Below are 55,750 nucleotides of genomic sequence, written 5' to 3' on the forward strand. Positions count from 1 at the left end.
TTCTGGCTCTCCAGGAAGATGTCGGCGCTGGCCGTCAGGATGCTCAGCATCGCCTGATTGCCGCTGGCCAACAGGATTCGACGGTGGAATTCGAAGTCCAGCCGCGCCGCCGCTTCAAAGTCGCCGGACTTCAGATCGTTGCGCATGGCAGCGACGTTGTCTTCCAGCGCATCGAGTTCATCGGTACTCAAGGTAACGGCCGCCAGCCCCGCCGCGAATCCCTCCAGCGCATAGCGCAACTGGAAGATATCCAAGGGCGAAGCCTGTGCCGCGAACGGCCAACCGGGCGCTGCCTCGCCTCGCGGCAACTCCACCGGCGACTGCACGAACACCCCTTTACCCGGCTGGATGCTGATCACACCCAGGGCACTGAGCGATGACAGCGCCTCGCGCAACGACGCCCGGCTGACCCCCAATTGCACGGCCAGGTCCCGCTGCGAGGGCAAGGCATCCCCCGGCACGAACCCCTGTTCGGTGATCAGTTTGCGGATGGCTTGCAGCGCCACTTCAGGTACGGCGCGGGAGATCGAATTCATGGTTTTCCACTAGAACCAGGCCAATGTGCGATCAGTTGTAAAGCTATTCGCCGCGCCCGGCAAGTCGTGCCCCATGGGGGTTCGGTAACGTTAACGGCTGCGCCATCGGGGTGCGAAACGCGACTTGACTGTTCAGACCAGTAAGACCGTTCGCACCCAGCAAAACCGCGGCCTGGCGCCCGGGAAACGCCATGTTGGCATGGCCCGTGCTCTGTCGATCCGCAGAAATCACTTCTCGAAGATCCGGAGACTTGCCATGACCCAGCGTTACAGCGCCCTCCTCGCTGCCTTGTTCGCCAGCCTCGTGCTGAGCCAGGCACCCGCCCATGCCGACGCCCTGGAAGATGTGGTCCAGCGCGGCGTCCTCAAGGTCGCCGTGCCCCAGGATTTCCCGCCCTTTGGCTCGGTCGGCCCGGACATGAAACCGCGCGGCCTCGACATCGACACCGCCAAACTGCTGGCCGAACAGCTCAAGGTCAAGCTCGAACTGACCCCGGTCAACAGCACCAACCGCATCCCGTTCCTGACCACCGGCAAGGTCGACCTGGTGATCTCCAGCCTGGGTAAAAACCCGGAGCGGGAAAAAGTCATCGATTTCTCCCGCGCCTACGCCCCCTTTTACCTCGCCGTGTTCGGGCCGCCAGACGCCGACATCAAGAGCCTTGACGACCTCAAGGGCAAGACCATCAGCGTCACCCGTGGCGCCATCGAAGACATCGAGCTGACCAAGGTCGCCCCCGAAGGCGTGACCATCAAGCGCTTCGAAGACAACAACTCGACCATCGCTGCCTATCTGGCGGGGCAAGTGGACCTGATCGCCAGCGGCAACGTGGTGATGGTCGCCATCAGCGAGAAGAGCCCGAAACGCGTGCCGGCGCTGAAAGTGAAGCTCAAGGACTCGCCGGTCTACGTCGGCGTGAACAAGAACGAGCCGGCGTTGCTGGACAAGGTCAACCAGATCCTCGTCACCGCCAGGAGCGACGGCGCGCTGGAGAAAAACGCCCTGACCTGGTTGAAAGAACCGCTGCCGGCCGACCTCTGATCCGGCGCGCAGGAGACTCATGATGGCTTATCAGTTCGATTTCTTGCCGGTGGTGCACAACACCGATTTGCTGTTGCGCGGTGCGCTGTTCACCCTTGAGCTGACGGCCATCGGCGCGGTGTTGGGGGTGGGCCTGGGCATCGTCGGGGCGCTGGTGCGGGCGTGGAATATCCGCCCCTTCGCCGGGATTTTCGCGGTCTACGTCGAGTTGATCCGCAATACACCGTTCCTGGTGCAATTGTTTTTCATCTTCTTCGGCCTGCCGTCGCTGGGCGTGCAGATTTCCGAATGGCAGGCCGCCGTGCTGGCGATGGTGATCAACCTGGGAGCCTACTCGACCGAGATCATCCGTGCCGGCATCCAAGCGATCCCGCGCGGCCAACTGGAGGCTGCGGCGGCACTGGCCATGACGCGCTTCGAGGCGTTCCGCCACGTGGTGCTGCTGCCGGCACTGGGCAAGGTCTGGCCGGCCCTGAGCAGCCAGATCATCATCGTCATGCTCGGCTCGGCGGTCTGCTCGCAGATCGCCACCGAAGAGCTGAGCTTCGCCGCCAACTTCATCCAGTCGCGCAACTTCCGCGCCTTTGAAACCTATGCCCTGACCACGCTGCTCTATCTGTGCATGGCCTTGTTGATCCGCCAGCTGCTGAACTGGATCGGCCAGCGATTCATCGCGAGGAGCACTCGATGAGCGATTTGACCTTCTGGGACATCGTGCGCAACCTGCTCATGGGCCTGCAATGGACGCTGGCGCTGTCGCTGGTAGCGTTCGTTGGCGGCGGGCTGATCGGCTTGCTGGTCATGGTGCTGCGCATCTCGAACAAGCCCCTGCCACGCAGAGTTGCTCGCACCTACATCGAACTGTTCCAGGGCACGCCGCTGTTGATGCAGCTGTTCCTGGTGTTCTTCGGCGTCGCGCTGGCCGGGGTAGAGATATCGCCCTGGGCCGCGGCAGCCATCGCCTTGACGTTGTTCACCAGCGCCTACCTGGCGGAGATCTGGCGGGGTTGCGTCGAGTCGATCCCCAACGGCCAGTGGGAAGCCTCGTCGAGCCTGGCGCTGAACCCGCTGGAGCAACTGCGCTACGTGATCCTGCCGCAAGCGTTGCGCATTGCCGTGGCGCCGACCGTGGGTTTCTCGGTGCAAGTGGTCAAGGGCACCGCCGTGACCTCGATCATCGGCTTCACCGAACTGACCAAGACCGGCGGCATGTTGGCCAATGCCACCTTCGAGCCCTTCATGGTCTACGGCCTGGTCGCCCTCGGCTACTTCCTGCTCTGCTACCCCTTGTCCCTCAGTGCGCGCTACCTGGAAAGGAGACTGCATGCCTCTGCTTAGAATTTCCGCCCTGCATAAATACTACGGCGACCACCATGTGCTCAAAGGCATCGACCTGAGTGTCGAGCAAGGCCAGGTGGTGGCGATCATCGGCCGCAGTGGCTCGGGCAAGTCGACCTTGCTGCGCACCCTCAACGGCCTGGAATCGATCAACGATGGCGTCATCGAAGTCGACGGCGAATACCTCGACGCCGCCCGCGCCGACCTGCGCAGCCTGCGGCAGAAGGTCGGAATGGTGTTCCAGCAGTTCAACCTGTTCCCGCACCTGACGGTTGGCGAAAACGTGATGCTGGCGCCACAGGTGGTGCAGAAAGTACCGAAAGCCAAGGCGGCCGAACTGGCCCGGGAGATGCTGGAACGCGTAGGCCTGGGGGAGAAATTCGATGCCTTCCCGGATCGGCTGTCCGGCGGGCAGCAACAGCGCGTGGCGATTGCCCGCGCGCTGGCGATGTCGCCCAAGGTGTTGCTGTGCGACGAAATCACCTCGGCGCTGGACCCGGAGCTGGTCAACGAAGTGCTGAGCGTGGTTCGGCAGCTGGCCAGGGAAGGCATGACCTTGATCATGGTGACCCATGAGATGCGTTTTGCCCGGGAGGTGGGGGACAAGTTGGTGTTCATGCATCAGGGGCTGGTGCATGAGGTGGGTGATCCGAAAGAGTTGTTTGCCAATCCGCAGACTGTGGAGCTGGCGAATTTCATTGGCACGGTGGAAGCGGCAGTCTGATGGAAATTTAGTGCCTGTGAGGCCGCATTCGCGAGCAAGCCCGCTCCCACAGGGTTCTCTGCCGGAGCACAATGGTGTGTTCGACGCAAAAACCTGTGGGAGCGGGCTTGCCCGCGAAGAGGCCATTTGCATCGCCGCAACGCCTACGCGTTGGCGCCAGCCTTTGATCGTGGCACGATGTCGAGGTTATCGACCGAGACCCTGACCATGCCGCAATCCCAAGCCAAGAATCTGTCCCTGATCGCCGCTATCGACCTGGGCTCCAACAGCTTTCACATGGTCGTGGCCAAGGCCCAGAACGGTGAAATCCGTATTCTCGAACGTCTCGGGGAGAAGGTTCAGCTGGCCGCCGGTATCGATGAAGAGCGCAAGCTCAGCGAAGAATCCATGCAGCGCGGGCTCGATTGCCTCAAGCGCTTCGCCCAACTGATCAACGGTATGCCCACCGGCGCCGTGCGGATCGTCGGCACCAACGCCCTGCGTGAAGCCCGCAACCGCAACGAATTCATCCACCGCGCCGAAGAAATCCTCGGTCACCCGGTGGAAGTCATCTCCGGCCGTGAAGAAGCGCGCCTGATTTATCTGGGCGTGTCCCACACCCTCGCCGACACCCCGGGCAAACGCCTGGTGGCCGACATCGGCGGCGGCAGTACCGAATTCATCATCGGGCAGAGATTCGAGCCATTGTTGCGCGAAAGCCTGCAGATGGGTTGCGTCAGCTACACCCAGCGCTATTTCAAGGACGGCAAGATCACCCCCGCCCGTTACGCCCAGGCGTACACCGCGGCGCGGCTGGAGATCATGAGCATCGAGCACGCCCTGCACCGCCTGACCTGGGATGAAGCCATCGGCTCCTCGGGCACCATCCGCGCCATCGGCCTGGCGCTGAAGGCCGGTGGCCACGGCAGCGGCGAGGTCAACGCCCAGGGCCTGGCCTGGCTCAAGCGCAAGCTGATCAAGCTGGGCGACGTCGACAAGATCGACTTCGAAGGCATCAAGCCGGACCGCCGGGCGATTTTCCCGGCAGGCCTGGCCATTCTCGAAGCCATCTTCGATTCCCTGGAATTGCAGCGCATGGACCACTGTGAAGGCGCGCTGCGCGAAGGCGTGCTCTATGACCTGCTGGGTCGCCATCATCACGAAGACGTGCGTGAACGCACCCTGACCTCGCTGATGGAGCGTTACCACGTCGACCTGGAACAGGCGGTGCGGGTCGAACGCAAGGCCCTGCATGCCTTCGACCAGGTGGCCAGGGACTGGGACCTGGAAGACGGCGTCTGGCGCGAACTGCTCGGCTGGGCGGCCAAGGTGCACGAAGTGGGCCTGGACATCGCTCACTACCAGTACCACAAGCACGGCGCCTACCTGATCGAACACTCGGACCTCGCTGGCTTCTCCCGCGAAGACCAACTGATGCTCGCGCTGCTGGTACGAGGTCACCGCCGCAACATCCCCAAGGACAAGTTCGCCGAGTTTGGCAAAGACGGCACCAAGCTGATTCGCCTGTGCGTGCTGCTGCGCTTCGCGATCCTGTTCCATCACATCCGCGGCACCCAGCAGATGCCCCAGGTGGAATTGAATGCCAATGGCAACAGCCTGGAAGTGGTGTTCCCGGAAAACTGGCTGGACGAAAACCAGCTGACCCAGGCGGATTTCGAAATTGAAGCGCAGTGGCTGACGCGGGTGGATATCGTCCTTACCGCGCGCTGAAACCCCTGTAGGAGCGAGCTTGTTCGCGATGGACGTGAACGATAATGCGTGCGGCCTGAATAAACGCGCTGCCCTCAGGTTTTTCGCGAGCAAGCTCGCTCCTACAGGGACGGCGGTCATAACAAAAATGGCGATCCCTTGGGATCGCCATTTTTTTTAGCGTACCGCCAGAATCGGGCTACCCAACCGCTCCAGCAACGTAGCCTGGGCACTGCGCGGGTTCTGGTTGCCGGTCGGCGTATTGCGGATGTAACGGCCGTCCGACTGCAGGCTCCAGCTGTGGGTGTTATCGGTCAGATACAACTCCAGCTCTTTCTTGACCCGCATGATCAGCTTCTTGCCTTCCACCGGGAAGCAAGTCTCGACGCGCTTGTCGAGGTTGCGCTCCATCCAGTCGGCACTGGACAGGAACATCTGTTCATCGCCGCCATTGAGGAAGTAGAAGACCCGGGTGTGTTCCAGGAAGCGCCCGATGATCGAACGCACATGGATGTTGTGCGAGACCCCGGCGATGCCCGGCCGCAGGCAGCACATGCCACGCACCACCAGGTCGATGCGCACGCCCGACTGGCTGGCCTTGTACAACGCGCGAATGATCTTCGGATCGGTCAGCGAGTTGAACTTGGCGATGATGTGCGCCGGCTTGCCCTCGAGGGCGAACTGGGTTTCCCGGGCAATCATGTCGAGCATGCCCTTTTTCAGGGTGAACGGCGCGTGCAGCAGCTTCTTCATGCGCAACGTCTTGCCCATGCCGATCAACTGGCTGAACAGTTTGCCGACGTCTTCGCACAGGGCGTCGTCGGAGGTCAGCAGGCTGTAGTCGGTGTACAGGCGGGCGTTGCCGGCGTGGTAGTTACCCGTGCCCAAGTGCGCGTAACGCACGATCTCGCCCGCTTCGCGGCGCAGGATCAGCATCATCTTGGCGTGGGTCTTGAAGCCGACCACGCCGTAGATCACCACCGCACCGGCCGCTTGCAGACGGCTGGCCAGTTGCAAGTTGGACTCCTCATCGAAGCGCGCGCGCAATTCGATCACCGCGGTGACCTCCTTGCCGTTTCGCGCCGCGTCCACCAACGCATCGACGATTTCCGAGTTGGCGCCGGAGCGGTACAGGGTCTGGCGCACCGCCAGCACGTGCGGGTCCTTGGCGGCCTGGCGCAGCAGGTCGACCACCGGGGTGAACGACTCGAACGGGTGCAGCAGCAGGATGTCCTGCTTGCTGATCACGCTGAAAATGTTCTCGCTGTTTTGCAGCAGTTTCGGGATCTGCGGGGTGAACGGCAGGTACTGCAGCTCGCGCTGGCTGTCCAGGCCGGTGATGCTGAACAGACGCGTCAGGTTCACCGGACCGTTGACCTGATACAGCTCGGTCTCGCTCAGGTTGAACTGCTTGAGCAGGTAGTCGGACAGGTGTTTCGGGCAGGTATCGGCCACCTCCAGTCGCACCGCGTCGCCGTAACGACGGGAGAACAACTCGCCGCGCAGGGCGCGGGCCAGGTCTTCGACGTCTTCGGAGTCCAGCGCCAGGTCGGCGTTTCGGGTCAGGCGGAACTGGTAGCAGCCCTTGACCTTCATGCCCTGGAACAGGTCATCGGCGTGGGCGTGGATCATCGACGACAGGAACACATAGTTGTCGCCGGCGCCGCCGACTTCTTCCGGCACCTTGATGATGCGCGGCAGCAGGCGCGGGGCCGGGATGATCGCGAGGCCAGAGTCGCGACCGAAGGCGTCGATGCCTTCGAGCTCGACGATGAAGTTCAGGCTCTTGTTCACCAGCAACGGGAACGGGTGCGTCGGGTCGAGGCCGATCGGCGTGATGATCGGGGCGATTTCGTCGCGGAAATAACGGCGCACCCAGGTCTTGAGCTTGGTCGTCCAGTTGCGGCGACGGATGAAGCGGACCTGATGCTTTTCCAGTTCCGGCAGCAGAATGTCGTTGAGGATCGCGTACTGGCGGTCAACGTGACCGTGCACCAGTTCACTGATGCGGGCCAGGGCCTGGTGCGGTTGCAGGCCGTCGGCGCCGGCCTGCTCACGGGCGAAGGTGATCTGCTTCTTCAGGCCGGCGACGCGAATCTCGAAGAACTCGTCCAGGTTGCTGGAGAAGATCAGCAGGAACTTCAGGCGCTCCAGCAACGGGTAGGACTCGTCCAGTGCCTGTTCCAGCACGCGGATGTTGAACTGCAGTTGCGACAGCTCACGGTGGATGTACAGGCTGCTGTCATCCAGGCCGGGAATGGCAATCGCTGGCGCTGCCACTGCGGGCTCGACGACCGCCGCGGGCGGAGCGGGCTCCAGCTCCGGCGGGGTTTCGTCGACCTGCTCCACCACTGGTTGAGCGTCTTTTACGGCAACTTCAGTGAGTACTTCGGTATTCATCGAATGTTCCTGGGAGGGCTATTTTTGCTCTCGTAACAATTGAGCGGCACGAACGGCAAAATACGTGAGGATGCCATCAGCGCCTGCGCGTTTAAAAGCGGTCAGGGATTCGAGGATAACCCCTTCGCTCAACCAGCCATTCTGGATCGCCGCCATGTGCATGGCGTATTCGCCGCTGACTTGATACACAAAGGTCGGCACTTTGAATTCTTCTTTGACCCGGCAGAGGATGTCCAGATACGGCATGCCTGGCTTGACCATGACCATGTCTGCGCCTTCTGACAAGTCGGCCGCCACTTCGTGCAGGGCTTCGTTGCTGTTGGCCGGGTCCATCTGATAGGAGGCCTTGTTGGCCTTGCCCAGGTTCAGTGCCGAGCCGACCGCATCGCGGAACGGGCCATAATAGGCACTGGCGTACTTCGCCGAGTAGGCCATGATCCGCACGTTGACGTGACCGGCCACTTCGAGGGCCTCGCGGATCGCCTGGATGCGACCGTCCATCATGTCCGACGGCGCCACCACCTGGGCACCGGCTTCGGCATGGGACAGGGCTTGGCGGACCAGTGCGTCGACGGTGATGTCGTTCTGCACGTAGCCTTCTTCGTCGAGAATACCGTCCTGACCGTGGGTGGTGAACGGGTCCAGGGCGACGTCGGTGATCACGCCCAGATCAGGGAACTGCGCACGCAGGGCGCGGGTGGCGCGTTGGGCGATGCCTTCCGGGTTCCAGGCTTCGGCGGCGTCCAGCGACTTGAGCTCTGCCGGGGTCACCGGGAACAGCGCCAATGCCGGAATGCCCAGCTCGACCCACTTGGCCGCTTCTTCCAGCAACAGATCGATGGTCAGGCGCTCGACGCCCGGCATCGAAGCCACCGCTTCACGACGGTTCTCACCGTCCAGCACAAATACCGGCAGGATCAGGTCGTCGACGGACAGCACGTTTTCACGGACCAGACGACGCGAAAAATCGTCACGACGGTTGCGGCGCAGGCGGGTGGCGGGAAACAAACGGTTGGCGGGGGTAAAGCTCACGGCAGACTCCTGAGCCCGCAGGCGTGCGAGCGTGACAGTTATAAGCGGCCATTATGACGAACGTATTACAGTTGTGTGCGCCCTATGTCATGTAGCCGTATTCCATTGTCCTTGTAGGAAATGTTCACGTCGAGACACATTTGGACACTTTCCTGAATGTGTACGAAGGGTTAGGCTGCGCGTTCATTTCGCCAGCACCCAGACAATGCTCCAACAATTTCTGCATGACTTCGGCTACTTTGCCCTGTTTCTTGGCACGTTCTTCGAAGGCGAAACCATCCTGGTGCTCGCGGGCTTCCTCGCGTTCCGTGGTTACATGGACATCAACCTGGTGGTGGTCGTGGCGTTCTTCGGCAGCTATGCCGGCGACCAGCTGTGGTACTTCCTGGGACGCAAGCACGGGCGCAAGCTGCTGGCACGCAAACCGCGCTGGCAGATGATGGGTGACCGGGCGCTGGAACATATTCGCAAACACCCGGACATCTGGGTCCTGAGCTTCCGCTTCGTCTACGGCTTGCGCACCGTGATGCCGGTGGCCATCGGCCTGTCGGGCTATCCACCGGGCCGCTATCTGCTGCTCAACGGCATTGGCGCGGCGATCTGGGCCACCGCGCTGGCGGCGGCGGCCTATCACTTTGGCGCTGTACTGGAAGGGATGCTCGGCAGTATCAAGAAATACGAGCTGTGGGTGCTCGGCGCCCTGCTCATCCTGGGCCTGGGCCTGTGGCTGCGCCGGCGCTTCAAGAATGCGCGCCTGGCCCGGCAGATCTATGCCGACGAGCAAGCCCTGAAGGCCGAAAAGCACACTACCGGCGGCCCTAAGACGCCAGTCGAGTAAAGCGGTTTCTGCAGCAATAAAGCCCGATACCGCTGATCAGGCTGTAACTGAGCAGGCCGACCCAGCCCACCGCGCTGGCCGGCCACAGTCCCGCCAGCGGCGCCAGCCAGACCAGCGGCACATTCGATGCCAGGCGCAGCAATTCCAGCTTCAGCGCCCACGGGCGATTCTCCAGGGCCACGCCCAAAACGAACAGGCCCAGCGCCACCGCCCCCCAGCCCAACACCAACGCGGCCGTCGACAGACTGGGTTCCAGGTTCATCAAATAGCTGCCCAGGGCGATGTAGACGCAGAACTGCAACAGCACGTAGAGCTGCTGGCGCCCATCCAGCGGCACCTCGAATTTGCGGAACTGGCTCAGGTCCGGCTTGTTCATCGGGTACCTGGCTGCCACGTCCGCCGGCCGCCAGCCGGTGCGCATGAACCAGATCCGCAGCTTGTCCCAGGTGCTTTCGGCACGCCGCGCATCCGCCCACAACTGCGCGTAGAACTGCACGTTGGCCCACACCGGATTCCAGCTCGCCAGGGCCGTGGTCACGCCGAAAATCACCGGCTCGTTGTCGTCTTCTTCCTGGAACGAGCCGAATAGACGGTCCCAAATAATGAACACGCCGCCGTAGTTGCGATCCATGTAGAGAGCGTTCTGTGCATGGTGGGCCCGATGATTGGATGGCGTGACGAAAAACCACTCGAACCATCCCAGCTTGGGAATGTGCCGGGTGTGCACCCAGAACTGGTACAGCAGGTTCAGCGCGGCGACGCTGACGAACACCAGCAAGGGCACGCCGGCGACGGCCATGGGCAGGTAGAAGATCCAGCTCAGCAGAAACCCGGTGCTGGTCTGGCGCAGGGCGGTGGAGAGGTTGTAGTCCTCGCTCTGGTGATGCACCGAATGCGCAGCCCAGAGGATGTTGCGCTCGTGGCCCATGCGGTGCAGCCAGTAATAGCAGAAGTCATAAAAGACAAAGGCAAAAATCCATACCCAGACACTGTCGGCCGAGAGCTCGAAGAGCGCCAGGTGCTTGAGGGCAAACGCGTAGGTCAGCAGCCCTACGCCTTTGGTCAGCAGGCCGGTGGTGGTCGAGAGCACGCCGGTGCTGATGCTGTTGATCGCGTCCGCCAGCCGATAGTTGCTGACCCCGCGCCAACGGTCGGCCAGCAGCTCGACGGCGATCAGCACGAAGAAAAACGGCACCGCATACAGAATGAAGTCCATGACGCGCCCTGTACGGAATCTTGAGGACAGATCCTATGTGTAACCTCGAATTATCCCTATGGCAACGAGTGACAAATTAGTGGACATTTAACGCCATGAATCTGGAGAAAAGCCCATGAGCAAAAAAGTTGCAGTGATCCTTTCCGGCTGTGGCGTGTACGACGGCGCCGAAATCTACGAAAGCGTGGTGACCCTGCTGCGCCTGGACCAGCGTGGCGCGCAGGTGCAGTGTTTTGCGCCGAACATCGCGCAGCTGCATGTGATCAATCACCTGACCGGCGAAGAAATGCCCGAGTCGCGCAATGTGCTGGTGGAATCGGCGCGCATTGCCCGGGGCGAGATCAAGGACATCCGTGAAGCGGACGCCGAAGACTTCGATGCGCTGATCATTCCCGGCGGTTTCGGCTCCGCCAAGAACCTCTCCAATTTCGCCATCGAAGGAACCGGCTGCACTGTTCAACCGGACGTCCTGGCCTTGACCGAAGCCTTTGCCGAGGCCGGCAAGCCGGTCGGCCTGATCTGCATCTCGCCTGCCCTGGCGGCGAAAATCTATGGGCCGGGCGTGACCTGCACCATCGGCAACGACGCCGAAACGGCAGCGGCCCTGAACAAGATGGGTGCCACCCACAAGGACTGTGCCGTGAGCGATATCGTCGAAGACAAGGCGCGCAAGCTGGTGACGACGCCGGCGTACATGCTGGCGCAATCGATCAGTGAAGCGGCTTCGGGCATCAATAAACTGGTCGACCGCGTACTCGAACTGACCCACGAAAACGACGCCTGACACCGCCCCCTGTAGGAGCTGGCTTGCCAGCGAAGGCGTCATAGCATTCGACGCAGATGTTGAATGTTCGATCGCTTTCGCTGGCAAGCCAGCTCCTACAGGGGACCGCGTGAACCTTAAGACTGGCGCGACAGCCGCGTCAGGATCCGGTCCAGCGCATTGGCAAACGCCTGCTTCTCCCGCTCGCCAAAAGGCGCTGGTCCGCCGCTCATCTGCCCCTGTTCGCGCAAGTCGGTGAACAGATTACGTACGGCCAAGCGATCGCCCATGTTCTGCGCGTCGAATTCCTTGCCCCGCGGGTCCAGCGCAGCGACGCCCTTCTTCACCAGCCGGTCGGCCAGCGGCACGTCACTGCATATCACCAGCTCACCGGGGACCGCGTGCTCCACCAGGTAATCATCCGCCGCATCCGGTCCGCTGGGCACCACGATCAGCTTGACCAGGGCCAAGCCCGGCTTGATCTGCGGCTGCCCTGCCACAAGCACCACTTCGAACTGGCGCTTGAGGGCGAACTTGACCACCAGGTCCTTTGCCGCCCGGGGGCAGGCGTCCGCATCGATCCATACGCGCATGTTTTTTTCCTCTTGAAAGCAAAAGATCGCAGCCTTCGGCAGCTCCCACAGGGATTAACGTACACCTGTAGGAGCTGCCGCAGGCTGCGATCTTTTAAGGATCCTCGGTTAAGAAACTGTCACCCGCCGCTTCTCGGCCATGCGACTACGGCTGTACAGCACGATGATCGCAAGCAAAGCCACAGCCTGAGCGCTCAGCGAATACGCATCCGCATGAATCCCCAGCCAATCGAACTCAAAAAACGGCACCGGTCGCGTGCCGAAGATCCCGGCTTCCTGCAGCGCCTTCACGCCATGCCCGGCGAACACCACCGACAAAGCACAGAGCAGACCGGCGTTGATGCTGAAGAATAGCGTCAGCGGCAGTTTCGCCGAGCCGCGCAGGATCACCCAGGCCAGGCCAACCAACAGCACCAGCGCCGTCGCACCACCGGCCAGCACCGCGTCATGGCCAGCGGGACCTGCCTGCAGCCACAGGGTCTCGTAGAACAGGATCACTTCGAACAGCTCGCGATACACCGAGAAGAACGCCAGGATCGCAAAACCGAAACGCCCGCCTCCGCCCACCAAGCTGCTCTTGATGTAATCCTGCCAGGCTGCGGCATGACGACGGTCGTGCATCCACACACCGAGCCACAACACCATGACGCTGGCAAACAACGCCGTCGCACCTTCCAGCAGTTCGCGCTGCGAGCCGCTGACATCGATCACATAAGCCGCCAGCGCCCAGGTACCCAGGCCGGCCAACAGCGCCAGGCCCCAACCGACGTTCACACTGCGTACCGCCGACTGTTGGCCGGTGTTACGCAGGAAAGCGAGGATCGCCGCCAGCACCAGGATGGCTTCCAGGCCTTCGCGCAGCAGGATCAGCAAGCCGGAGATATAGCTCAACGACCAGCTCAAGCCATCGCTGCCCAACAATTCGGCGGACGCCTTCAACTTGGCCTTGGCCGCTTCCAGGCGCTGTTCCACCTGCTCCACCGGCAGGCCGTCCTGCAACGACTGACGGTAAGCCATCAACGACTTTTCCGTGTCTTTGCGCACGTTGGCATCGACGTTGTCCAGGGAGCTTTCGACCAGCTCGAAGCCTTCCAGATACGCCGCTACCGACAGGTCATAGGCCTGGTCGTGATCGCCGTCACGGTAGGCCGCGACGCTCTTGTCCAGGGTGACGGCGGTGTAGTCGAGCAACTGCGCCGGGCCACGCTTGGCCTGTGGCGGCTGCGCCCGTTGCGCGCGGAAGGTCGCGGCAGCCTGCGGACCGTCGGCGGCGTGCACTTCGGCCGGGGTCTGGCGGGCCAGCTCGGCAATGTCATAGATCTTATCGCCGCTGGCGGTCGCCGGATCGGCGCTGAAGCTGGCGATGTAAGTGGCCAGGTCCCAACGCTGGCGATCATCCAGCTGATCGCCAAAAGCCGGCATGTCGGTGCCTTCGACCCCCAGGCCCACCGTGTTGTAGATCGCGTAGAGGCTCAGGTGATCGAGGCGCGCGTTATCACGCAAGTTGGCCGGCGGCGGGGTCAGGCCGACACCCGCCGGACCATCGCCAGCGCCCGTATCGCCGTGACACACCGAGCAATGCTGGGCGTACAGTGGCGCGCCGCGAGTCGGGTCCGGGGTAATGATCGGCGCTTGGCTGACTTCATAGGCCACGGCCAGCTTCGCCCCGAGTTGGCGAGCCTGGCGGGCGACGTCGGCTCCCTCCTGACGGGCGCTGATCGCCTCGCGCAGCTTGGTGATGCCCTGTTCCAGCCCGGCCTTTTCCGGTTTGGCCGGCATCGCGGCAATCAAGCCTTGCACCGCCTGGACGAACTCCAGTTGCTCGCGGTATTCGGATTCGCTGGCGACCTTGCCGGCCTGCACCGCTTGCGGATAGTCCGCGCCGATGTAGTCGAGCAAGTGCAGCGCTTGCGGTGCGCCCTCTACCGTGTCGGCCAGCAGATTAAAACTGCACAGGGCCAACACCGGCGCTATCAGCCAGGCCAGGAAACGGGACGGGGCAATCATGAACGAATCTCAATTGGAAATACGAAGTAACATATTGTTCACTCCCAATCAGTTTCACTCAAGCTTTGTTGTGGGGCGCGTTACTGGACTTAAACGAAAAAGGCGACCTGATAGGTCGCCTTTCCTGTGCCGGAGGGCTTAAACCGCGGCTTTGCGCAGGGTCGCCATGAACGCCGCCGCGCCAATGAACAGCCCGGCGAAGGTACGGTTCATGCGCTTTTGCTGTTTGGGTGTGCGCAACATACGCAGCACTTTGGAAGCCAGCCCGGTGTACCCTGCCATGACGATCAGGTCCACACAGATCATGGTGGCACCGATGATCACGTACTGGATCAGCAGCGGCGCTTGCGGATCAATGAACTGCGGCAACACCGCCAGCATGAACACCAACGCCTTCGGGTTGCTGATGTTCACCAGAAAACCGCGGAACACCAGGGCCATCGGCTTGCCAATCGGCCGGATCGCCGCGTCATCGCTCATGTCGCTGGGCAGCGCGCGCCATTGTTTGATCGCGAGATAAACCAGGTACGCCACGCCGAACCATTTGATCGCAAAGAACGCAGTGGCCGACGCCGTGAGAATCGCGCCCACACCAGCACCGACAATCGCGATCTGCACCGCCAGCCCCAATTGCAGGCCCAGGGCGTTCCAGTAACCGCGCCAGAAACCGTACTGCAGACCGCTGGACATCGACGCAATGGCGCCGGCACCGGGGGACAGGCTGATCACCCAGCAGGCGGCAAAAAACGCCAGCCATGTTTGAAGCTCCATTGCACACCTCGACTCGGATTTGTGACAGATGAATAAGCTAATGCGGCTTTGGGTGGATGACCATTGATTTTTTGTAGTACATGGCAATGGCCGACCAGCGTTTTATGCCTTTAGGGCCCCTTCGCGAGCAAGCTCGCTCCTACAGTTGACCGCGTGCATCTGTGGGAGCGAGCTTATTTTTCAAACCCGCTGGAAGGGAATACATCCGTGCCACGCCAGCGTCGAACCGAACGCTGGAAGAACAGGCTGTTGGGCACTTGCACCATGGCGCTGCCAGTACCCAGCTCTTCGGCCTCGATCAACGTGGTGTACAGCAGATTGATCGCTATCACCCGCCCTTTGACGCCAGGCTTGTCGGTGGTGTCCACCAACTCGACCACATCACCGAGGCGGAACGGGCCAACCGTGAAAATCAGGATCGCGCACAACAGATTGGAGAGCACGCTCCACATGGCGAAAAACGCCACCGCTGCCACCGCGACGAAACCCGACAGCGCCGTCCACAGCACCGTGGCCGAGACCCCGAGGCGCTCCAGCACGAAGATCAGCGCACTGCCCATGATCAGCCAGCGCAGACCGCCGCGCAGCGGCATCAGCAATTGCGGCGGAAACGGGTAGCGTTCCCCGAGACGGGTCAGGCACTTGGCAACGAAACGCTGGGCGATGTAACCCGCCAGCAGGATCAGCAGGATTTGCACACCGAGCCAGATCGGTTCGATCCACATTGCCGGCAGCGGCAGCTTGAACGCCTCCATCAGGACAGCGCCTCCAGCTCCGCCTGCATGCTTTCCAGCAGTTCCAGGGCTTCCATCCAGGCTTCTTCCAGCTCTGCTTCACGCACCTTCAGCTTGGCCTGCTCGGCCAGCAGGTCGCGCAGTTCATTCTTGCGCAAGGGTTCGTAGATGTCGCTGTCGCCCAGGCTGGCATCGATCTTCGCCAGTTTCTCGTGCAGCTTGCCCAGTTCGGCTTCGAGCTTGTCGGCTTCGCGCTTGTGCGGCGCCAGTTGCTGGCGCAACGCAGCGGCTGCCTGACGCTGGGCCTTCTTGTCGGTCTTGTCCGGATTGACCGGGGTGTTGCTGACCGGCGCATTGCGCTGACGGTACTCCACCAGCCAACGGGTGTAGTCCTCCAGGTCGCCGTCGAACTCTTCGACCTTGCCGTCCGCCACCAGATAAAAATTGTCGGTGGTGCTTTTGAGCAAATGACGATCGTGGGACACCACCAGTACCGCACCGCTGAATTCCTGCAGGGCCATGGTCAGCGCCAGGCGCATTTCCAGGTCCAGGTGGTTGGTCGGTTCGTCGAGCAGCAACAGGTTCGGCCGATCCCAGGCAATCAAGGCCAGCGCCAGGCGCGCCTTTTCACCACCGGAGAAATTCAGCACCGGCTCGTCGATCCGTGCACCTCGGAAGTCGAAACCGCCGAGGAAATCGCGCAGGGTCTGTTCGCGCTCGGTGGGCGCCAGGCGCTGCAAGTGCAGCAACGGGCTGGCCTTGGAATCCAGGGAATCGAGCTGATGCTGGGCGAAGTAGCCGACCACGGTGTTCTCGCCACGGGTCAGGCGGCCGGACAGCGGCGACAGCTCACCGGCCAGGTTCTTGATCAGGGTCGATTTACCGGCGCCGTTCGGGCCGAGCAGGCCGATCCGCGCACCGGGGGTCAGTTGCAGCTTGACCTTCTCCAGCACGGCCTTGTCGCCGTAACCCAGGCGGGCATCGGACAGGTCGATCAGCGGGCTGGAAATCTTCTGCGATTCACGGAAGACGAAGTCGAACGGCGAGTCGACGTGGGCCGCAGTCAGCTCTTCCATCCGCTCCAGCGCCTTGATCCGGCTCTGGGCCTGGCGGGCCTTGGTGGCCTGGGCCTTGAAGCGGGCGATGTAGCTTTCCATGTGCGCACGCTGCGCCTGCTGCTTTTCGTAGGCCTGCTGTTGCTGGGCCAGGCGTTCGGCACGGGCACGTTCAAAGGCGCTGTAGCCACCGCGATAGAGGGTGATCTTGCGCTGATCGACGTGAGCCACGTGATCGACCACGGCATCGAGGAAGTCCCGGTCGTGGGAAATCAGCATCAAGGTGCCTGGATAGCTTTTGAGCCACTCCTCGAGCCAGATGATGGCGTCGAGGTCCAGGTGGTTGGTCGGTTCGTCGAGCAATAGCAGGTCCGAAGGACACATCAAGGCCTGCGCCAGGTTCAGGCGCATCCGCCAGCCACCGGAGAAATCGCCGACCTGGCGATCCATCTGCTCATTGGTGAAGCCCAGGCCTGCCAGCAGCTTGCGAGCGCGTGCATCGGCGGTGTAACCGTCGGCACTGTCCAGCTCGGAGTGGTAGCGGGCCTGTGCGGCACCGTCATGGGCCGCTTCGGCTGCCGCCAGGTCCCGTTGCACCTGGCGCAGGCGCAAGTCGCCATCGAGCACGTAGTCGACCGCCAGGCGCTCGAGCGTGTCGACCTCCTGGCGCATGTGGGCGATACGCCAGTCGGCCGGCAGGAAGCAATCACCCGAGTCCGGGTGCAGTTCACCCCGAAGCAAGGCGAACAGGCTCGATTTGCCGGCGCCGTTGGCACCGATGAGGCCGGCTTTCTGGCCGGCGTGCAGGGTCAGCTCGGCGTCTTCTAGCAGACGTTGCGGGCCACGCTGTAAAGTCAGGTTCTGAAGTCGAATCATAATGGCGGCGGAGTCTACCAGCTTCGCTCGCAACTGGCGCGAGTAGCACTATGTCCTCTGACCTGTGGAGCTTTTCCCTGACCCTTTATGCCCGCCCTGGTGTTGAACAGGCGTGCCTGCAATTGCAGTCGGCCGGCGTCAGTGTGTGTCTGCTGCTGTGCGGGGCATGGCTGGGACAGCGGGGTATCGCCTGCAATGAACAACGCCTGCAGCAACTTCGCGGCGTGACCCGAGCCTGGGACGCTGATGTCGTGCAGCCGTTGCGGGCCCTGCGCGTGCAATGGAAATTTGCCGCCACGCAAGATGCCGAGCTGCACTCGCTACGCGAGCAGGTCAAGACACTTGAGTTGGAGGCCGAGCGAATTCTGTTATTGCGCCTGGAGCGATCGGCCGAAGGCTGGCCGCAAGGTGCCGCGACCGACCTGGCGGTCTGGCTGGAAGGTGTGACGGCAGAGGCCGCCCACCTCGACCGCGACGCGCTGCATCAGCTGCGCGTCGCGGTAACCGGCACTTAAGAAGCGCTGGTTGGGGTGGAGCTGTTGCTCGACGGTGCCACTGGCGTTGGCGCAGTGGAGGCAGTCGAGGCCGTTGCTGTCGGCGCAGGAGCAGCCGAAGCAGTGGGTGCTGGCGCTGGGGTCGTTGGCTTGGCAGCAGGCGCCGGAGTCGGCTTGGCGACAGGAGCCGGCTTGGTAGCAGCGGCCGGTTTTTTCACAGCAGGTTTTGCAGCTGGTTTGGCTGCTGGTTTGGCTGCTGGTTTTGCCGCGGCAGGCTTGGCTGCCGGTTTCGCTGCGGCAGGTTTTGCGGCAGCGGTTTTAGCAGCCGGTTTGGCGGCAGGTTTGGCGGCTGCTTTTGCCGCCGGTTTGGCTGCTGGTTTTGCAGCTGACTTGGCAGCGGTTTTAGCCGCGACAGGTTTTGCGGCCGGCTTGGCAGCAGGTTTTGCAGCGGCAGTTCTGGCAGCTGGTTTGGCGGCTGCGGTTTTCGCCGCGGCAGGTTTCGCAGCAGCGGTTTTGGCGGCCGGTTTGGCAGCTGGTTTCGCAGCAGGTTTCGCAGCAGCGGTTTTCGCCGCGGTTGTCCGGGCAGCAGGTTTGGCAGCTGCAGTTCTAGCCGCCGGTTTTGCAGCGCTGGCCGCGACAGGTTTTTTCGCCGCAGTTGTTGCAGCAGGTTTGGCTGCGGCTTTCACCGGTGCCTTGGCGGCAGGTTTGGCGGCAGGCTTGGCCGGTGCTTTTGCGGCAACCGGTTTGGCAGCGGCTTTCTTCGCAGGGGCCGCAGCAGGCTTGGCCGAACGCAGGGACAACGCCTTGCCGACAGCCTCTTGTACGCGACCAACACCTTGGGCCAGTTTCAGGCTTTCCTGGGCATCGCGCTTGAGTTGCAGAATGTAGCCGCGAGTTTCCGATTGACGATCCTTGAGTGCATCAAGCAGGTCCTCGAGCTGTTTCACCGCGTCCTTCGCCTTGGTCTGCGCCTTGGCCTTTCCAGCCGCCGCTGCGTCCTGCAATTTGGTACGGGATTTGTGCAATTTCTCTTGCGCTTTTCCGCGCTGCTTTTCCAGTTTGGCGAGCAGTTTTTCAGCATCGGCCAAAGCTTCGGAACAAGCGTTTTCGAGATGCTCGAGCAAGCTGCCCGAGAGTTGTTGGAGCAGGTGCAACGGAGTACTTACAGGCTTCTTGGTGGCCGACATGGTTTACCTCCTGGCTGGCGTGAGTGCGGCTCATACTAGACCTCTGCTGCTACCGCCGCTAGGGCATCTTGACAGTATCCAAAGCGCTGCGTTGCAACGAATTGAAAATGTTCTGTGCCGACGCAAAAGCAGTTCACCGTTAAACGCATTCACGCTGGCATAATCGCCCGCAACCCAGGCCGGAGAGTGCCCATGTCGCGCTACCTTTTTTTATCGCTGTGCGTGATATTTTCCGTGGCCAACGCCGCTGAAAAAAACCAGGAAAAAGAGGCTCACGATCTCGCTTACAGCCTGGGCGCGAGTCTCGGCGAACGCTTGCGCCAGGAGGTGCCCGAATTGCAGATCCAGGCACTGGTCGACGGATTGCAGCAGGCCTATCAAGGCAAGCCACTGGCGTTGAAGGACGAGCAGATCGAACGGATTCTGACCGAGCACCAAGCCCTGGCTGCGACGCAATCGCCTGCGCCGGAAAGTGAATTGGCTTTGGAAAAAGAGCAGCGTTTTCTCAGCGAAGAAAGAGCCAGGCCCGGGGTTCGTCAACTGGCCGATGGCATCCTGCTGACAGAGCTGGCACCCGGGACAGGTGACAAGGCCGGGCCGAATGGCAAGGTGCAGGTTTTGTATGTCGGTCGCCTGCCTGACGGCACAGTGTTCGACCAGAACAGCCAGCCGCAATGGTTCAGTCTCGACAGTGTGATCAGCGGCTGGCGCAGCGCCCTGCAAGACATGCCGGTCGGTGCGAAATGGCGCCTGGTGATTCCATCGGCGCAAGCCTATGGCGCCGACGGTGCCGGTGACTTGATCGCGCCGTACACGCCCCTGGTATTCGAAGTCGAGTTACGCGGCGCAGCCGGCTGAACAGCAGAAACGAAAACGGTGCGCATCGCGCACCGTTTCACTGACATTGCAGGAGCTCGGTTCAGGCCTGAACCGGAGCCTCTTCCTTGTGAGCGGTATGCAGCACTTCGATCAGGCAGTCTTCCAGCTCAAAACGCTCATGCAACAGCCCACCCAGTTCCTTGAACTTCTCCGCGACGCATTTGCCGGCATCACACAAATCATTGAAAGCGAGCAGTTTCTCGGTGATGACGTCGATGCGCGGGTAGATCGTCTCGGCGAGTTCCAAGCCACGCTTGTCATTGAAGGCCTTGGCCTCCCCCGTCAGCTGTTCGTAGATCTCGAAGTGGCCGGCGGACACGTAGTCGACCAGCACCCCACAGAATTCCTGCAAAGGTTTTCGGTTTTCGCCTAACGCCTCAGGCTTCTCGCCGAGCGTGTCATAGGCCCGAACCAGTTCGTGACGTTCCTGCAACCAACGATCGATCAGCAGATGTACTCCACCCCAACGTTCCTGAGCATTCTGACAACTTTCGAGCATGGCGGTCTCTCTTCCCTTGTGGGTCATGCTGCTCTACACCTGTCGCACACTTGAGAATCAAGATTCGACCAGGCAGAGCGTCATCGAGCAACATAAATCCAATGACACGTGCGGGCCAGATTATGCCCGCACGACGGTGGCTTCAAGGTACGCAGACGATAAAGTTCATACAAGTGTTTAATCGCCGGCAAGTACCCGCTGCGCCGACTCGCCGCCGAGCGGTCGTCGGCTGACGCTCAAGACCAGGCGTATCAGCTGATAAATACTCAGGATCATCACCGCAACGAAGAACAGCAGGCTCCATTCCGGGATACTCAAATCGAACAGCGTCCAGGCGATCCGCGGGCAGTCGACGGCACCCTGGAACAGCCTCTGCACGGCATTCAGCCACGGTGCGCTGGTGAATACTTCGACCAGGTCAGGTGAGCAGGCGGAAAGTTGATGCACCGGATCGGTTTGCAGCAACACCTGGCGCCAGGCCGTGAAGGTCCCCAACAGGCTGCAGGACAGCCCGAGCAGCCAGTACACGAAGGATCCCAGGCGACCGGGACCGTGCACCGCAGCCATCAGGCAAAAACCGCTCAAGAGCGCCAGGCAAGCCCGCTGCACCAGACACAGACCACAGGGGCTGAGGCCTACCGCATATTCCAGGTAATAGGAAACGCCCAGGGCCAGGGCGCCTGCGATAAACACAGTAAAAAACAGGGAGCGTGGGCAGGCCAACGACATGGCGTTTCCGTAACGATCAAGAGTCCGGCCGCTACGGTAGTGGAAAGCGCGCAACCCTTACAAGGCGGGCAGATGCAGACATTTCAGCAATTGCGTAGGGAAATCCCGACAGACATCAGAGGATCAGATGAAGTGGTCTGTAGGACTTTGCTGAATGCGGACTGCGAAGGGAGAATTCCGACAGGATCCGCGGTTCGGATCGCCCACTCGAGCGATCCTTCACGCAGCGATCAACCGTGCGCCAACACCGGCAGCGGTGCCGCCAGCAAGCGCTCATCGAGCAAGCCCAGGCCTTCCTGGAACAGCTGGTTGCTGCGCTCGGTATCGCCCATCTGCGCCAGCAGGCGTGCCAGTTCGGCACAGGCTTCCGGGTTGCGCTGGACTCGCAGACTGCTTTCCAGATAGTCCCGGGCCTTGCCCCACAGACTGCTTTGCAGGCACAGGCGACCCAGTGTCAGCAACAGGCCTGGATCGGTCGGATGATCTTTCAGCCAGCCCTCGGCGAGGTGCAGCTGGCGAGCCGGGTCACTGCCGCGCACCAAGCCATAGAGGCGCGCCAGATGGCTGTCGTAGTTGCGTTTCAATGCCGTGCGCAAGACCTCTTCGGCCTCGACCTGGGCCCCCAGTTGCCGCAGCTGCTCGGCATAGGCGAGGACCAATTGCGGCTCCTGGCGCTGAGCAGAGGTCAGCTGCTGCCAGGCGCGATCAAGCGCTTGCAGACCGAGAGTCCCTTCCTCTTCCCGATGCGCTGCCAGGGACAGGTTCTCACCCCAGGCCCGACGCTCCAGTTCCGCCAGTTCAGGCGCCGGCAGGACTTTGTCCTTGCGCAGCTCAGGCAGCAGGCGAATCACCGCCGACCAGTCGCCTCGCTGCTGATGCAGGCGCTGCAACTGACGCAGGACCTGTGCGTTATGCGGATGGCGCTCGTGCATCGCCTCCAGGGTCGCCAGGGCGCCTTCGGTATCACCGCGATCGGTCTGCAATTGCGCGTGGTTCAAGGCAATCGCCAACTCGGCCTGGGGCTGTCGCTCCAGCGCACGCTCCAGCAGGTTGTCACTTTCTTCGTAACGACCCTGCTCGTTCGCGGCGCGGGCAGCCCCAAGGTAGTAAAGCAGCGGCTGGCGCTCGGCCTCTGCGGCCCGATGCAAATGACGCTGCGCGCTGGCCCAGCGACCTTCGGCCAGGTCCAGTTGTCCGTGCTCGATCGCCACCTGGACCCGGCGACTGCGATTGCGCCGTGACCACGGATTGACCACGCCACCGGAGGTCGTCACCAGCTCGACCAAGGCCTTGATGCCCCAGACGACCAGCCAGAGAACGGCAACCACGGCCAGGGTGGCCCACAGGCTCGATTCGTAGCGAAAGCTCTTGTAGGCGATCAGAACGTAACCGGAATGCTCGGCGATGGCCAGGCCCAGGGCGGCCGCCGCCGCAATGGCCAGGAACACGATCACATAGAGGCGTTTCATGGGGTGGCCTCCTGCGCGGTATTGGCCGCAGGTTTGGCCATCGGCTTGATCGAGTCTTCGGCGTTGACGTTACGCCGTTCCAGGTAACCCTGGACCGCACTCAGGGTCCCGGTCAGGTCCGGGGTGACCACGGAGACGGGTTGCTTGCTCAGTTCGGCCACCTGCTCGAGCATCACTTTGCTCTGGGGATTGTCCGGGTTGAAGTTGCCCTTGAGCACATCCCGCGCCTCTGCCAGTGCCTGGGCATACACCGCTGCCTGACCATTGAGCGCGGCCCATTGCGCCTGCTCCAGCGCCAGGCTCAGGGCAAGACGGACCTGGCTCAGGCTCTGCCCGGCCAGCAATGGGCGGACATTCTTGTCGGCGTTGAAATCGATACGGATGTAGCGCGAGATCTGATCCCACCATTGCGCCCAGCGACTGGCGCCGTCGCCATCGGCGGTCAGCCCCAGCAGGGATTCGCCACGGTCCTTGTACTCGGGCGCAAGCTCGGTGAGGCTGATCACCTGGTCGCGCAATGCCCCCAGGCGCAGGAACAAACCGGTGCGATCCGGCTGTTCGGTGCTGCGCAAGGCCACCAGGGTCTTGGCCACTTGCTCGCGTGCGGCGAAAGAGCCGGGGTCGTTCTGCTCACGGAGAATTTCATCGGCACCCTGCACCAGAGCCTGGGCGCTGCTGATGTCCTGCAACGCCGAAAGGCGCAGGCTGGCCAGGCGCAGCAAGTGCTCGGCCTCGGCCAGACGCCAGTCCTTGCGGCTGGCGCCGAGGACGGTTTCCAGGCGTTGATTCAAGCGTTGCTGGTCGCCCTGCAACTGAGTCACCAGGCGGCTGCGTTCTTCCAGCACATCGGCATTGGGCAGTTGTTCCAGGCGCGCACTCAGGCGCTGCTCGTTCAGCTTCAGGCTCTGCGCCTGATCGTTCAAAGCCTGCACCTGACTCAGTTGCTGCTGGGTATTGGCTTGCAAGTGCCGCACTTGCCAGACTCCCCAGCCACCCACTGCGACACCGACGGCGCCTACCAGCAGCGCGACGATTGCCAGCCCGTTTCCTCGGCGCTGCTGCTCGACAGGGGGTGGTTGCAGTTCATCAAGAGGTGCATCAGCCGGTGCATCGAGCACTGGCCGCGAGTCATCTTTAGGCAAGGCTGTTTCGCTCACGTATCCATCCTTTGCATTTAGAGAACGGGCACGGGATGCTCCCGTAACGCCGTCAGCAAAGCCGCGGCACTGGCGCCACGACAATCCACAACTGTCAGGGCCCCGGCGGCACGTGCCAGCTCGGCGACCCTGGGGCTTGGCACAAACAACGGCAACCGCGCCAACTGCGGCCAGGTATCGCCAGCCAATTGATGCAGGTGCTCAAAACCCTGTCCACTGCTGACCACCAGCGCATTCAGGCGTTCCGCCTCGATCCGCTGCCCGAGGGCTGCGGTCGGGTATTGCGGCAGCTCGCGGCGGTACAACTCCAGATACTCGACACTAGCACCTCGCTCGCGCAAACGCTCAGCCAGCAGTTCGCGTCCACCCTCCCCGCGCAGGATCAGCACCCGCGGATCAGGCCGGGCGACAGCCTCGCGCAGCGCTGCAAGTTCGAGCAAGGCCTCGCTGTCATCGCCTTGCGCCGGGAAGCTCACGTCCAACCCGCGAGCCTCGAGGATCTGCGCCGTCGCAGCGCCGACACTGAACCACTTCGCGCACGGTGCTTGCGGTCCAAACCGATCGAGCAGTTCGACACCGATGCGCGCCGCCGGCTTGCTGACCACGATCACGGCGCAGTAGCGATCCAGATCGCCGAACGCTTTACCCATTGTCCCAGAGACCGGGATCGGCACTATGTCCAAAAGCGGCAAGCTGCTGCTGAAAATCCCCTGTTCGGCCAACAGGCTGCCTAGCGCCGCCGACTCATCCGCCGGACGCGTCAGCAGCAGGCGCCAGCCTGTCACTCGTGACCTGCCTCGCCATACACCGCCTTGAGGATATCCGCGGCGCCCTGGCTCAAGAGGTCTTCGGCCACCCGCACACCCAGGGCCTCGGCATCGCCACGCGGCGCACGCGCCTGGGCACTGAGCAGCAGACTGCCAGCGGGATCCCCCACCAGCCCACGCAGCCAGACCTCCTCGCCCTCGAGCACGGCGTAACAGGCGATCGGCACCTGGCAGCCGCCATTGAGGTGTTTGTTGAGGGCGCGTTCGGCGCTCACGCGGATCGCGGTGTCCTGGTGATGCAGCGGCGCCAGCAGGGCGTGAATTTCGCTGTCCCCGGTGCGGCACTCGATGCCCACCGCGCCCTGGCCACCGGCCGGCAGACTGTCGTCGACGCTGATGGCCGAGGTGATGCGATCTTCAAAGCCCAACCGGATCAAGCCTGCGGACGCCAGGATGATGGCGTCGTATTCGCCAGCGTCGAGCTTGGCCAGGCGGGTGTTGACGTTGCCGCGCAGGAAACGGATTTCCAGGTCTGGACGTCGGCTCAGCAGCTGGGCCTGGCGGCGCAGGCTGGAGGTGCCGACGATGCTGCCCGCAGGCAACGCCTCGAGGCTGGCGTAGGTGTTGGACACGAAGGCATCGCGTGGGTCTTCGCGCTCGCAGATACAGAACAGACCGAGGCCTTCAGGGAAGTCCATCGGCACGTCTTTCATCGAGTGCACGGCGATGTCGGCTTCGTTTTCCAGCAGCGCGGTTTCCAGTTCCTTGACGAACAGGCCCTTGCCGCCGATTTTCGACAGCGGCGAGTCGAGTAGCTTGTCGCCGCGACTGACCATGGGTACGAGGGTCACGAGCAGACCCGGATGGGCCTGCTCCAGACGGGCTTTGACGTATTCGGCCTGCCACAGGGCAAGAGCGCTTTTGCGGGTGGCGATGCGGATCTGGCGAGAGGACATGGATCAATCCGTACTGAATAGATACGGCGGATAATAACAGCTCAGCCAAATCCACTTTGACTTGTATCAGAAACTACTCGGCCTCCCTGGCCCCGGATATCCGGCAATCGGGTGTGCAGTCCGCCTGCGATCAGCGAATCAAAGCTGTTGCATCATTTTCCGCACGCCAGCCACGTGGCGTCGGCTGACGATCAAGGCATCGCCATTGAGGCCCTTGAGGAACAGCTGGAAATGCCCCAGCGGTGTTCGTTGCAAGCGCTCGATGCGCTCGCGAGCGACCAGTGCGTTGCGGTGGATGCGCACGAAACGGTCACCGAATTCATCTTCAAGGGCTTTGAGGGGCTCATCGAGCAGCACCTCGCCGCTTTCGTGGCGCAAGGTCACGTATTTGTGGTCGGCGATAAAATAGACCACCTGATCCAGCGGGATCAGCTCAATGCCCTTTCGGGTACGGGCACTGATGTGGCTGCGCGGGCCACTGCCACTCTCGGCAGCGGGTCGAGTCAGGGCGGCGAGCTGGCCACGGTTGGGCCGTTCGGCTTTTTTCAACGAGTCATGTAACTGTTCAGTTCTCACAGGTTTCACCAGATAGCCTACGGCGCTGGCCTGTAAGGCTTCCACGGCAAATTCATCGGGGCCTGTGCAAAACACCACGGCAGGCGGGGTTTCGCGTTCGCACAATCGCGCGGCCACTTGCAGGCCATCGAGGCCTGGCATGCGGATATCGAGCAGCACGATATCCGGTTTGTGGCTGTCGATCAGTGCCAACGCTTCTTCGCCGTTCGTGGCGCTGGGCTCCAGGACACTGTATCCCTCGAGTTCACCAACCATTCGGCTCAGGCGCTCGCGGGCTAGGGGGTCGTCATCAACGATCAGGACATTCATATTGCGCTGGATTCCTGCGTGAGTCTCGCACAAGGATAGCGTAGACAGGTGAAGTGACGTCCGTCACCGCGATCCACGCTAAGACTAGCGCGAGCGTGAAAAAGTGCCGCTGGTCGGGCAGCTAATTTTTCATCTGCCGGGCGATTAGCGGCCCAGGCCCGCTTTGGCGACACATCGCCACAGGGTTTGCTGATACGCAATATGAACACCCCTCTTCTTATAGTCCTCTTGCGCACCGAGAAGTGCGCTCATCCTCCTGTCCAACTGTAGACGGTTGCCGGAACGATATTGCTCAATTGAAAAATATCGTTGTGCAAATTGTTCCCACACAGGCTCTGGCATGCCGAACGATGAAAACCAATCGACCAGTGTCAACGACAGGATTGGCAACCCTGTTATTATCCGCGGCAGCTTTCAACGCCATTTTTCTTCAGCCGATACGAGCGAATTCATGAGCACTGACAAGACCAATCAGTCCTGGGGCGGCCGCTTCAGTGAACCCGTCGACGCCTTCGTCGCCCGCTTCACCGCCTCCGTCACCTTCGACCAGCGCCTGTATCGCCACGACATCATGGGCTCGATCGCCCACGCTACCATGCTGGCCAAGGTCGGCGTGCTGACCGATGCCGAGCGCGACAGCATCATCGATGGCCTGAAGACCATCCAGGGTGAAATCGAGGCTGGCCAGTTCGATTGGCGCGTCGACCTCGAAGACGTGCACATGAACATCGAGGCGCGCCTGACCGACCGCATCGGCGTGACCGGTAAAAAGCTGCACACTGGCCGTAGCCGCAACGACCAGGTCGCCACCGACATTCGCCTGTGGCTGCGTGACGAAATCGACCTGATCCTCGGCGAAATCACCCGCCTGCAAAAAGGCTTGCTGGAGCAGGCTGAGCGCGAAGCGGGCGCCATCATGCCCGGCTTCACCCACCTGCAAACTGCGCAGCCGGTGACCTTCGGGCACCACATGCTGGCCTGGTTCGAAATGCTCAGCCGCGACTACGAGCGCCTGGTCGACTGCCGCAAGCGCACCAACCGCATGCCACTGGGCAGCGCCGCGCTGGCCGGCACCACCTACCCGATCGACCGCGAATACACCGCCCAGTTGCTGGGCTTCGATGCGGTGGGTGGCAACTCGCTGGACAACGTGTCCGATCGCGACTTCGCCATCGAGTTCTGCTCGGCCGCCAGCATCGCGATGATGCACTTGTCGCGCTTCTCCGAAGAGCTGGTGCTGTGGACCAGCGCGCAGTTCCAGTTCATCGATCTGCCGGACCGTTTCTGCACCGGCAGCTCGATCATGCCGCAAAAGAAAAACCCGGACGTGCCGGAGCTGGTGCGTGGCAAGAGCGGCCGTGTGTTCGGCGCGCTGATGGGCCTGCTGACCTTGATGAAAGGCCAGCCCCTGGCCTACAACAAGGACAACCAGGAAGACAAGGAACCGCTGTTCGACGCCGCCGATACCCTGCGCGATTCGCTGCGCGCCTTCGCCGACATGATCCCGGCGATCAAGCCCAAGCACGCGATGATGCGCGAAGCTGCCCTGCGCGGCTTCTCCACCGCCACCGACCTGGCCGACTACCTGGTACGTCGCGGCCTGCCCTTCCGCGACTGCCATGAAATCGTCGGCCATGCCGTGAAATACGGCGTGGAAAGCGGCAAGGACCTGGCGGAAATGAGCCTGGAAGAACTGCGCAAGTTCAGCGACCAGATCGATCAGGACGTGTTTGCCGTGCTGACCCTGGAAGGTTCGGTCAATGCCCGCAACCACATCGGCGGCACTGCGCCGGCGCAGGTCAAGGCAGCTGTGGTTCGTGGCCAGGCTTTGATCGCCAGCCGCTAACCGCCAAAAGCTTCGCGAGCAAGCCCGCTCCCACATTTGACCCAGTTCTTCCAGAAAGAATACGATCGAATGTGGGAGCGGGCTTGCTCGCGAAGGCGGCCTCAAGAGCCCTACAAATTTACTTTTTGGACGCGACCATCGCCATGAACGCTGGCATCGCCGCTTCCTTGTCCGCCGCAATCCGCTGCACGTTCGGATTGTCTCCCAAGCGTTCCAGCAGCGCCTTGGCAGCCGGCAGCTCAGCCAGCAGATCAATGCCAAACAGCTTCTTGGCAACCCCACAAGCCAACGGCACGCTGTACAGGAAATACAGATCCGCCACGCTCAGTGTTTCACCGGCCACGTAGGGACTGAATTTCCCGTGCCGGCCTAGCGCCGCAATACCCTGCAATAGTTCAGTCTTGGTTTTTTCCCTGATTGCATCCGGCACGCTCGCGCCGAAAAAAGCCTCGGGGTAGCAGGCCCTTCCCGGCAGCTCGATATACAACTCGATCTCCTTGGCCAGCGCCAGCACCTGCGCCCGCTCGAACGGATCGCTCGGCAGCAGGGGCGTGCCTTTCTGGCTCTGTTCGATGTACTCGAGAATCACGCTGGTTTCATTGATGAAACCTTGCTCCGTGCGCAGCACCGGGACTTTTCCGCGCGGGCTGATGGCCAGCGCTTCCGGGCTGGTGCCCGCGTAAAACGGCACTTCTTCGAATGGCAGTCCTTTCTCCAGCAGCGCCAGCTTGACCATGTTGTAGTAGTTGCTGACGGAAAAACCATAAAGCTTGAGCATCACAGAGCCTCCAGGCCGTGCGGGGTGGGCAGTGCCTGTTTATAGAACGCCCGAGGCTTTCTTGCCAGCAGCATCACGCTGCTGAATGCGGGTAAACTGGCGACCTTTCCCTGAGGAGCCTGCCATGAGCGAGCCAATCGATATCGATAACGACGAAGAAGAATTTGCCGAAACCACGCTGATCGAAGCCATCGAGAACCAGATCGAAAGCGATAACCCGCCAGCGGCCAAGGCAACGTTCAACAAGCTGACCCTGGTGGGTTACGAGCGTGACGAAATCCTCAACCTGATGGCCCACGTGCTGGCGGTGGAAATCGACGCAATCCTCGAAGAAGACCGCGCGTTCAATACCGAATGGTACGAAGCCGCGCTGCGGGCGCTGCCAGAGTTGCCGCCGGAAAAGAAATAACGCGTCGCCGTGACTGGACATACCGCACGAGTGGGATCACCTTAGGGGCGCTGTCGCCAAATTCCTAGAAAGTCTGGAGTCCTTATGTCGCTTACCCCTGAGTTGGTTGCCGAACTGGAAGTCCTCGCACTCTTCAACCTGGACAGTTCCCAGGAAGGTTTGAAAATTCATCAGACCGCTGCCCCGAAACACGTTGCCGCCGCCAAACGCCTGTTTGAGAAAGAACTGATCGACCAGCCCGATGGCGGTTATCTGACCAGCCTGGGCCGTGACGCCGCGCAAAATGTGCAAACCGTACTGACTATTCTGAGCGTTCAGGAAACAGCCTGAAATCCATCGCATGCCCACGGAAACCCCTGCCACGGGATTTCCGCGGGCGCATTCAGCTGCCTGGCGTCGCCCTGCGATAGAAATCTGACGCCAGAAATACAAAATCAGCTTAAAAGTCCCGGGGCCGAGGCGCTAAACTGCCCCTCATCCCGAGAGCCTCCACGTCCGAGCCCTGCGAGCCGGTTTGAGCTGACATGACCCGCACCCATGAAATCCGCCCCGATCTGGACGAGGGAATCGACCGCAAGGTTCTCAGTCAGCTGCGCGCACGCTTCCTCAAGCTCAACGAGGGGCGCATGGCGCGTGCCATGGAAGGGTTGTCGACGCGCCAGCAAGGGGTGTTGAACCTCCTTCCGCTGTTCTTCCACGTCAATCATCCGCTACTACCGGGTTACGTCTCGGGCAGCACGCCCGCCGGGCTGTCGAATTTCGAGCCGGATGCCAGCGTCCTCGCCGAAGCCCAGCGCCTGACCCGTTCCTTTTCCTATAAGCCGCGCCACGGCAGCAATCCACCCCGACCGATTCATGGCCTGTTCCTGATGGGCAGCCTCGGTACCCTGGCCCAGGCTGAGCAGAGCGATATGGACGTGTGGGTCTGCCACAGTCCGGATCTGAGCGAAAACGAACTCACCGAGTTGCGCAGGAAATGCCAACTGCTGGAAACCTGGGCTGCCAGCCAGGGCGCCGAGGCGCACTTCTTCCTGATCGACCCCGTCCGTTTCGTACGCGGTGAGCGCGACAGCCAGCTGAGCTCCGAAGACTGCGGTACCACCCAGCATTACCTGCTGCTGGACGAGTTTTATCGCACCGCGATCTGGCTGGCCGGGCGCACGCCCATTTGGTGGCTGGTGCCGGTGTACGAGGAAGCCAACTATGACCGGTACACCCATGCGCTGACGTCCAAGCGCTTCATCCGCGCAGACGAAACCCTGGACCTGGGCCATCTGGCCTACATTCCGCCCGGGGAATTCATTGGGGCCGGGCTCTGGCAGTTGTTCAAGGGCATCGAGTCGCCGTACAAATCGGTGCTCAAACTCCTGCTGACCGAGGTGTACGCCAGCGAACACCCCAGGGTCCAATGCCTGAGCCTGCGCTTCAAGCAGGCGGTGTTCGCCAACCGGCTCGACCTCGATGAGCTGGACCCCTATGTCGTGGTCTATCGGCGCATCGCCGAATACCTCATCGCCCGCAATGAACCGGAACGCCTGGAGCTGGTGCGCCGGGCGCTGTATCTGAAGGTCAATCGCAAGCTCACCGGCAACGGCGGGCGCACCCAGGGCTGGCAACGCTCGCTGCTGGAGCGCCTGGCCCACGAATGGCAATGGGACCATCGCCAGTTGGCCCTGCTCGACAGCCGCAGCCAGTGGAAAGTCCGGCAGGTCAGCTCGGAGCGCCGGGCGCTGGTCAACGAACTGAATTTCAGCTATCGCTTCCTGACCCGGTTCGCCCGCCAGGAACACACCATCAGTCTGATCAACAAGCGCGATCTCAGCGTGCTGGGCCGACGCCTGTACGCGGCTTTCGAGCGCAAGGCGGACAAGGTCGAGTTCATCAACCCGGGCATTGCCCCGGATCTGGCCGAAGACACCCTGACGCTGGTGTACGCGCCAAACAAAAAAGAACCGAAACAAAACCAGTGGGGCTTATACAACGGCAGCCTGACCGTCTTGGAGTGGGAGCATTTCGCTCCGATCAAACGCAGTCGCCATCTGCTCGAGCTGCTCGCCTGGTGCCACCGCAACGGCGTGATCGACAGCAGCACCCGCCTGGCCTTGCACCCGGGCAGCAGCGACCTGAGCGAATTCGAGCTGTTCAACCTGCTGGGCAGCCTGCAACAGAGCATTCCCCTGCCGCTGCCGACTGTCGCTGAAGAACCACTGCTGCGCGCCAGCGTGCCCAGCGAGGTGCTGATCCTGGTCAACGTCGGCATCGATCCGCTCAAGCACCACCGCGAACTGAACATCCTGATGACCACCGAGCGCACCGACTCCTTGAGCTACGCAGGTGTCAGGGAAAACCTGGTGCTGACCCTGGACCAGGTCACGCTCAACAGCTGGAACGAAGTGCTGGTCAGCCGTTATGACGGCCCCCATGCCCTGCTCGATTGCCTGCGCGACTATCTCAACAGCCTGCCAGGCGGGCCGCAGCAGCCCAGGTTGAGAGTCCGTTGTTTCTGCCACAACCGCGCGCAATTCATCGCCCAGCGCATCGAAGACATCCTCGACATCGCGCAGAACCTGCTGCTGAGCAAACTCAATCACCGCTACCTGATCCAGGTCCAGCAGCATTACCACGTGCTGGAGCTGATACCCGGCCAGGTCAAGCACATCGCGCTGGACACCCTGCCGGCACTGCTCGATTACCTCGGTGAAGAACGGGCGAGTTACAGCCCGCTGCACCTGGACCCGATGGCATTGGACGACCACGACCTGGCGCTACTCCTGCCCATGGGGCGGCCGGACTGCATCCAGGTGTTCTACCGGGTCAACGAAGCGCAGGCCGACCTGTACGTGCTCGATGAATTCAACGCCTTGTGGCAACAGCGCCTGCCGTGGCATGACGAACAAAGCCTGCTGGTGCCCCTGCAGCGTTTCCTGCAATCGATCCAGTACCGGCGCGACGCCGCGCTGCCGATGGACGGGGCACAGCCTGCGAACCTGGACACCCTGTATTACCAACTGCTGCCTTCAGGTGCAGGTAAGGCGCGGCGGATCGAAGCCCGATCGGCACCGCAAACCCCGGCCGACAAACCCTTCTATGACGTACAGGCGATCGTCGGCAAAGCCGCACCGGGCAAGGTGCAGGTCACGTTGTATTGCAATCAGCGGGAGTTTTCCGAGCTGGAACATGGCGACCAGCTGTTCAGCGTGGTCGCTCGGGAAATCTTTGAACAACGCCGCGAGACCGAACGCTACCGCTGCTACATCACCGATCTGGACCTGTCAGGCCTGCTCGGTGATGGTCAGGGGTCAAGCCATCTGTATCTGCGCTACAAGGCCGACCTGGAGCGCGCATTGAACGAGGCGCTCGGGCAGGTCTGAGAGGAGGTCACTCGGGGAAGGCGCCGCCGTTGGCTGGCTGCGATTCGACTTCAAGCAGGGTCAGTTTCAAGGTCTTGCCACCCGGCGCCGGCCAGTCGATGTGTTGGCCGACCTTGAGCCCCAGCAGCGCACTGCCGACCGGTGCCAGAATGGAAATCTTGCCCTCGTCGGCGTTGGCATCCTTGGGGTACACCAGCGTCAGGTGATAGTCCTTGCCACTGCCTTCTTCGCGGCAGTGCACACGGGAATTCATGGTCACGACATCGGCGGGCACTTCATCGTGGCCGACCAGTGTATCGGCGCGATCCAGTTCGGTTTGCAGCGCGATAACGCCCGGCAGCGTTTCGTCCAGGCTGTCGATCAGGCGCTCCAGACGTTGTACGTCCAGACGGGTAAGGGTGATGGAAGGTGCGGTCATGATCAGGGCAGACTCCTTTCTTCTGCACGAAAAAAGCAAAACCCCGCCAGAAAAAGGCGGGGTTTTCACAAGCCTCGATGGGTTGAGGCGTACCCGGACACTATCACAGCTCAAAAAATATACAAGCCGCCACCGGCGTACGGCGATGTGCCCCTACCGGGGACCGGCGCCGGTCTTGCGCTGGGAGGCTTGGGTGCAGATGACCCGCCGACGTTCGTCATCCGCCGAGCGCCATTCGCGGATGTCTTCGACATGGCGAAAACACCCGAGACAGACCTTCTGCTCATCCAGCCGACACACGCCGCTGCACGGCGAAGGGACGGCCGGGCTGACGTTGCTGTACAGCGGCTTGGGTGGCCGCACGGGGACTGGCTGGGTCACGGCGTTACAGGCCTTCGAAATCGAGTTCGATGCCGGCCTGCTGCTCGACGATGCGCTCGAGCATTTCACCCAGCTGCTCTTCGCTCTTGTCGCACATCCAGCGTTCGCTTTCTTCGTCGTAGTCGAAGTGGAAGCCCCCGGACACGGCTGCCAGCCACAGCTGACGCAGCGGTTCCTGGCGACTGAAGATCAGCTGGCTGCCGTTTTCAAACTTGACGGTCAGCACACCGGCCGAGCTCTCCAGATCGATATCCAGGTCACTCTCGTCAAAAATATCCTCCAGCGTCTGCTGGGTGGCATCGACCAGATCGTGGAAACGGGCTTCGGACAAACTCATTACGGCAACCTCAAAAAGTGTCTGATCAGGCTCAAGCGCCGCAAGATACGGACGAGCCCCGCTGATTGCAAAGGATAACGATCATGGGCCCATATAGGTACATCAAACGCTGTACCTGTGGGAGCGGGCTTGCTCGCGAAGAGGCCGGCACATTCAACATCTTCGTTGCCTGAACCACCGCTTTCGCGAGCAAGCCCGCTCCCACAGGGTTCGATGTGTATGCGGCAAGGCCCGCCGGACGGGAGCCCCGTCGCATAGGCAAGCTGCCGGGTGGCCGGTATACTCTGGCGCAATTAATGCATTTTCAAGGATTTCGCCATGAAGCGCCTGATCTCTTCCCTTGCTGCGCTCCTCGCGGTTGCCTGCCTGGTGTCGGCCTGCGGTCAAAAAGGCCCGCTGTACCTGCCCGATGAGGACCAGGACCCGGCAGAGCAGGCTCAGTCCTCGCAAAAGCAGCCGTCCAAATCGCACAAGCACGACGTCTACCAATAATAAGGGAACATCATGGACGCTTTTAACTACCGTGACGGTGAACTGTTCGCGGAAGGTGTTGCCCTGTCTGCTATCGCCGATCGCTTTGGTACACCGACCTACGTTTACTCGCGCGCGCACATCGAAGCCCAATACCTGGCGTATGCCGATGCCCTGGCCGGCATGCCTCACCTGGTCTGCTTCGCGGTCAAGGCCAACTCCAACCTGGGTGTACTGAATGTCCTGGCGCGCCTTGGCGCCGGTTTCGACATCGTCTCCCGTGGCGAACTGGAACGCGTACTGGCCGCCGGTGGCAGCGCCGACAAGATCGTGTTCTCCGGCGTCGGCAAGACCCGCGACGACATGCGTCGTGCCCTGGAAGTCGGCGTGCACTGCTTCAACGTCGAATCCACCGACGAGCTTGAACGCCTGCAAGTGGTGGCCGCCGAGCTGGGTGTTCGTGCGCCGATCTCGCTGCGCGTGAACCCGGACGTCGATGCCGGTACTCACCCGTACATCTCCACCGGTCTCAAAGAGAACAAGTTCGGCATCGCCATCGCCGACGCCGAAGACGTGTATGTGCGTGCCGCGCAGCTGCCGAACCTGGAAGTGGTCGGCGTCGATTGCCATATCGGCTCGCAACTGACCACCCTGCCGCCGTTCATCGATGCCCTCGATCGCCTGCTGGGCCTGGTCGACCGCCTCGGCGATTGCGGCATTTACCTGCGCCACATCGACCTCGGTGGTGGCCTGGGCGTACGTTATCGCGATGAAGAACCGCCATTGGCTGGCGACTACATCAAGGCCGTGCGCGAGCGTCTCGACGGTCGCGACCTGGCCCTGGTGTTCGAGCCGGGCCGCTTCATCGTCGCCAATGCCGGCGTGCTGCTGACCCAGGTCGAGTACCTCAAGCACACCGAGCACAAGGATTTCGCCATCGTCGACGCGGCCATGAACGACCTGATCCGCCCGGCGCTGTACCAGGCCTGGATGGACGTCACCGCCGTGCGCCCGCGCAACAGCGCAGCGCGCGCCTACGACATCGTCGGCCCGATCTGCGAGACCGGCGACTTCCTGGCCAAGGATCGTGAGCTGGCCCTGGAAGAGGGTGATCTGCTGGCCGTGCATTCGGCCGGAGCCTATGGGTTTGTCATGAGCTCCAACTACAACACCCGCGGCCGCGCCGCCGAAGTGTTGGTGGACGGTGAGCAGGCATTTGAAGTGCGTCGCCGTGAGACGGTAGCCGAGTTGTTCGCTGGCGAAAGCCTGCTGCCGGAGTAAAACCATGCTGCTGCGTTTTACCAAGATGCACGGCCTGGGCAATGACTTCATGGTCCTCGACCTGGTCAGCCAGCACGCGCATATTCTGCCCAAGCATGCCAAGCAATGGGGCGATCGACACACCGGCATCGGTTTCGACCAGTTGCTGATCGTCGAAGCCCCGAGCAACCCGGACGTGGACTTCCGCTATCGGATCTTCAACTCCGACGGCTCCGAAGTGGAACAGTGCGGCAACGGTGCACGCTGTTTCGCCCGCTTTGTGCTCGACAAGCGCTTGACCGCGAAACGGCAGATCCGTGTCGAAACCAAGAGCGGTATCATCGAGCTCGATGTTCGCAGCGACGGCCAGATCAGTGTCAACATGGGCGCTCCACGCCTGGTGCCGACCGACATTCCGTTCCAGGCGCCAGAGCAGGCCCTGAACTATCAGGTCGACGTCGATGGCACGCCGGTCGAGCTGGCCGCCGTGTCCATGGGCAACCCCCATGCCGTGGTGCGGGTCAGCGATATCAACAACGCACCGGTGCATGAACTGGGGCCGAAGATCGAACATCACCCGCGCTTCCCGGCACGGGTCAATGTCGGTTTTCTCCAGGTCATCGACCGGAGCCGCGCGCAGTTGCGCGTCTGGGAACGCGGGGCCGGGGAAACCCAGGCCTGCGGGACCGGCGCCTGTGCCGCCGCCGTCGCCGCGATCAGCCAGGGGTGGATGGATTCGCCACTGCTGATCGACCTGCCTGGCGGGCGCCTGTCCATTGAATGGGCAGGCCCTGGCCAACCGGTCATGATGACCGGCCCGGCAGTGCGCGTTTATGAAGGACAAGTGCGTCTTTGAGTGAGCCACAACCATGACCGATAAGCCCCAGGTGCCCGCCCTACAGCCCGACGAATCAGCGTCCGAAAACCTGGAGGCGGCGGCGATTGCCGCGTACCTGGAGGCTCATCCGGACTTCTTCGTCGAGCACGAAGACCTGCTTGCGTCCTTGCGCATTCCCCACCAGCGCGGCGATACGGTGTCGCTGGTGGAGCGGCAGATGACCATCCTGCGCGACCGCAACATCGAACTGCGCCATCGCCTGTCGCACTTGATGGACGTGGCGCGCGACAATGACCGCCTGTTCGACAAGACCCGCCGACTGATCCTCGCCCTGCTCGATGCCACCAGCCTGGAAGACGTGGTGATCTGCGTCGAAGACAGCCTGCGCCAGGACTTCCAAGTCCCCTTCGTCAGCCTCATCCTGCTCGGCGACAACGCCATGCCGGTGGGTCGCTGGGTGACCCACGCCGACGCCCAGGTGGCCATCGGCGGCTTGTTGCTGGAGGACAAAAGCGTCAGCGGCAGCCTGCGCGAGCACGAGCTGGACTTCCTGTTCGGCGAAGAACAGCGCAAGCAGATCGGCTCCACCGCCGTCGTCGCCATCAGCCATCAAGGCATTCACGGCATCCTGGCCATCGCCAGCCGCGACCCGCAGCACTACAAGAGCTCGGTGGGCACGCTGTTCCTGAGCTACATTGCCGAAGTCATGGGCCGCGTACTGCCACGGTTCAACAGCTCCCTGCGCTCGGTACGCTGATATGGAACGGCAACTGGACGCTTACTGCGAACACCTGCGCAGTGAGCGGCAGGTGTCGCCGCATACACTCTCGGCCTACCGGCGCGACCTCGACAAAGTGCTCGGCTGGTGCGCCAAACAGAACATCGACAGCTGGGCCGCGCTGGACATCCAGCGCCTGCGCAGCCTGGTCGCGCGCCTGCATTCACAAGGTCAGTCGTCCCGCAGCCTGGCGCGACTGCTGTCGGCGGTACGTGGGCTCTATCACTACCTGAACCGCGAAGGCCTCTGCGACCACGATCCGGCCAATGGCCTGGCACCGCCCAAAGGCGAGCGCCGCCTGCCGAAGACCCTCGACACCGACCGTGCCCTGCAACTGCTGGAAGGTGGCGTGGAAGACGACTTTCTGGCGCGTCGGGACCAGGCGATTCTCGAACTGTTCTACTCCTCCGGGTTGCGCCTGTCGGAGCTGACCGGGCTCAATCTCGATCAGCTGGACCTGGCGGACGGCATGGTCCAGGTGCATGGCAAGGGCAGCAAGACCCGCCTGCTGCCAGTCGGCAAAAAAGCCCGCGAGGCGCTGGAAGAGTGGCTGCCACTGCGGGCCATGGCCAATCCGGCGGACGATGCGGTGTTTGTCAGCCAGCAAGGCCGGCGCCTGGGACCGCGGGCGATCCAGCTGCGGGTCAAGGCTGCGGGCGAACGCGAACTGGGACAAAACCTGCACCCGCACATGTTGCGACATTCTTTCGCCAGCCACCTGCTGGAGTCCTCCCAGGACCTGCGGGCGGTGCAGGAACTGCTCGGCCACTCGGACATCAAGACCACGCAGATCTACACCCATCTGGATTTCCAACACCTGGCCACCGTCTACGACAGCGCCCACCCACGGGCCAAACGCATGAAAGGCGACGATTAATGACCCTCCAACTGATCACCTTCGACCTCGATGACACCCTGTGGGACACCGCCCCGGTGATCGTCAGCGCCGAAGCCGTATTGCGTGAATGGCTGACTGAACATGCACCCAACCTGGGCGCGGTGCCGGTGGAGCATTTGTGGGCCATTCGCGAGCGCATCCTGAGCATTGAACCGGCGCTCAAACACCGCATCAGTGCCTTGCGTCGTCGCGTGTTGTTTCAAGCGCTGGAAGAAGCCGGTTATGCCCACGTCGAAGCGTCGGACCTGGCCGACCAGAGTTTCGAAGTGTTTTTGCATGCCCGGCATCAGCTGGAGATCTTCCCGGAGGTGCAACCGACCCTCCAGGCACTGGCCAATCATTACACCCTCGGCGTGGTCACCAACGGCAACGCCGATGTGCGGCGGTTGGGGCTGGCGGACTACTTCAAGTTTGCGTTGTGCGCCGAAGACATCGGCATCGCCAAACCCGATGCGCGACTGTTCCATGAGGCATTGCAGCGCGGAGGTGCAACCGCTGAGACGGCGGTGCATATCGGCGATCATCCAGGCGATGACATTGCCGGCGCCCAGCAGGCAGGGCTGCGGGCGATCTGGTTCAACCCGGCGGGCAAAATCTGGGAAGCAGAGCGCCTGCCGGATGCCGAGATTCGCAGCCTGACCGAATTGCCGGGATTGTTGGCGCAGTGGAATGGCCTGACGCCGAACCTGTAGGAGCTGGCTTGCCAGCGAAGGCGGCCTCAAGGTTTACACAAGATTCAAGGGCCCCTTCGCCGGCAAGCCGGCTCCTACAGGATCTGTGCACGATTTTGAGCCACCCATGAAAAAGCCCGCAGCGACGGCGGGCTTTTTCAGCAAGCGCGTAGCAGCCTCAGATAGGCCGGCTACCGTACTTGTTGTCAGGCTTCTTGGGCGGATCGGCGACCACATTGGCCTCCACTTCCTGCACCTTGCCGCCACGAGCCAGGAACTCTTCCATGGCCTTGGCCAGGGCGTCACGTTCCTTGTTCTTGGCCTCGACACTCGGCAGCTCATCGACCGATACCGCTGCCTTGGCTTTGCCTTTGGCGGTCGGAACGGGGGCATCACCGCCGTCGTCTTCAGCGACGTCTTCCGCCGCTGCTTCCAGACCTTCTTCGGTTTCGTCGTCGTCGCCTACTTCGAGGTCGTCGTTTTCCAGATCATCGTCGCTCATGTTCTACCTCATGACTTGCGAAAAGCAGATTAGTTATAGCCCAGCTTTGCCCTCTGTCGAAGGCTGCCGGAAAAAAATCAACAGCCGCTGCTGACCAGCGGTTATGCCCCTTCACCATGCACGGTGGCGAGGACTTTACGAGCACCGCCATGATCACGGTGCTCGCCCAGATAAACGCCTTGCCAGGTGCCTAACGCCAGTCGGCCCGCCGAAATCGGCAAACTGAGCTGACAGCCAAGCACGCTGGCCTTGAAGTGCGCCGGGAGGTCGTCCAGGCCTTCGTCGTTATGCTCATAGCCGTCTGTTCCTTGTGGGATCAGACGATTGAAAAATCGTTCGAAGTCGCGACGTACCGCCGGATCGGCGTTTTCGTTGATGGTCAACGACGCCGAGGTATGCTGCAGCCACAAGTGCAACAGACCGACCCGACACGCCTTGAGTTCAGGCAAGCCGGCGAGTAACTCGTCCGTTACCAGATGAAAGCCCCGAGGCCTCGCCCGCAGGGTAATCAGAGTCTGTTGCCACATACAGTTCTCCGCACGTTCGGGGCGCATTCTAGCGCGCTCTGGGAAAAAACAAAGGCCCTAATATTCCTTCATTTCTGTAAGCCTTCGACCGTACAAATACACCCGGCGCAAACATCGTAAAACCTGTAGGAAAAAACCTTTCAGCTCACCCTTCAATGACAAATCCCGGACAAAAAAATGCCCGGCGAGCCGGGCAAGTTTTTTCATGCGCGTGCTTACAAGTTGTAGCCGCGTTCGTTGTGAAGCGCCAGATCGATACCGACCGCCTCTTCTTCTTCGGTGATCCGCAGGCCCATGACGGCGTCCAGGACCTTGAGGATGATGAAGGTGACGATTGCGGTGTAGATCACGGTGAAGCCCACGCCTTTGCACTGAATCCACACTTGCGCGGCGATGTCGGTCACGGTGCCAAAGCCACCCAGGGATGGTGCAGCGAAGACACCGGTGAGGATCGCGCCGAGAATACCGCCGATACCGTGTACGCCGAAGGCATCCAGGGAGTCGTCATAGCCGAGTTTGCGTTTGAGCGTAGTCGCGCAGAAGAAGCACACCACGCCTGCAGCCAGACCGATCACCAGAGCGCCCATCGGGCCTACGGTGCCAGCGGCCGGGGTAATGGCTACCAGGCCGGCAACCACACCCGAGGCGATGCCCAGTGCGCTTGGTTTGCCGTGGGTGACCCACTCGGCGAACATCCAGCCCAGTGCCGCAGCGGCGGTCGCGATCTGGGTGACCAGCATCGCCATGCCGGCCGTGCCGTTGGCCGCCGCAGCGGAACCGGCGTTGAAACCGAACCAGCCAACCCACAGCATGGCCGCGCCCATCAGCGTGTAACCAAGGTTGTGCGGGGCCATCGGGGTGGTCGGGAAGCCTTTACGCTTGCCCAGCACCAGGCAGGCAATCAGACCGGCCACACCGGCGTTGATGTGCACCACGGTGCCGCCGGCGAAGTCCAGTACGCCCCAGTCCCACATCAGGCCGCCGTTGCCGGACCAGACCATGTGCGCGATCGGTGCATACACCAGGGTGAACCAGATGCCCATGAAGATCAGCATCGCGGAGAACTTCATGCGCTCGGCGAAGGCACCGACGATCAGCGCCGGGGTGATGATCGCGAACGTCATCTGGAAGGTGATGAACACCGCTTCAGGGAACAACGCAGCCGGGCCAGTCAGGCTGGATGGCGTGACACCGGCGAGGAAGGCCTTGCCCATGCCACCGAAGAACGAGTTGAAGTTGACGACGCCCTGTTCCATACCGGTGGTGTCGAACGCGATGCTGTAGCCATAGATGACCCACAGGACGCTGATCAGGCCGGTAATGGCGAAGCACTGCATCATCACGGAAAGAATGTTTTTGGAGCGAACCATGCCACCGTAGAACAGCGCGAGGCCGGGAATGGTCATGAACAGCACGAGGGCTGTCGAGGTCAACATCCAGGCGGTATCGCCGGAGTTGAGGACTGGGGCCGCCACTTCGTCTGCCGCCAAAGCAAGGCTGGGCATTACGATGGACAACAGGGCTCCTAGCCCTGCGAATTTACGCAGAGTCATTTTGTTTTCTCCTGGGGCGTTGGGTTTGTGGCGGCTTAGATTGCGTCGGTATCGGTTTCGCCGGTACGGATGCGAATCGCCTGTTCCAGATTGACCACGAAGATCTTGCCGTCACCGATCTTGCCGGTGTTGGCCGCCTTGGTTATCGCCTCGATAACCCGGTCGAGATCCTTGTCGTCAATGGCGACATCAATCTTCACCTTTGGCAGGAAATCGACCACGTATTCCGCGCCGCGATACAGCTCGGTGTGACCCTTCTGCCGACCGAAGCCTTTGACTTCAGTAACGGTAATGCCCTGCACGCCGATCTCGGACAACGACTCGCGCACGTCGTCCAACTTGAACGGCTTGATGATGGCAGTGACTAGCTTCATGAAAACTCTCTCCCGAATTTGGTGGACTTGCCCCAGGAAAACAAACCCGTCTCAAGTCTAAGCGCAGTGCCTGGCTTTGTAACGCATCGTCGGCCTTACCTGCCCGTCCGACGCCAGTTAACCGCTCCTTGCGAAACACTCCCCGCGTTTCGCCTGGCGCACTGCATTCGTCACAGCGACTGCATCAGTGCATGGGTCATCAGCATCTAAGCAGAAAGCTTGCCATCTCCACAAAACACATTGATTTCAAGCCTTTGCCAACAGATCGCGACCACTTCACGACAACACCCGACGGGTTACGCACAACAACGGTGCGATGCCGTCCGTCCGCATGCGCGAAAAGCGTGCATCCCTTGCCTGCGGAATTGACTATAGACACTGCGTGATACACTGCCCGCCATTGCTACCAGGACATTCCCCCATGCTCGCCCCCAAAGACTTCCTCGACGCCCTGACAGGCACCGCCTCCCGACTCTTCAGCGGCGACACGCCACTGCCGAAAAGCGAAATCGAAAGCCAGTTCAAGGCTCTGTTGCAGAGCGGGTTCAGCAAGCTGGATCTGGTGAGTCGTGAAGAGTTCGATAGCCAGATGGTGGTATTGGCGCGCACGCGGGCGCGGCTGGAGGCGCTAGAGGCGAAGGTCGCGGAAATGGAAGCGAAGCTCACTCCACCAACCGAGTAAACACTGCGATCCCTGTAGGAGCTGCCGAAGGCTGCGATCTTTTGATGTTCCGCCCTTCAACCATCTCGGCAACGTCCTACAAAACATCACACCGCCGTCCGATTGCGTCGCCCATAAGCCAGTCTCTAAGCTCATCCCCTGCTGAATGTTCAGCACTGGGTTTGGCGACCCGGATGCTTAAGGCGTACGACGACGATCCGAAGGCGGGACTGCCTCCCACGGTAAAGACCTTGAACCTGCGGGCCTGCTTGCTGGCAAAAGAGCCTGACCCTGTCGACAGACGAACTGCCTGCATGGCGGTTTTTTTTGTGAGTCAGCACGCTCCAGGATGACTCGCAACATCCAGCGAAAATTCAACTTCTCTACCCCAACGCGAAACCCTCATCTTCTGTCTACCCTTGAAAAACCCGCAGGAAGCGGCCTCTGTCATTTCAAGGAACGACCATGTCCCTCTCCATCGTCCACAGCCGCGCCCAAATTGGCGTGGATGCGCCCGCTGTCACCGTTGAAGTCCATCTGGCCAATGGTTTGCCATCGCTGACCATGGTCGGCCTGCCCGAGGCGGCGGTGAAGGAAAGCAAGGACCGGGTGCGCAGTGCGATCATCAATTCGGGGCTGCAGTTTCCGCCTCGGCGCATCACCCTGAACCTGGCGCCGGCGGATTTGCCCAAGGACGGTGGGCGTTTCGATCTGGCGATTGCCCTGGGGATTCTCTCGGCCAGTGTGCAGGTGCCGACGCTGACGCTCGATGATGTGGAGTGCCTGGGGGAGCTGGCGCTGTCGGGGGCGGTGCGGGCCGTACGCGGGGTATTGCCGGCGGCGTTGGCGGCGCGCAAGGCCGGGCGTTCGCTGGTGGTGCCGCGGGCCAATGCCGAGGAAGCGTGCCTGGCGTCAGGCTTGAAAGTGATTGCGGTGGATCATTTACTGGAGGCTGTCGCGCATTTCAATGGGCATACGCCGATTGAGCCTTATGTTTCCAATGGCTTGCTCTACGCCAGCAAACCCTATCCCGATCTGAATGAGGTGCAGGGGCAGCTTGCGGCCAAACGGGCGCTGTTGCTTGCCGCGGCGGGCGCGCACAACCTGTTGCTCAGCGGGCCGCCGGGGACGGGCAAGACACTCCTGGCGAGCCGTCTGCCCGGACTCCTGCCGCCGCTGTCCGAAAGCGAGGCGCTGGAGGTGGCGGCCATTCAATCGGTCACCAGTTGCGTACCGCTGAGCCATTGGCCTCACCGGCCATTTCGCCAGCCCCACCACTCTGCCTCAGGCCCTGCACTGGTGGGCGGCGGTTCGAAACCGCAGCCAGGCGAAATCACCCTCGCCCACCACGGTGTCTTGTTCCTTGACGAGCTTCCGGAGTTTGAACGCAGGGTCCTGGAAGTCCTGAGGGAACCGCTGGAGTCCGGCTACATCGTGGTCTCCCGGGCGAAGGATCGCGTGCGGTTTCCGGCGCGGTTCCAGTTAGTGGCGGCGATGAATCCGTGTCCCTGTGGATATCTTGGCGAACCCACGGGCCGCTGCTCCTGCACCCCGGACATGGTGCAACGCTACCGCAACAAGCTGTCGGGCCCGTTGCTGGATCGGATCGACCTGCACCTGACCGTGGCACGGGAGGCCACGGCGCTCAATCCTCCCGTGAAACCTGGAGAGGACAGCGCCAGCGCTGCATTGATAGTGGCCGAGGCACGCGAGCGCCAACAGACGCGTCAGGGCTGTGCCAATGCCTTTCTCGATCTGCCAGGGCTGCGCAAGCACTGCAAGTTATCCACAGTCGATGAAAACTGGCTGGAAACCGCTTGTGAGCGGCTAAACCTCTCCCTGCGTTCAGCGCACCGGTTGCTCAAGGTTGCGCGGACGTTGGCGGATCTTGAGCAGGTCGACAGCATCAGCCGCGAGCATCTGGCCGAGGCGTTGCAGTATCGGCCAGCAACGCAGTAACGACTCAGCTCAGGTGCACGACATCCGGCAGCTCCATGGCCCTGACCTCCCCTTGCAGGAAGTCACTGAGCCGACGCATGCGCTCGCCACCCGGACGGGTTTTCGGCCACACAAGGTAATACTTCTCGCCGCTGGCGACTGCAGTTGGCCAAGGCAGGCTCAAGCGACCTTGGGCGACATCCTCAGCCACCATCAGCAGATCGCCCATCGACACGCCGTACCCCCGGGCGGCCGCGATCATGCCCAGTTCAAGGGTGTCGAAGACCTGCCCGCCCTTGAGCGACACCTGCTCGGCCAGGCCCATGCGCTCCAGCCAATTGCGCCAGTCCCGTCGATCCGGTGTCGGGTGCAGCAGCTCGGTATTGATCAGACGCTCAACATCCCAAGGTTGATCATTAAGCAGGTTGGGCGCCCCCACCGGGATCAGTTCCTCGGGAAAAAGATAGCTCGCCTCCCAGTCCGCCGGGAAATGCCCGTTGCTCAGCAACACCGCACAGTCGAACGGCTCATCATTGAAGTCCACCGAATCGATATCCATCCAGGCGCTGGTCAATTGCACCTCGTTCCCCGGCTGCAGATGGCGGAAGCGACTGAGCCGCGCCAGCAACCAGCGCATGGTCAGTGTCGACGGGGCTTTCATGCGCAGGATGTCGTCTTCGGCGCGCAAGGTGTTGCAGGCCCTCTCAAGGGCCGTAAAACCTTCGCGAATGCCCGGCAGCAGCAAGCGCGCCGATTCGGTCAACTGCAGGTTGCGGCCACTGCGATGAAACAAGCGGCAGGCAAAATGCTCTTCGAGCGTACGAATATGCCGACTGACTGCACTTTGGGTGATCGACAGTTCTTCCGCAGCACGGGTAAACGACGTGTGTCGCGCCGCCGCTTCGAATGCGCGCAGGGCATAAAGAGGAGGAAGACGACGCGACATCAGGAAAGCTCCTACAGCGGTTTTGGATACCCTAGCAGAAACTATTCAACATGAGTTTGAATCATGTTACCCATCCTTTTTATCCCTTTGTGCAAACGCCGCAGAGCGCCGAGAATCGACGCTTTCCTGTTCTCTTTGATAACCGAGCGTGATGACCATGCAGCATCCAGCGCGTATTGAACTCTGGGCCATCCTGCGGCTGGCGGGGCCGTTGATTGCCTCGCAGTTGGCGCACATGCTGATGGTGCTCACCGACACCCTGATGATGGCGCGCCTGAGCCCCGAGGCTCTGGCCGGTGGCGGGCTCGGCGCGGCGACATATTCGTTCGTGTCGATTTTCTGCATCGGCGTGATCGCGGCGGTCGGCACCCTGGTGGCGATCCGTCAGGGAGCGGGCGATATCCTCGGTGCGGCCCGGCTGACCCAGGCCGGCTTGTGGCTGGCATGGTTGATGGCGCTGGGCGCCGGTCTTCTGCTGTGGAACCTGAAACCGGTACTGCTGCTGTTCGGCCAGACCGAAAGCAACGTCCAGGCGGCCGGACAATTCCTGATCTTCCTGCCCTTTGCCCTGCCCGGCTACCTGAGCTTCATGGCCTTGCGCGGTTTCACCAGCGCCATCGGCCGGGCAACACCAGTGATGGTCATCAGCCTGGGCGGTACCGTTGCCAACTTTCTGCTCAACTATGCGCTGATCACAGGCATGTTCGGCCTGCCGAAACTGGGGCTGATGGGCATTGGCCTGGTCACGGCGATTGTCGCCAACCTGATGGCCCTGGCGCTGGCGTGGCACATTCGCCGGCACCCGGCCTATGATGCCTATCCACTGCGTCAGGGCTTGTCGCGGCTCAACCGCCAGTACCTGAAGGAACTGTGGCGCCTGGGCCTGCCGATTGGTGGCACCTACGCGGTGGAGGTCGGGCTGTTTGCCTTCGCCGCCTTGTGCATGGGCACCATGGGCAGCACGCAACTGGGCGCGCACCAGATCGCCCTGCAGATCGTGTCGGTGGCATTCATGGTGCCTGCGGGGATTTCCTACGCGATCACCATGCGCATCGGTCAGCATTACGGCGCCGGGCAGTTACTGGACGCGCGGCTGGCCGGAAGGGTCGGTCTGGCTTTCGGCGCGGCGGCGATGCTGTGTTTTGCGATGGTCTTCTGGCTGTTGCCGAATCAGTTGGTCGGGCTGTTTCTCGATCACAACGACCCGGCGTTTCGCGACGTCATCGACCTGGCCGTGAGCCTGCTGGCTGTGGCGGCGTGGTTCGAGCTGTTCGACGGCACGCAAACCATCGCCATGGGCTGCATTCGCGGGCTCAAGGATGCCAAGACCACCTTCCTCGTGGGCCTGGGCTGTTATTGGCTGATTGGCGCCCCGGCAGCCTGGTGGATGGCGTTCCATTTGCAATGGGGGCCAACGGGCGTGTGGTGGGGCCTGGCGCTGGGATTGGCCTGCGCAGCGGTGAGCCTGACGCTGGCGTTTGAGTCGAAGATGAAGCGGATGATTCGGCGGGAGCCGTCGCAAGAGCGCTTCGACGCCATCCAGGCCGAATGAGATCCCTGTAGGAGCTGGCTTGCAAGCGAAGGCGGTGGGTCAGTCGACAAATGTGTTGAATGACAAACCGTCTTCGCTGGCAAGCCAGCTCCTACAGTTTTGCGTGGGTGTTTAAACCACGACTTCCAGCGGCGCCTGCTGGCTGCTGTCAAACGTCAGGTACTGCACCAGCTCCGCCAACGGCAACGGCTTGCTGATCAGGTACCCCTGCACCTGATCGCAATCGAACCCGCGCAACAGTTCCAGTTGCTCCGGTGTCTCCACGCCTTCGGCGACGACTTCCAGTTTGAGGTTGTGCGCCAGGTTGATCATCGCGTGCACCAGCTGGCGGTTTTCTTCGCGCTGTTCCATGCCGCCGACAAAGCTCTTGTCGATCTTCAGCAGCGTGATCGGCAGGCTGTTGAGGTGCACGAACGAGGAAAAGCCGGTGCCGAAGTCATCGAGGGAGAAGCGCACGCCCAGGCGGCCAAGGGCGTCCATGGTTTGCTTGACCAGGTCGCTGCGGCGCATGACCGCGGTTTCGGTGAGCTCGAACTCCAGCCACTGCGCCTCGACTCCGCGCTCGGCAATCAGCCGGCTCAGGGTCGAGAGCAACTGACTGTCCTGGAACTGCCGGAACGACAGGTTGATCGCCATGTGCAACGGCGGCAAACCCAGCTCAAGCAACGCCTGCATGTCGCGCAACGCCCGGGAAATGACCCAGTAACCCAGCGGTACGATCAAACCGCTCTGTTCGGCCAGCGGCACGAATTCGCTCGGCGGCAGCAAGCCGCGCTCGGCATGACGCCAGCGCACCAGGGCTTCGAGGCCGACGATCTGCCCGTCTTCAAGGTTCATTCGCGGCTGGTAATGCAGCTCCAGCTCATCACGGCGCAACGCCCGGCGCAGCTCGGTTTCGAGGTCGGCGATGCTGCGGGCGTTGCGGTTGATGCGCTCGTTGAAAATATGAAACGTACAGCCTTGGGTGCTCTTGGCCTGCTGCATGGCGATATGCGCGTGCCACATCAGGGGGTCGGCGCCAGCCTGTGCCCGTGCATGGGCAATGCCCAGGCTGGAGCCGATCAGCAGGCTTTCGCCGTCGATCCAGTAAGGCTCGGCCAACGCTTCAGTGATGCGTTCGGCCATCCATTCGGCGCGCTGAGGAGCGCGTCGGGTGTCGATCAGCAAGGCGAACTCATCGCTGCCCAGTCGCGCCAGTTGATCACCGGCTTCAAGCTGGCCTTTGAGCCGCGCGACCACCTGCAGGATCAGGCGATCACCGGCCTGATGGCCGAGGGCATCGTTGGCGTAACGGAAGTTGTCGAGGTCCAGGTGACCGAGGGCCAGGCCACGACCATCGTTTTCCGCCAGGCGCGCCGTCAGCAAGGTCTGGAAACCCTGGCGGTTGGCGATGCCAGTCAGCGGATCCTGCTCGGCCAGGCGCTGCAGGGTGGTTTCCAGTACGCCGCGCTCACGCACATGGCGCAGGCAACGGCGCAGCATGCCCGGGTCGAGATGGTCGCGTACCAGCCAGTCACTTACACCGTCGGGCGGGGTCAGGGGCTCATGCTCGAGCAGCAATACCGTCGGCAGGCAGCAACGACCGGCCGCCGGCTGGAGGGCCGGGATCGTCAACAACACCGCGCTGCGGTTGTCATCGAACAGACTGCTGACCGATTCCCAGCTCGGCGCACTGATGAGCACGGCCGAGCTCCCCATCGGAGCCAGACACTCGCGCAACAACGCTGCCCACGCTGGCTCTTCGGCCAGTAGCAGCAAACGCAAGGGTTCGACAGGCGTAGACAAGCTAGCTCCCTAGACTCTGCATGGATGTAGGCGACCGCATTATGCCGCGCCGATCCCTAATGACCAATGGACATTGCCTTCAAACGAGGCCTTTGTATCAGGAAATTACCAACATTAGACGCGAATTCGTTGCGCATCCTGCGTGAAAGTAACAAAACCGGCAAATACAGATCGCGTTGTACGTCACAAGTCGGACAGAGCAGCACAATTCGCTGAGCCTGTTAAAATGCCGGCCCATTTCGTGACTGACTCCTGAATTTACCTATGTCCCGACTCAATCCCCGGCAGCAAGAAGCCGTGAGCTATGTCGGCGGCCCTCTTTTGGTGCTCGCCGGTGCAGGCTCCGGCAAGACCAGCGTCATCACCCGAAAGATTGCCCACCTGATCCAGAACTGCGGCATCCGCGCCCAGTACATCGTCGCCATGACCTTTACCAACAAGGCCGCGCGCGAGATGAAAGAGCGGGTCGGCACCCTGCTGCGCGCCGGTGAGGGTCGCGGCCTGACGGTCTGCACCTTTCACAACCTGGGCCTGAACATCATCCGCAAGGAACACGTGCGGCTGGGCTACAAACCCGGTTTCTCGATTTTCGACGAGACCGACGTCAAGGCCCTGATGACCGACATCATGCAAAAGGAATACTCGGGCGACGACGGCGTCGACGAGATCAAGAACATGATCGGCGCCTGGAAAAACGACCTGATCCTGCCGGCCCAGGCCCTGGAAAACGCGCGCAACCCCAAGGAACAGACCGCCGCCATCGTCTACACCCACTACCAGCGCACGCTCAAGGCGTTCAACGCGGTAGACTTCGACGACCTGATCCTGCTGCCGGTGAAGCTGTTCGAAGAGCACGCCGACATCCTGGAGAAGTGGCAAAACAAGGTGCGCTACCTGCTGGTGGACGAATACCAGGACACCAACGCCAGCCAATACCTGCTGGTGAAGATGCTGATCGGCAAGCGTAACCAGTTCACCGTGGTCGGCGACGATGACCAGTCTATCTACGCCTGGCGCGGCGCCCGTCCGGAAAACCTGATGCTGCTCAAGGACGACTACCCGTCCCTGAAAGTGGTGATGCTGGAGCAGAACTACCGCTCCACCAGCCGCATCCTGCGTTGCGCCAACGTGCTGATCTCGAACAACCCCCACGAATTCGAAAAGCAGCTGTGGAGTGAAATGGGCCACGGCGACGAGATCCGGGTGATCCGCTGCCGCAACGAAGACGCCGAAGCCGAGCGCGTGGCCGTGGAAATCCTCAGCCTGCACTTGCGCACCGACCGGCCGTACAGCGATTTCGCGATCCTGTACCGGGGTAACTACCAGGCCAAGTTGATCGAACTGAAGTTGCAGCACCACCAGGTGCCGTATCGCCTGTCCGGCGGCAACAGCTTCTTCGGTCGCCAGGAAGTGAAAGACCTGATGGCCTATTTCCGCCTGATCGTGAACCCGGACGACGACAACGCCTTCCTGCGCGTGATCAACGTCCCACGCCGGGAGATCGGTTCGACTACGTTGGAGAAGCTGGGCAACTACGCCACCGAGCGAAAAATCTCGATGTATGCCGCCACCGACGAAATCGGCCTGGGCGAGCATCTGGACAGCCGCTTCACCGATCGCCTGTCGCGGTTCAAGCGCTTCATGGACAAGGTGCGCGAGCAATGCGCTGGCGAAGACCCGATCTCGGCTCTGCGCAGCATGGTCATGGACATCGACTACGAGAACTGGCTGCGCACCAACAGCTCCAGCGACAAGGCCGCCGATTACCGCATGGGCAACGTGTGGTTCCTGATCGAGGCGCTGAAGAACACCCTGGAGAAAGACGAAGACGGCGAGATGACCGTCGAAGACGCCATCGGCAAACTGGTGTTGCGCGATATGCTCGAGCGCCAGCAGGAAGAAGAAGATGGCGCCGAAGGCGTGCAGATGATGACCCTGCATGCCTCCAAGGGCCTGGAATTCCCCTACGTGTTCATCATGGGCATGGAAGAGGAAATCCTCCCGCACCGCTCCAGCATCGAAGCCGACACCATCGAAGAGGAGCGGCGCCTGGCCTACGTGGGCATCACCCGCGCGCGCCAGACCCTGGCCTTCACCTTCGCCGCCAAGCGCAAGCAATACGGCGAGATCATCGATTGCGCACCGAGCCGCTTCCTCGACGAACTGCCGCCGGACGACCTTGCCTGGGAAGGCAACGACGACACCCCGACCGAAGTCAAGGCCGTTCGCGGCAATAGCGCATTGGCGGATATACGCGCGATGTTAAAGCGCTAGAATTGACCACTTTTATTTAGACCTTCGGCGCAAAAGACGCCAAACGAGGACAGCTTCATGGAAGCACTGCACAAGAAAATTCGCGAAGAAGGCATCGTGCTTTCCGATCAGGTCCTGAAAGTCGACGCCTTTCTGAACCACCAGATCGACCCGGCCCTGATGAAGCTGATCGGCGATGAATTCGCCACGCTGTTCAAGGATTCGGGCATCACCAAGATCGTCACCATCGAAGCCTCGGGCATCGCCCCGGCGATCATGACCGGTCTGAACCTCGGTGTGCCGGTGATTTTCGCTCGCAAGCACCAGTCCCTGACCCTGACTGAAAACCTGCTGTCGGCGACCGTTTACTCGTTCACCAAGCAGACCGAAAGCACCGTGGCGATCTCTCCACGCCATCTGACCAGCAGCGACCGCGTGCTGATCATCGATGACTTCCTGGCCAACGGTAAGGCGTCCCAGGCGCTAATCTCGATCATCAAGCAGGCTGGCGCGACCGTGGCTGGCTTGGGGATCGTGATCGAGAAGTCGTTCCAGGGCGGCCGTGCGGAGCTGGATGCGCAGGGGTATCGCGTTGAGTCCCTGGCCCGTGTTCAGTCGCTAGCTGGTGGTGTTGTGACCTTCATCGACTAAAGCCGCCACACCGCAAAACCTAATGTGGGAGCGGGCTTGCTCGCGAAGGGGGCCGTGTCAGTCAACATCATCGGTGACTGACACGGCCCCTTCGCGAGCAAGCCCGCTCCCACAGTTGTTTTGGGTTGGCTTTTATTGCGCGGTGGCCTTCAGGCCGGTGAGCAGCAACCGCTGATACAAATCCTCTTTCAGCCCTTCCGGCTTCTTCAGCTGCATACGCTCCAGGTGTTCGGGAAATGATTCAGGCTCCGGCGCATCCAGCGCAGCCTTACCCAGCTCCAACACTTCACTCAGCTTGAATTTGCTCTTGAGCCAGTTCAACGCCCGCAACAGATCCCGTTCGACCTCGGTGAAATCACAGCCCAGCGGATACTCCGGAAACAGACGTGCATGCCGTGCCTGAATCGCCTGTAAACGCTCAGGTCGGTTATCGGTGAAGCGCGAATCGAGGCGAAAATCCTTCGGTAACTTACCCACCTTCTGTGCTTGTTCGATCAGCCCCGCCTGAAAGCGCGAATCACTGATATTCAGCAATGCCTCGATCACCACCGCATCGGTTTTCCCGCGAAGGTCGGCAATGCCATACTCGGTGACCACGATGTCCCGCAGGTGTCGCGGGATCGTGCAGTGACCGTACTCCCAGACAATATTGGAACTGACATCACCGCCCGACTCACGCCAGCTACGCAGCAGCAACACCGACCGCGCCCCTTCCAGCGCATGGCCCTGGGCAACGAAGTTGTACTGCCCGCCCACACCGCTGAGCACCCGCCCGTCTTCCAGCTGATCCGCCACACCGGCGCCCAGAAGGGTCATGGTAAATGCCGTGTTGATGAACCGCGCATCGAGCCGCTGCAAGCGTTTGAGCTCTTCCTGCCCGTATAGCTCGTTGATGTAGCTGATACGGGTCATGTTGAATTCGAGCCGCTTGCTCTGCGGCAACTCGCGCAGGCGTTGATAGAAACTGCGCGGCCCGAGGAAAAACCCGCCATGCACCGAAATTCCGTCGGTTTGCGCTGCTTCGTCGAGGGTGCCGGCATTGGCCTGCTGCTGGGTCGACACATCCGGGTACACCTTGCGCCGCACGATCCCGGCGTCGGCCAGCACCAGCAAGCCGTTGACGAACATTTCACTGCACCCGTACAGGCCCTTGGCGAACGGATCGATGCCGCCTTCGCGCTCGATCAATTGCGCCCATGGGCTGAGATCGATGTCGGTCAGCAAAGCCTTGTAAGCGTCGCTGTCGGCCTGTCGCGCCAGCAACGCAGCGGTCAACGCATCACCCATGGAACCGATGCCGATCTGCAGGGTGCCGCCATCGCGTACCAAGGTACTGGCGTGCAACCCGATGAAATGATCCTGGAAACCCACTGGCATGTTCGGCGTGGAGAACAGCGTGGTGCTGTCCTTCTCGTCGATCAGCAAGTCGAAGGTATCGATACCGACTTCGGCATCACCGGGCATGTAGGGCAAATCGTCATGCACCTGGCCGACCATCAGGATCGTCTCCCCGGCTTCCCGGCGCCTGGCGATCATCGGCAGCAGGTCGAGGGTGATGTCCGGGTTGCAGCTCAGGCTCAAGCGATCGGGATGCTCAGCATGGCTGGCCACCAATTGCGCAACCAGGTTCAAGCCGGCGGCATTGATGTCCCGGGCGGCGTGGCTGTAGTTGCTGCTGACGTAATCCTGCTGGGCCGACGCGCTGTGGAGCAGGCTGCCCGGCTGCATGAAGAACTGCTGGATGTGAATGTTGGCCGGCAAGTTATCGCGCTGCAGGCCGGCGAGGAAATCCAGTTCCGGATAATCGCCAAAGACCCGTTCGACAAAGGGTTCGAGAAAACGCTTTTGCAATCCGTCACCCAGCGCAGGACGGCCAAGGCACAGGGCGGTGTAGATCGTCAGTTGCCGCTGCGGCAATTGCGCCACACGTTGATACAGCGCGTTGACGAATGGGTTGGGTTTGCCCAGACCCAGGGGCAGGCCCATGTGGATATGCGCCGGCAACCGCGCCAACACCTCATCGACCGCTTGCTCGATAGAACACAGCTGTACCATCCGATCCTCCCGTACATTCCATGAAGTGGGGTTGGACCGAGCTTGCCGGGTCTTTACTGCATTGAACAGTAGGAGCTGCCGAAGGCTGCGATCTTTTGATCTTGTTTTTTAACAATCAAGATCAAAAGATCGCAGCCTGCGGCAGCTCAGGGGAAATCGCAGGCACAAAAAAGCCGCTCGCAAGCGGCTTTTTCGCGAAAGAGGCGGACCGGTTACAGGCCGGACATCTCTTTGATGGCGCCCTTCAGCTCGTCGTCGGAGCAGTCGGCGCAGGTGCCTTTTGGCGGCATCGCGTTGATACCGGTGATGGCTTTGGCCAGGATGCCATCGAGGCCGCCCTGGTGGTCGGCGCGCTCTTTCCACGCGGCCTTGTCACCGATTTTCGGCGCGCCCAGCAAGCCGGTACCGTGACAGGCATTGCAATGCTTGGCAATGACGTCTTTAGGCGCCTTGGCACCGCCACCCCCGCCAGTCGCAGCGGCGACTTCCATGCCCTTGCACTCTTTGCCCTGGACACAGACCTGGCCGACTGGCTCAAGGCGTTTGGCAATTTCATCGTTCGTCGCAGCTTGAGCGCTGACAGCCCAGAGGGCCAATACGGTTGCTGGTGCGGCCAGCATTTTCATAATTAGATTCACGCGTTCACCCTCAATGGTGGCTAGTCACGCCTACGGCCACGGTTCGCAGGCGGGCGCAAGTATAGCGGTAAGCCCGCGACACTGAAACAACCCCAAAGTCGAAGGGGTCTTGTTGCGCAACGGTCTAACAGCTCGGGTGCCTCGGCCATGCTGGCAGGGCGCCTCTTTCCTTAAAAATTCGCGGGTGTTGCTGCGCTGATTAGTCGCGCCGGCGCATCGAACGGGTTACGGAAACGATGCGGCTTGGTACTTTCAAAGTAGTAGCTATCGCCGGCTTCGAGCACAAATGTTTCAAGCCCGACCACCAGTTCCAGCCGCCCTTCCACCAAAATGCCGGTTTCCTCACCCTCATGGGTGAGCATCTCGTCACCGGTGTCGGCGCCAGGCGGGTAGATTTCATTGAGGAAGGCGATAGCACGGCTCGGGTGAGCCCGGCCGACCAGTTTCATGGTCACTGCACCATCGGAAATATCGATCAGCTCGTTGGCTTTGTAGACGATCTGAGTCGGTTTTTCCTGGAGGATTTCTTCGGAAAAGAACTCGACCATGGACATGGGAATCCCGCCCAACACCTTCCTCAGCGAACTGATCGAGGGGCTGACGCTGTTCTTCTCGATCATCGAAATCGTGCTGTTGGTGACGCCCGCGCGTTTGGCGAGCTCACGCTGGGAAAGACCTTTGAGCTTGCGGATTGATTGCAGTCGTTCACCGACGTCCAATGCAGGAGCCTCCAGGGATTCAGGTTGTTGGAATATTGAGCGTTATCATGGCGACAGCGTTCAGTATTTACAACACTTTGACCTGAATCCTGTTCGGCGAGGCGACTTCCGGCGCCTGCCGTTTGGCCTTAGCTCCCGGAATAGAGCATTGGCACCCGGCGCAGGTTGCAGAAGATCTGGTAAGGAATCGTGCCGGCGGCGATTGCCACGTCACTGGCGAGGATGTTTTTGCCCCACAACTCGACGGTCGAACCGAGGCCGGCTTGCGGTACATCGGTCAAGTCAATGCAGAGCATGTCCATCGACACCCGGCCAATCAACTGGCTGCGTTGCCCGGCGACGAGCACCGGCGTGCCGGTGGGCGCCAACCGTGGATAGCCATCGGCGTACCCCATGGCGACCACGCCTACGCGCATCGGCTTGGGAGTGATGAACCTGGCGCCGTAGCCAATCGGCTCGCCCGCCGGCAATTCACGCACGCTGATCACTTTCGATTCGAGGGTC

The 55,750-nt window shown here is 61.5% G+C and carries 55 protein-coding genes and 1 pseudogene (2 of these 56 only partly in view); 24 read left to right on the forward strand and 32 right to left on the reverse strand.

The window, feature by feature from the left end:
* Nucleotides 1–536 carry the 5' portion of a FadR/GntR family transcriptional regulator gene (locus SOP85_RS00285; protein ID WP_323625695.1) on the reverse strand. 172 nt of this gene lie to the left of the window's left edge, so the window shows 536 of its 708 coding nt (coding positions 1–536); its start codon is at nt 534–536; the stop codon falls past the left edge of the window.
* Between the two features lie 256 nt (nt 537–792).
* On the opposite strand from SOP85_RS00285, the gene SOP85_RS00290 reads away from it, so the two are divergent.
* From SOP85_RS00290 to ppx, 5 genes are all read left to right on the forward strand, one after another.
* The gene (locus tag SOP85_RS00290) at nt 793–1,578 is read left to right on the forward strand and encodes a transporter substrate-binding domain-containing protein (protein ID WP_274073665.1); all 786 of its coding nucleotides are present in this window, start codon (nt 793–795) and stop codon (nt 1,576–1,578) included.
* Between the two features lie 22 nt (nt 1,579–1,600).
* Complete coding sequence (locus SOP85_RS00295; RefSeq protein WP_274073666.1) at nt 1,601–2,269, forward strand: amino acid ABC transporter permease; 669 nt, start codon at nt 1,601–1,603, stop codon at nt 2,267–2,269.
* Nucleotides 2,266–2,916: an amino acid ABC transporter permease gene (locus SOP85_RS00300; protein ID WP_323625696.1), complete on the forward strand. Its 651-nt coding sequence runs from the start codon at nt 2,266–2,268 to the stop codon at nt 2,914–2,916. Before SOP85_RS00295 ends, SOP85_RS00300 begins: the two co-directional genes overlap by 4 nt.
* Complete coding sequence (locus SOP85_RS00305; protein WP_274073668.1) at nt 2,903–3,640, forward strand: amino acid ABC transporter ATP-binding protein; 738 nt, start codon at nt 2,903–2,905, stop codon at nt 3,638–3,640. The genes SOP85_RS00300 and SOP85_RS00305 overlap by 14 nt, the downstream gene beginning before the upstream one ends.
* Before the next feature lie 207 nt (nt 3,641–3,847).
* Complete coding sequence (gene ppx, locus SOP85_RS00310; protein ID WP_323625774.1) at nt 3,848–5,350, forward strand: exopolyphosphatase; 1,503 nt, start codon at nt 3,848–3,850, stop codon at nt 5,348–5,350.
* A 156-nt stretch (nt 5,351–5,506) separates the two neighbouring features.
* On the opposite strand, the gene ppk1 is transcribed toward ppx, so the two are convergent.
* Both ppk1 and hemB read right to left on the reverse strand, forming a co-directional pair.
* Entirely contained in the window at nt 5,507–7,729 is a 2,223-nt protein-coding gene (gene ppk1 / locus SOP85_RS00315; protein ID WP_323625697.1) for a polyphosphate kinase 1, read from the reverse strand.
* A gap of 18 nt (nt 7,730–7,747) precedes the next feature.
* The gene (gene hemB, locus SOP85_RS00320) at nt 7,748–8,761 is read right to left on the reverse strand and encodes a porphobilinogen synthase (RefSeq protein WP_274073670.1); all 1,014 of its coding nucleotides are present in this window, start codon (nt 8,759–8,761) and stop codon (nt 7,748–7,750) included.
* Nucleotides 8,762–8,966: 205 nt separating this feature from the next.
* On the opposite strand from hemB, the gene SOP85_RS00325 reads away from it, so the two are divergent.
* Complete coding sequence (locus tag SOP85_RS00325; protein ID WP_323625698.1) at nt 8,967–9,599, forward strand: DedA family protein; 633 nt, start codon at nt 8,967–8,969, stop codon at nt 9,597–9,599.
* Here SOP85_RS00325 and SOP85_RS00330 read toward each other — a convergent pair.
* Nucleotides 9,580–10,815: a sterol desaturase family protein gene (locus tag SOP85_RS00330; protein WP_323625699.1), complete on the reverse strand. Its 1,236-nt coding sequence runs from the start codon at nt 10,813–10,815 to the stop codon at nt 9,580–9,582. The genes SOP85_RS00325 and SOP85_RS00330 overlap by 20 nt on opposite strands.
* A 115-nt stretch (nt 10,816–10,930) precedes the next feature.
* Here SOP85_RS00330 and elbB point away from each other — a divergent pair, with 115 nt between their 5' ends.
* Complete coding sequence (gene elbB, locus SOP85_RS00335) at nt 10,931–11,599, forward strand: isoprenoid biosynthesis glyoxalase ElbB (RefSeq protein ID WP_046818466.1); 669 nt, start codon at nt 10,931–10,933, stop codon at nt 11,597–11,599.
* A 116-nt stretch (nt 11,600–11,715) separates the two neighbouring features.
* On the opposite strand, the gene SOP85_RS00340 is transcribed toward elbB, so the two are convergent.
* The 5 genes from SOP85_RS00340 to SOP85_RS00360 form a co-directional block, all read right to left on the reverse strand.
* Entirely contained in the window at nt 11,716–12,171 is a 456-nt protein-coding gene (locus SOP85_RS00340; protein ID WP_323625701.1) for a YaiI/YqxD family protein, read from the reverse strand.
* Nucleotides 12,172–12,279: 108 nt separating this feature from the next.
* On the reverse strand, nt 12,280–14,178 hold the full coding sequence (locus SOP85_RS00345; protein ID WP_323625702.1) for an FTR1 family protein: 1,899 nt from the start codon (nt 14,176–14,178) through the stop codon (nt 12,280–12,282).
* A 138-nt stretch (nt 14,179–14,316) separates the two neighbouring features.
* The gene (locus SOP85_RS00350) at nt 14,317–14,949 is read right to left on the reverse strand and encodes a LysE family transporter (RefSeq protein ID WP_323607199.1); all 633 of its coding nucleotides are present in this window, start codon (nt 14,947–14,949) and stop codon (nt 14,317–14,319) included.
* Between the two features lie 173 nt (nt 14,950–15,122).
* Complete coding sequence (locus tag SOP85_RS00355; protein ID WP_274073676.1) at nt 15,123–15,704, reverse strand: mechanosensitive ion channel family protein; 582 nt, start codon at nt 15,702–15,704, stop codon at nt 15,123–15,125.
* The gene (locus SOP85_RS00360; RefSeq protein ID WP_274073677.1) at nt 15,704–17,614 is read right to left on the reverse strand and encodes an ATP-binding cassette domain-containing protein; all 1,911 of its coding nucleotides are present in this window, start codon (nt 17,612–17,614) and stop codon (nt 15,704–15,706) included. Before SOP85_RS00360 ends, SOP85_RS00355 begins: the two co-directional genes overlap by 1 nt.
* A 50-nt stretch (nt 17,615–17,664) precedes the next feature.
* Between SOP85_RS00360 and SOP85_RS00365 the strand changes: the two genes are divergently transcribed.
* Entirely contained in the window at nt 17,665–18,129 is a 465-nt protein-coding gene (locus SOP85_RS00365; RefSeq protein WP_323625703.1) for a TIGR02444 family protein, read from the forward strand.
* Here the strand turns inward: SOP85_RS00365 and SOP85_RS00370 are convergent.
* Nucleotides 18,126–19,295, reverse strand: a complete 1,170-nt coding sequence (locus SOP85_RS00370; protein ID WP_323625704.1) for an AlgP family protein — start codon at nt 19,293–19,295, stop codon at nt 18,126–18,128. The genes SOP85_RS00365 and SOP85_RS00370 overlap by 4 nt on opposite strands.
* Nucleotides 19,296–19,487: 192 nt before the next feature.
* On the opposite strand from SOP85_RS00370, the gene SOP85_RS00375 reads away from it, so the two are divergent.
* Nucleotides 19,488–20,153, forward strand: a complete 666-nt coding sequence (locus SOP85_RS00375; protein ID WP_323625705.1) for an FKBP-type peptidyl-prolyl cis-trans isomerase — start codon at nt 19,488–19,490, stop codon at nt 20,151–20,153.
* Between the two features lie 61 nt (nt 20,154–20,214).
* Here SOP85_RS00375 and rsd read toward each other — a convergent pair whose 3' ends face one another.
* From rsd to SOP85_RS31305, 8 genes and pseudogenes are all read right to left on the reverse strand, one after another.
* The gene (rsd, locus tag SOP85_RS00380; RefSeq protein WP_274073681.1) at nt 20,215–20,673 is read right to left on the reverse strand and encodes a sigma D regulator; all 459 of its coding nucleotides are present in this window, start codon (nt 20,671–20,673) and stop codon (nt 20,215–20,217) included.
* Between the two features lie 177 nt (nt 20,674–20,850).
* Complete coding sequence (locus SOP85_RS00385; RefSeq protein WP_274073682.1) at nt 20,851–21,402, reverse strand: disulfide bond formation protein B; 552 nt, start codon at nt 21,400–21,402, stop codon at nt 20,851–20,853.
* A 230-nt stretch (nt 21,403–21,632) separates the two neighbouring features.
* Nucleotides 21,633–22,871 (reverse strand): heme biosynthesis protein HemY, encoded by a 1,239-nt coding sequence (locus SOP85_RS00390; protein ID WP_323625706.1) that lies wholly within the window; start codon nt 22,869–22,871, stop codon nt 21,633–21,635.
* Nucleotides 22,868–24,028 carry a uroporphyrinogen-III C-methyltransferase gene (locus SOP85_RS00395; RefSeq protein WP_274073684.1) on the reverse strand — a complete coding sequence of 387 codons (1,161 nt, stop codon included), beginning with the start codon at nt 24,026–24,028 and terminating at the stop codon, nt 22,868–22,870. Before SOP85_RS00395 ends, SOP85_RS00390 begins: the two co-directional genes overlap by 4 nt.
* A 17-nt stretch (nt 24,029–24,045) precedes the next feature.
* Nucleotides 24,046–24,813, reverse strand: coding sequence for a uroporphyrinogen-III synthase (locus SOP85_RS00400; RefSeq protein ID WP_323625707.1), 768 nt, complete (start codon nt 24,811–24,813; stop codon nt 24,046–24,048).
* Entirely contained in the window at nt 24,810–25,751 is a 942-nt protein-coding gene (gene hemC, locus SOP85_RS00405) for a hydroxymethylbilane synthase (protein WP_323625708.1), read from the reverse strand. Before hemC ends, SOP85_RS00400 begins: the two co-directional genes overlap by 4 nt.
* A gap of 138 nt (nt 25,752–25,889) precedes the next feature.
* Nucleotides 25,890–26,636, reverse strand: coding sequence for a LytR/AlgR family response regulator transcription factor (locus SOP85_RS00410; protein WP_046818480.1), 747 nt, complete (start codon nt 26,634–26,636; stop codon nt 25,890–25,892).
* Nucleotides 26,633–26,755 (reverse strand): annotated as a pseudogene (locus tag SOP85_RS31305) (sensor histidine kinase); the annotation flags it as partial. The pseudogene SOP85_RS31305 and the gene SOP85_RS00410, both read right to left, overlap by 4 nt.
* Nucleotides 26,756–27,087: 332 nt before the next feature.
* Between SOP85_RS31305 and argH the strand changes: the two are divergent.
* A complete protein-coding gene (argH, locus tag SOP85_RS00415; protein WP_274073687.1) occupies nt 27,088–28,482 on the forward strand; it encodes an argininosuccinate lyase in 1,395 nt (464 codons plus the stop codon).
* Between the two features lie 118 nt (nt 28,483–28,600).
* Here argH and SOP85_RS00420 read toward each other — a convergent pair whose 3' ends face one another.
* Nucleotides 28,601–29,260 (reverse strand): glutathione S-transferase family protein, encoded by a 660-nt coding sequence (locus SOP85_RS00420; RefSeq protein ID WP_323625709.1) that lies wholly within the window; start codon nt 29,258–29,260, stop codon nt 28,601–28,603.
* 124 nt (nt 29,261–29,384) lie between these two features.
* Between SOP85_RS00420 and SOP85_RS00425 the strand changes: the two genes are divergently transcribed.
* The 3 genes from SOP85_RS00425 (at nt 29,385) to SOP85_RS00435 (ending at nt 33,040) form a co-directional block, all read left to right on the forward strand.
* A complete protein-coding gene (locus SOP85_RS00425; protein ID WP_274073689.1) occupies nt 29,385–29,669 on the forward strand; it encodes a hypothetical protein in 285 nt (94 codons plus the stop codon).
* An 84-nt stretch (nt 29,670–29,753) separates the two neighbouring features.
* Nucleotides 29,754–29,999 carry a TIGR02647 family protein gene (locus tag SOP85_RS00430; protein ID WP_274073690.1) on the forward strand — a complete coding sequence of 82 codons (246 nt, stop codon included), beginning with the start codon at nt 29,754–29,756 and terminating at the stop codon, nt 29,997–29,999.
* A gap of 194 nt (nt 30,000–30,193) precedes the next feature.
* Nucleotides 30,194–33,040: a class I adenylate cyclase gene (locus SOP85_RS00435; protein WP_323625710.1), complete on the forward strand. Its 2,847-nt coding sequence runs from the start codon at nt 30,194–30,196 to the stop codon at nt 33,038–33,040.
* A gap of 7 nt (nt 33,041–33,047) precedes the next feature.
* Here SOP85_RS00435 and rnk read toward each other — a convergent pair whose 3' ends face one another.
* The 3 genes from rnk to cyaY form a co-directional block, all read right to left on the reverse strand.
* Entirely contained in the window at nt 33,048–33,458 is a 411-nt protein-coding gene (gene rnk / locus SOP85_RS00440) for a nucleoside diphosphate kinase regulator (protein ID WP_274073692.1), read from the reverse strand.
* A 153-nt stretch (nt 33,459–33,611) separates the two neighbouring features.
* Nucleotides 33,612–33,839 carry a DUF1289 domain-containing protein gene (locus SOP85_RS00445; RefSeq protein ID WP_323607184.1) on the reverse strand — a complete coding sequence of 76 codons (228 nt, stop codon included), beginning with the start codon at nt 33,837–33,839 and terminating at the stop codon, nt 33,612–33,614.
* A 4-nt stretch (nt 33,840–33,843) separates the two neighbouring features.
* A complete protein-coding gene (gene cyaY, locus SOP85_RS00450; protein ID WP_274073694.1) occupies nt 33,844–34,176 on the reverse strand; it encodes an iron donor protein CyaY in 333 nt (110 codons plus the stop codon).
* A gap of 318 nt (nt 34,177–34,494) precedes the next feature.
* Between cyaY and lptM the strand changes: the two genes are divergently transcribed.
* The 6 genes from lptM to SOP85_RS00480 are packed head-to-tail and all read left to right on the forward strand — an operon-like array spanning nt 34,495 to nt 39,113.
* Nucleotides 34,495–34,668, forward strand: a complete 174-nt coding sequence (lptM, locus tag SOP85_RS00455) for an LPS translocon maturation chaperone LptM (protein ID WP_137807209.1) — start codon at nt 34,495–34,497, stop codon at nt 34,666–34,668.
* A gap of 12 nt (nt 34,669–34,680) precedes the next feature.
* Nucleotides 34,681–35,928, forward strand: a complete 1,248-nt coding sequence (gene lysA, locus SOP85_RS00460; RefSeq protein WP_323625711.1) for a diaminopimelate decarboxylase — start codon at nt 34,681–34,683, stop codon at nt 35,926–35,928.
* Between the two features lie 4 nt (nt 35,929–35,932).
* The gene (dapF, locus tag SOP85_RS00465) at nt 35,933–36,763 is read left to right on the forward strand and encodes a diaminopimelate epimerase (protein WP_274073696.1); all 831 of its coding nucleotides are present in this window, start codon (nt 35,933–35,935) and stop codon (nt 36,761–36,763) included.
* Nucleotides 36,764–36,776: 13 nt separating this feature from the next.
* A complete protein-coding gene (locus tag SOP85_RS00470; RefSeq protein WP_323625712.1) occupies nt 36,777–37,502 on the forward strand; it encodes a DUF484 family protein in 726 nt (241 codons plus the stop codon).
* A 1-nt stretch (nt 37,503) separates the two neighbouring features.
* Entirely contained in the window at nt 37,504–38,400 is an 897-nt protein-coding gene (gene xerC / locus SOP85_RS00475; protein ID WP_274073698.1) for a tyrosine recombinase XerC, read from the forward strand.
* The gene (locus SOP85_RS00480; protein ID WP_323625714.1) at nt 38,400–39,113 is read left to right on the forward strand and encodes an HAD family hydrolase; all 714 of its coding nucleotides are present in this window, start codon (nt 38,400–38,402) and stop codon (nt 39,111–39,113) included. Before xerC ends, SOP85_RS00480 begins: the two co-directional genes overlap by 1 nt.
* A gap of 157 nt (nt 39,114–39,270) precedes the next feature.
* Here the strand turns inward: SOP85_RS00480 and sutA are convergent, their stop codons facing one another.
* The 4 genes from sutA to glnK form a co-directional block, all read right to left on the reverse strand.
* Nucleotides 39,271–39,594, reverse strand: coding sequence for a transcriptional regulator SutA (gene sutA, locus SOP85_RS00485; protein ID WP_007980816.1), 324 nt, complete (start codon nt 39,592–39,594; stop codon nt 39,271–39,273).
* Nucleotides 39,595–39,695: 101 nt separating this feature from the next.
* Nucleotides 39,696–40,121, reverse strand: a complete 426-nt coding sequence (locus SOP85_RS00490; RefSeq protein ID WP_007989493.1) for a secondary thiamine-phosphate synthase enzyme YjbQ — start codon at nt 40,119–40,121, stop codon at nt 39,696–39,698.
* Nucleotides 40,122–40,336: 215 nt separating this feature from the next.
* Nucleotides 40,337–41,674: an ammonium transporter gene (locus SOP85_RS00495; protein ID WP_046818496.1), complete on the reverse strand. Its 1,338-nt coding sequence runs from the start codon at nt 41,672–41,674 to the stop codon at nt 40,337–40,339.
* A gap of 35 nt (nt 41,675–41,709) precedes the next feature.
* Nucleotides 41,710–42,048, reverse strand: a complete 339-nt coding sequence (glnK, locus tag SOP85_RS00500) for a P-II family nitrogen regulator (protein WP_002555808.1) — start codon at nt 42,046–42,048, stop codon at nt 41,710–41,712.
* Between the two features lie 421 nt (nt 42,049–42,469).
* Between glnK and SOP85_RS00505 the strand changes: the two genes are divergently transcribed.
* Nucleotides 42,470–42,730 (forward strand): accessory factor UbiK family protein, encoded by a 261-nt coding sequence (locus SOP85_RS00505; protein WP_274073700.1) that lies wholly within the window; start codon nt 42,470–42,472, stop codon nt 42,728–42,730.
* Nucleotides 42,731–43,174: 444 nt separating this feature from the next.
* The gene (locus SOP85_RS00510) at nt 43,175–44,668 is read left to right on the forward strand and encodes a YifB family Mg chelatase-like AAA ATPase (protein WP_323607177.1); all 1,494 of its coding nucleotides are present in this window, start codon (nt 43,175–43,177) and stop codon (nt 44,666–44,668) included.
* A 4-nt stretch (nt 44,669–44,672) separates the two neighbouring features.
* On the opposite strand, the gene SOP85_RS00515 is transcribed toward SOP85_RS00510, so the two are convergent.
* Nucleotides 44,673–45,593 carry a LysR substrate-binding domain-containing protein gene (locus SOP85_RS00515; protein WP_274073702.1) on the reverse strand — a complete coding sequence of 307 codons (921 nt, stop codon included), beginning with the start codon at nt 45,591–45,593 and terminating at the stop codon, nt 44,673–44,675.
* Between the two features lie 157 nt (nt 45,594–45,750).
* Here SOP85_RS00515 and SOP85_RS00520 point away from each other — a divergent pair, with 157 nt between their 5' ends.
* Entirely contained in the window at nt 45,751–47,145 is a 1,395-nt protein-coding gene (locus SOP85_RS00520) for a NorM family multidrug efflux MATE transporter (protein WP_323625775.1), read from the forward strand.
* 111 nt (nt 47,146–47,256) lie between these two features.
* Here SOP85_RS00520 and SOP85_RS00525 read toward each other — a convergent pair whose 3' ends face one another.
* Nucleotides 47,257–48,930, reverse strand: coding sequence for a putative bifunctional diguanylate cyclase/phosphodiesterase (locus tag SOP85_RS00525; protein WP_274073704.1), 1,674 nt, complete (start codon nt 48,928–48,930; stop codon nt 47,257–47,259).
* A gap of 264 nt (nt 48,931–49,194) precedes the next feature.
* Here SOP85_RS00525 and rep point away from each other — a divergent pair, with 264 nt between their 5' ends.
* Nucleotides 49,195–51,204, forward strand: a complete 2,010-nt coding sequence (gene rep / locus SOP85_RS00530) for a DNA helicase Rep (protein WP_046818511.1) — start codon at nt 49,195–49,197, stop codon at nt 51,202–51,204.
* A 57-nt stretch (nt 51,205–51,261) separates the two neighbouring features.
* On the forward strand, nt 51,262–51,834 hold the full coding sequence (locus SOP85_RS00535; RefSeq protein ID WP_223490427.1) for a xanthine phosphoribosyltransferase: 573 nt from the start codon (nt 51,262–51,264) through the stop codon (nt 51,832–51,834).
* A gap of 132 nt (nt 51,835–51,966) precedes the next feature.
* Here SOP85_RS00535 and SOP85_RS00540 read toward each other — a convergent pair whose 3' ends face one another.
* The 4 genes from SOP85_RS00540 to alr all read right to left on the reverse strand — a co-directional run.
* Nucleotides 51,967–53,889, reverse strand: coding sequence for an acetyl-CoA hydrolase/transferase C-terminal domain-containing protein (locus SOP85_RS00540; RefSeq protein WP_323625715.1), 1,923 nt, complete (start codon nt 53,887–53,889; stop codon nt 51,967–51,969).
* Between the two features lie 212 nt (nt 53,890–54,101).
* Entirely contained in the window at nt 54,102–54,515 is a 414-nt protein-coding gene (locus SOP85_RS00545; protein ID WP_323607408.1) for a c-type cytochrome, read from the reverse strand.
* A gap of 182 nt (nt 54,516–54,697) precedes the next feature.
* Nucleotides 54,698–55,246 (reverse strand): cupin domain-containing protein, encoded by a 549-nt coding sequence (locus tag SOP85_RS00550; protein WP_007947433.1) that lies wholly within the window; start codon nt 55,244–55,246, stop codon nt 54,698–54,700.
* A 128-nt stretch (nt 55,247–55,374) separates the two neighbouring features.
* Nucleotides 55,375–55,750, reverse strand: the end of a protein-coding gene (alr, locus tag SOP85_RS00555; protein WP_323625716.1) for an alanine racemase. It continues 698 nt past the right edge of the window; 376 of the gene's 1,074 nt are visible here — the last part of the coding sequence; the start codon falls outside the window, past its right edge; its stop codon occupies nt 55,375–55,377.

The organism is Pseudomonas sp. YuFO20, assembly GCF_035064975.1.
Lineage (GTDB): Bacteria > Pseudomonadota > Gammaproteobacteria > Pseudomonadales > Pseudomonadaceae > Aquipseudomonas > Aquipseudomonas putida_AE.

What these genes read in the sequence shown, in the direction of transcription:
- SOP85_RS00290 (WP_274073665.1), top strand. Translation starts at nt 793, where the DNA reads ATGACCCAGCGTTACAGCGCCCTCCTCGCTGCCTTGTTCGCCAGCCTC.
- SOP85_RS00295 (WP_274073666.1), top strand. Translation starts at nt 1,601, where the DNA reads ATGGCTTATCAGTTCGATTTCTTGCCGGTGGTGCACAACACCGATTTG.
- SOP85_RS00300 (WP_323625696.1), top strand. Translation starts at nt 2,266, where the DNA reads ATGAGCGATTTGACCTTCTGGGACATCGTGCGCAACCTGCTCATGGGC.
- SOP85_RS00305 (WP_274073668.1), top strand. Translation starts at nt 2,903, where the DNA reads ATGCCTCTGCTTAGAATTTCCGCCCTGCATAAATACTACGGCGACCAC.
- ppx (WP_323625774.1), top strand. Translation starts at nt 3,848, where the DNA reads ATGCCGCAATCCCAAGCCAAGAATCTGTCCCTGATCGCCGCTATCGAC.
- ppk1 (WP_323625697.1), bottom strand. Translation starts at nt 7,729, where the DNA reads ATGAATACCGAAGTACTCACTGAAGTTGCCGTAAAAGACGCTCAACCA.
- SOP85_RS00325 (WP_323625698.1), top strand. Translation starts at nt 8,967, where the DNA reads ATGCTCCAACAATTTCTGCATGACTTCGGCTACTTTGCCCTGTTTCTT.
- SOP85_RS00330 (WP_323625699.1), bottom strand. Translation starts at nt 10,815, where the DNA reads ATGGACTTCATTCTGTATGCGGTGCCGTTTTTCTTCGTGCTGATCGCC.
- elbB (WP_046818466.1), top strand. Translation starts at nt 10,931, where the DNA reads ATGAGCAAAAAAGTTGCAGTGATCCTTTCCGGCTGTGGCGTGTACGAC.
- SOP85_RS00340 (WP_323625701.1), bottom strand. Translation starts at nt 12,171, where the DNA reads ATGCGCGTATGGATCGATGCGGACGCCTGCCCCCGGGCGGCAAAGGAC.
- SOP85_RS00345 (WP_323625702.1), bottom strand. Translation starts at nt 14,178, where the DNA reads ATGATTGCCCCGTCCCGTTTCCTGGCCTGGCTGATAGCGCCGGTGTTG.
- SOP85_RS00350 (WP_323607199.1), bottom strand. Translation starts at nt 14,949, where the DNA reads ATGGAGCTTCAAACATGGCTGGCGTTTTTTGCCGCCTGCTGGGTGATC.
- SOP85_RS00355 (WP_274073676.1), bottom strand. Translation starts at nt 15,704, where the DNA reads ATGGAGGCGTTCAAGCTGCCGCTGCCGGCAATGTGGATCGAACCGATC.
- SOP85_RS00360 (WP_274073677.1), bottom strand. Translation starts at nt 17,614, where the DNA reads ATGATTCGACTTCAGAACCTGACTTTACAGCGTGGCCCGCAACGTCTG.
- SOP85_RS00365 (WP_323625703.1), top strand. Translation starts at nt 17,665, where the DNA reads ATGTCCTCTGACCTGTGGAGCTTTTCCCTGACCCTTTATGCCCGCCCT.
- SOP85_RS00370 (WP_323625704.1), bottom strand. Translation starts at nt 19,295, where the DNA reads ATGTCGGCCACCAAGAAGCCTGTAAGTACTCCGTTGCACCTGCTCCAA.
- SOP85_RS00375 (WP_323625705.1), top strand. Translation starts at nt 19,488, where the DNA reads ATGTCGCGCTACCTTTTTTTATCGCTGTGCGTGATATTTTCCGTGGCC.
- rsd (WP_274073681.1), bottom strand. Translation starts at nt 20,673, where the DNA reads ATGCTCGAAAGTTGTCAGAATGCTCAGGAACGTTGGGGTGGAGTACAT.
- SOP85_RS00385 (WP_274073682.1), bottom strand. Translation starts at nt 21,402, where the DNA reads ATGTCGTTGGCCTGCCCACGCTCCCTGTTTTTTACTGTGTTTATCGCA.
- SOP85_RS00390 (WP_323625706.1), bottom strand. Translation starts at nt 22,871, where the DNA reads ATGAAACGCCTCTATGTGATCGTGTTCCTGGCCATTGCGGCGGCGGCC.
- hemC (WP_323625708.1), bottom strand. Translation starts at nt 25,751, where the DNA reads ATGTCCTCTCGCCAGATCCGCATCGCCACCCGCAAAAGCGCTCTTGCC.
- SOP85_RS00410 (WP_046818480.1), bottom strand. Translation starts at nt 26,636, where the DNA reads ATGAATGTCCTGATCGTTGATGACGACCCCCTAGCCCGCGAGCGCCTG.
- argH (WP_274073687.1), top strand. Translation starts at nt 27,088, where the DNA reads ATGAGCACTGACAAGACCAATCAGTCCTGGGGCGGCCGCTTCAGTGAA.
- SOP85_RS00420 (WP_323625709.1), bottom strand. Translation starts at nt 29,260, where the DNA reads ATGCTCAAGCTTTATGGTTTTTCCGTCAGCAACTACTACAACATGGTC.
- SOP85_RS00425 (WP_274073689.1), top strand. Translation starts at nt 29,385, where the DNA reads ATGAGCGAGCCAATCGATATCGATAACGACGAAGAAGAATTTGCCGAA.
- SOP85_RS00430 (WP_274073690.1), top strand. Translation starts at nt 29,754, where the DNA reads ATGTCGCTTACCCCTGAGTTGGTTGCCGAACTGGAAGTCCTCGCACTC.
- SOP85_RS00435 (WP_323625710.1), top strand. Translation starts at nt 30,194, where the DNA reads ATGACCCGCACCCATGAAATCCGCCCCGATCTGGACGAGGGAATCGAC.
- rnk (WP_274073692.1), bottom strand. Translation starts at nt 33,458, where the DNA reads ATGACCGCACCTTCCATCACCCTTACCCGTCTGGACGTACAACGTCTG.
- cyaY (WP_274073694.1), bottom strand. Translation starts at nt 34,176, where the DNA reads ATGAGTTTGTCCGAAGCCCGTTTCCACGATCTGGTCGATGCCACCCAG.
- lptM (WP_137807209.1), top strand. Translation starts at nt 34,495, where the DNA reads ATGAAGCGCCTGATCTCTTCCCTTGCTGCGCTCCTCGCGGTTGCCTGC.
- lysA (WP_323625711.1), top strand. Translation starts at nt 34,681, where the DNA reads ATGGACGCTTTTAACTACCGTGACGGTGAACTGTTCGCGGAAGGTGTT.
- dapF (WP_274073696.1), top strand. Translation starts at nt 35,933, where the DNA reads ATGCTGCTGCGTTTTACCAAGATGCACGGCCTGGGCAATGACTTCATG.
- SOP85_RS00470 (WP_323625712.1), top strand. Translation starts at nt 36,777, where the DNA reads ATGACCGATAAGCCCCAGGTGCCCGCCCTACAGCCCGACGAATCAGCG.
- xerC (WP_274073698.1), top strand. Translation starts at nt 37,504, where the DNA reads ATGGAACGGCAACTGGACGCTTACTGCGAACACCTGCGCAGTGAGCGG.
- SOP85_RS00480 (WP_323625714.1), top strand. Translation starts at nt 38,400, where the DNA reads ATGACCCTCCAACTGATCACCTTCGACCTCGATGACACCCTGTGGGAC.
- sutA (WP_007980816.1), bottom strand. Translation starts at nt 39,594, where the DNA reads ATGAGCGACGATGATCTGGAAAACGACGACCTCGAAGTAGGCGACGAC.
- SOP85_RS00490 (WP_007989493.1), bottom strand. Translation starts at nt 40,121, where the DNA reads ATGTGGCAACAGACTCTGATTACCCTGCGGGCGAGGCCTCGGGGCTTT.
- SOP85_RS00495 (WP_046818496.1), bottom strand. Translation starts at nt 41,674, where the DNA reads ATGACTCTGCGTAAATTCGCAGGGCTAGGAGCCCTGTTGTCCATCGTA.
- glnK (WP_002555808.1), bottom strand. Translation starts at nt 42,048, where the DNA reads ATGAAGCTAGTCACTGCCATCATCAAGCCGTTCAAGTTGGACGACGTG.
- SOP85_RS00505 (WP_274073700.1), top strand. Translation starts at nt 42,470, where the DNA reads ATGCTCGCCCCCAAAGACTTCCTCGACGCCCTGACAGGCACCGCCTCC.
- SOP85_RS00510 (WP_323607177.1), top strand. Translation starts at nt 43,175, where the DNA reads ATGTCCCTCTCCATCGTCCACAGCCGCGCCCAAATTGGCGTGGATGCG.
- SOP85_RS00515 (WP_274073702.1), bottom strand. Translation starts at nt 45,593, where the DNA reads ATGTCGCGTCGTCTTCCTCCTCTTTATGCCCTGCGCGCATTCGAAGCG.
- SOP85_RS00520 (WP_323625775.1), top strand. Translation starts at nt 45,751, where the DNA reads ATGCAGCATCCAGCGCGTATTGAACTCTGGGCCATCCTGCGGCTGGCG.
- rep (WP_046818511.1), top strand. Translation starts at nt 49,195, where the DNA reads ATGTCCCGACTCAATCCCCGGCAGCAAGAAGCCGTGAGCTATGTCGGC.
- SOP85_RS00535 (WP_223490427.1), top strand. Translation starts at nt 51,262, where the DNA reads ATGGAAGCACTGCACAAGAAAATTCGCGAAGAAGGCATCGTGCTTTCC.
- SOP85_RS00540 (WP_323625715.1), bottom strand. Translation starts at nt 53,889, where the DNA reads ATGGTACAGCTGTGTTCTATCGAGCAAGCGGTCGATGAGGTGTTGGCG.
- SOP85_RS00545 (WP_323607408.1), bottom strand. Translation starts at nt 54,515, where the DNA reads ATGAAAATGCTGGCCGCACCAGCAACCGTATTGGCCCTCTGGGCTGTC.